The sequence below is a fragment of the Shewanella abyssi genome (genome assembly GCF_023284025.1).
Classification (GTDB): domain Bacteria; phylum Pseudomonadota; class Gammaproteobacteria; order Enterobacterales; family Shewanellaceae; genus Shewanella; species Shewanella abyssi.
The window spans coordinates 1-43100 of the sequence record NZ_JAKIKR010000044.1 but is presented as its reverse complement, the minus strand read 5'-3'; the positions used below and the strand labels follow the sequence as shown (position 1 = coordinate 43100).

Annotated in this window: 32 protein-coding genes and 4 tRNA genes; 12 read left to right on the top strand and 24 right to left on the bottom strand. The window is 43.7% G+C overall.

Going from position 1 to position 43100, the window contains the following annotated elements:
• Positions 1 to 19: 19 nt before the first annotated feature.
• The 4 genes from L2755_RS16725 (at position 20) to L2755_RS16710 (ending at position 757) form a co-directional block, all read left to right on the top strand.
• Positions 20 to 95: transfer RNA gene (locus L2755_RS16725), tRNA-Phe, on the top strand.
• A 52-nt stretch (positions 96 to 147) separates the two neighbouring features.
• Positions 148 to 223 (top strand) — tRNA-Thr (locus L2755_RS16720).
• 330 nt (positions 224 to 553) lie between these two features.
• Positions 554 to 629, top strand: a tRNA-Phe gene (locus tag L2755_RS16715).
• Positions 630 to 681: 52 nt separating this feature from the next.
• A tRNA-Thr gene (locus L2755_RS16710) sits at positions 682 to 757 on the top strand.
• A gap of 412 nt (positions 758 to 1169) precedes the next feature.
• Here L2755_RS16710 and L2755_RS16705 read toward each other — a convergent pair.
• The 6 genes from L2755_RS16705 to L2755_RS16680 form a co-directional block, all read right to left on the bottom strand.
• Positions 1170 to 2483: a sugar MFS transporter gene (locus tag L2755_RS16705; protein ID WP_248981812.1), complete on the bottom strand. Its 1314-nt coding sequence runs from the start codon at positions 2481 to 2483 to the stop codon at positions 1170 to 1172.
• Positions 2484 to 3032: 549 nt separating this feature from the next.
• The gene (gene nagA / locus L2755_RS16700; RefSeq protein ID WP_248981811.1) at positions 3033 to 4169 is read right to left on the bottom strand and encodes an N-acetylglucosamine-6-phosphate deacetylase; all 1137 of its coding nucleotides are present in this window, start codon (positions 4167 to 4169) and stop codon (positions 3033 to 3035) included.
• A 50-nt stretch (positions 4170 to 4219) separates the two neighbouring features.
• Positions 4220 to 5125 (bottom strand): N-acetylglucosamine kinase, encoded by a 906-nt coding sequence (gene nagK, locus L2755_RS16695; RefSeq protein WP_248981810.1) that lies wholly within the window; start codon positions 5123 to 5125, stop codon positions 4220 to 4222.
• 220 nt (positions 5126 to 5345) lie between these two features.
• Entirely contained in the window at positions 5346 to 8009 is a 2664-nt protein-coding gene (locus L2755_RS16690) for a family 20 glycosylhydrolase (protein WP_248981809.1), read from the bottom strand.
• A gap of 26 nt (positions 8010 to 8035) precedes the next feature.
• Entirely contained in the window at positions 8036 to 9523 is a 1488-nt protein-coding gene (locus L2755_RS16685) for a methyl-accepting chemotaxis protein (protein ID WP_346348098.1), read from the bottom strand.
• A 14-nt stretch (positions 9524 to 9537) separates the two neighbouring features.
• Entirely contained in the window at positions 9538 to 10368 is an 831-nt protein-coding gene (locus tag L2755_RS16680) for a type 2 periplasmic-binding domain-containing protein (protein ID WP_248981815.1), read from the bottom strand.
• Positions 10369 to 10983: 615 nt separating this feature from the next.
• Here L2755_RS16680 and L2755_RS16675 point away from each other — a divergent pair.
• Both L2755_RS16675 and L2755_RS16670 read left to right on the top strand, forming a co-directional pair.
• A complete protein-coding gene (locus L2755_RS16675; protein ID WP_248981807.1) occupies positions 10984 to 11670 on the top strand; it encodes a SapC family protein in 687 nt (228 codons plus the stop codon).
• 55 nt (positions 11671 to 11725) lie between these two features.
• Positions 11726 to 13231 (top strand): tryptophan halogenase family protein, encoded by a 1506-nt coding sequence (locus tag L2755_RS16670; protein WP_248981806.1) that lies wholly within the window; start codon positions 11726 to 11728, stop codon positions 13229 to 13231.
• A 73-nt stretch (positions 13232 to 13304) separates the two neighbouring features.
• Here the strand turns inward: L2755_RS16670 and L2755_RS16665 are convergent, their stop codons facing one another.
• Positions 13305 to 14813, bottom strand: a complete 1509-nt coding sequence (locus L2755_RS16665) for a tryptophan halogenase family protein (RefSeq protein ID WP_248981805.1) — start codon at positions 14811 to 14813, stop codon at positions 13305 to 13307.
• A gap of 157 nt (positions 14814 to 14970) precedes the next feature.
• Positions 14971 to 17745 carry a TonB-dependent receptor gene (locus L2755_RS16660; RefSeq protein ID WP_248981804.1) on the bottom strand — a complete coding sequence of 925 codons (2775 nt, stop codon included), beginning with the start codon at positions 17743 to 17745 and terminating at the stop codon, positions 14971 to 14973.
• A 381-nt stretch (positions 17746 to 18126) separates the two neighbouring features.
• On the opposite strand from L2755_RS16660, the gene L2755_RS16655 reads away from it, so the two are divergent.
• The gene (locus tag L2755_RS16655; protein WP_248981803.1) at positions 18127 to 19143 is read left to right on the top strand and encodes a LacI family DNA-binding transcriptional regulator; all 1017 of its coding nucleotides are present in this window, start codon (positions 18127 to 18129) and stop codon (positions 19141 to 19143) included.
• A 56-nt stretch (positions 19144 to 19199) separates the two neighbouring features.
• Here L2755_RS16655 and L2755_RS16650 read toward each other — a convergent pair whose 3' ends face one another.
• Positions 19200 to 19538, bottom strand: a complete 339-nt coding sequence (locus L2755_RS16650; RefSeq protein ID WP_248981802.1) for a P-II family nitrogen regulator — start codon at positions 19536 to 19538, stop codon at positions 19200 to 19202.
• A gap of 236 nt (positions 19539 to 19774) precedes the next feature.
• Here L2755_RS16650 and L2755_RS16645 point away from each other — a divergent pair, with 236 nt between their 5' ends.
• Positions 19775 to 20293 carry a GspH/FimT family pseudopilin gene (locus tag L2755_RS16645; protein ID WP_248981801.1) on the top strand — a complete coding sequence of 173 codons (519 nt, stop codon included), beginning with the start codon at positions 19775 to 19777 and terminating at the stop codon, positions 20291 to 20293.
• Between the two features lie 130 nt (positions 20294 to 20423).
• Positions 20424 to 20960: a GspH/FimT family pseudopilin gene (locus L2755_RS16640; RefSeq protein WP_248981800.1), complete on the top strand. Its 537-nt coding sequence runs from the start codon at positions 20424 to 20426 to the stop codon at positions 20958 to 20960.
• 27 nt (positions 20961 to 20987) lie between these two features.
• Here the strand turns inward: L2755_RS16640 and L2755_RS16635 are convergent, their stop codons facing one another.
• From L2755_RS16635 to murJ, 12 genes are all read right to left on the bottom strand, one after another.
• Positions 20988 to 21287, bottom strand: coding sequence for a TapY2 family type IVa secretion system protein (locus L2755_RS16635; protein WP_248981814.1), 300 nt, complete (start codon positions 21285 to 21287; stop codon positions 20988 to 20990).
• Positions 21287 to 21679 carry a type IV pilin protein gene (locus L2755_RS16630; RefSeq protein WP_248981799.1) on the bottom strand — a complete coding sequence of 131 codons (393 nt, stop codon included), beginning with the start codon at positions 21677 to 21679 and terminating at the stop codon, positions 21287 to 21289. Before L2755_RS16630 ends, L2755_RS16635 begins: the two co-directional genes overlap by 1 nt.
• A gap of 8 nt (positions 21680 to 21687) precedes the next feature.
• On the bottom strand, positions 21688 to 25215 hold the full coding sequence (locus L2755_RS16625; protein ID WP_248981798.1) for a pilus assembly protein: 3528 nt from the start codon (positions 25213 to 25215) through the stop codon (positions 21688 to 21690).
• 17 nt (positions 25216 to 25232) lie between these two features.
• Entirely contained in the window at positions 25233 to 25649 is a 417-nt protein-coding gene (locus L2755_RS16620; RefSeq protein ID WP_248981813.1) for a pilus assembly PilX family protein, read from the bottom strand.
• A gap of 13 nt (positions 25650 to 25662) precedes the next feature.
• Complete coding sequence (locus tag L2755_RS16615) at positions 25663 to 26640, bottom strand: PilW family protein (RefSeq protein WP_248981797.1); 978 nt, start codon at positions 26638 to 26640, stop codon at positions 25663 to 25665.
• A gap of 15 nt (positions 26641 to 26655) precedes the next feature.
• Entirely contained in the window at positions 26656 to 27177 is a 522-nt protein-coding gene (gene pilV / locus L2755_RS16610) for a type IV pilus modification protein PilV (protein WP_248981796.1), read from the bottom strand.
• A 228-nt stretch (positions 27178 to 27405) separates the two neighbouring features.
• A complete protein-coding gene (gene ispH / locus L2755_RS16605) occupies positions 27406 to 28335 on the bottom strand; it encodes a 4-hydroxy-3-methylbut-2-enyl diphosphate reductase (protein WP_248981795.1) in 930 nt (309 codons plus the stop codon).
• Between the two features lie 2 nt (positions 28336 to 28337).
• On the bottom strand, positions 28338 to 28760 hold the full coding sequence (gene fkpB, locus L2755_RS16600; RefSeq protein ID WP_248981794.1) for an FKBP-type peptidyl-prolyl cis-trans isomerase: 423 nt from the start codon (positions 28758 to 28760) through the stop codon (positions 28338 to 28340).
• A gap of 5 nt (positions 28761 to 28765) precedes the next feature.
• The gene (gene lspA / locus L2755_RS16595) at positions 28766 to 29278 is read right to left on the bottom strand and encodes a signal peptidase II (RefSeq protein ID WP_248981793.1); all 513 of its coding nucleotides are present in this window, start codon (positions 29276 to 29278) and stop codon (positions 28766 to 28768) included.
• A gap of 10 nt (positions 29279 to 29288) precedes the next feature.
• Positions 29289 to 32111 (bottom strand): isoleucine--tRNA ligase, encoded by a 2823-nt coding sequence (ileS, locus tag L2755_RS16590; RefSeq protein ID WP_248981792.1) that lies wholly within the window; start codon positions 32109 to 32111, stop codon positions 29289 to 29291.
• Between the two features lie 30 nt (positions 32112 to 32141).
• On the bottom strand, positions 32142 to 33077 hold the full coding sequence (ribF, locus tag L2755_RS16585) for a bifunctional riboflavin kinase/FAD synthetase (protein ID WP_248981791.1): 936 nt from the start codon (positions 33075 to 33077) through the stop codon (positions 32142 to 32144).
• A gap of 65 nt (positions 33078 to 33142) precedes the next feature.
• Positions 33143 to 34702, bottom strand: coding sequence for a murein biosynthesis integral membrane protein MurJ (gene murJ, locus L2755_RS16580; RefSeq protein WP_248981790.1), 1560 nt, complete (start codon positions 34700 to 34702; stop codon positions 33143 to 33145).
• Between the two features lie 245 nt (positions 34703 to 34947).
• On the opposite strand from murJ, the gene rpsT reads away from it, so the two are divergent.
• Complete coding sequence (gene rpsT, locus L2755_RS16575) at positions 34948 to 35214, top strand: 30S ribosomal protein S20 (protein ID WP_248981789.1); 267 nt, start codon at positions 34948 to 34950, stop codon at positions 35212 to 35214.
• A 204-nt stretch (positions 35215 to 35418) separates the two neighbouring features.
• Here the strand turns inward: rpsT and L2755_RS16570 are convergent, their stop codons facing one another.
• Complete coding sequence (locus L2755_RS16570; RefSeq protein WP_202288629.1) at positions 35419 to 35733, bottom strand: ArsR/SmtB family transcription factor; 315 nt, start codon at positions 35731 to 35733, stop codon at positions 35419 to 35421.
• Between the two features lie 135 nt (positions 35734 to 35868).
• Here L2755_RS16570 and L2755_RS16565 point away from each other — a divergent pair, with 135 nt between their 5' ends.
• The gene (locus L2755_RS16565) at positions 35869 to 37269 is read left to right on the top strand and encodes a M20/M25/M40 family metallo-hydrolase (protein WP_248981788.1); all 1401 of its coding nucleotides are present in this window, start codon (positions 35869 to 35871) and stop codon (positions 37267 to 37269) included.
• A 65-nt stretch (positions 37270 to 37334) separates the two neighbouring features.
• Here L2755_RS16565 and yaaA read toward each other — a convergent pair whose 3' ends face one another.
• Positions 37335 to 38108, bottom strand: a complete 774-nt coding sequence (yaaA, locus tag L2755_RS16560; protein WP_248981787.1) for a peroxide stress protein YaaA — start codon at positions 38106 to 38108, stop codon at positions 37335 to 37337.
• 133 nt (positions 38109 to 38241) lie between these two features.
• Entirely contained in the window at positions 38242 to 39684 is a 1443-nt protein-coding gene (locus tag L2755_RS16555) for an alanine/glycine:cation symporter family protein (RefSeq protein WP_248981786.1), read from the bottom strand.
• 424 nt (positions 39685 to 40108) lie between these two features.
• Here L2755_RS16555 and L2755_RS16550 point away from each other — a divergent pair, with 424 nt between their 5' ends.
• Positions 40109 to 42475, top strand: a complete 2367-nt coding sequence (locus L2755_RS16550; RefSeq protein WP_248981785.1) for a phosphoketolase family protein — start codon at positions 40109 to 40111, stop codon at positions 42473 to 42475.
• The last annotated feature ends 625 nt before the right edge of the window (positions 42476 to 43100 follow it).

Sequence of the window (43100 nt, the reverse complement as noted above, 5' to 3'; positions counted from 1 at the left end):
ATATTTATATAGCTTAGTTGCCCGAATAGCTCAGTCGGTAGAGCAGAGGATTGAAAATCCTCGTGTCCCTGGTTCGATTCCGGGTTCGGGCACCAACATTTTATAATGAGTTTTTCTGTGTAAAGAGATAACTTGTTAGCAAGATAAGCCGGCATAGCTCAGTTGGTAGAGCAACTGACTTGTAATCAGTAGGTCCCGAGTTCGACTCTTGGTGCCGGCACCATACAAACAAAAAAGCCACTCAATAGAGTGGCTTTTTTGTATCTGAAATTTTTTAACTTTCGCTCTATCCAAATCCCCCAAATCAGCATACTTACTACCAGATATCTCACCACCAGCCTCAACATGGGTTTTTTCTATACATATAAAACAGCTAAATTATGCTTTATCGTGATTAATTCGTTTATACGGCTATTTGTTAGCCTGTTATCGAAAAAAGCACTTGCGTGATGTAGAGCCTCGCTATAATATACGCGCACTCCAAACGACACTGGCTTTCACAGCTTAGTTTGAAGTAGCAAATCTAACGCTTATATTTATATATAGCTTAGTTGCCCGAATAGCTCAGTCGGTAGAGCAGAGGATTGAAAATCCTCGTGTCCCTGGTTCGATTCCGGGTTCGGGCACCAACATTTTATAATGAGTTTTTCTGTGTAAAGAGATAACTTATTAGCAAGATCAGCCGGCATAGCTCAGTTGGTAGAGCAACTGACTTGTAATCAGTAGGTCCCGAGTTCGACTCTTGGTGCCGGCACCATAAAAACAAAAAAGCCACTCATTAGAGTGGCTTTTTTGTATCTGAAGAATAGCTAATCAACTGATAACGGCGCTAGTGGTTATTAACTGCCTTAACCCTTAATTCTGCCTAATATCCTCATTACAGCTTGAGCAGAGGTGCGCAAGCTTCTCCCTGCTATGCCTTCCCTTGAATTGATTAAGTTGGAATTGATCCAGCTGGAGTTCATTAATTTGGAATTCTGAAGTAATACCAATTACATTAAGTAGTTGTTCATTCAGCGGGAAGGAGTTCAAAAAATAATGCTGTGCGGCTTTTCCTTTAACTGTAGAAAACATACTGCAATAGCTTGAGTGTGAAATTGCTACTCCGACTTTACAGGTGATAAAAAAGGGAGCCTATGGCTCCCTTCGTTAGAACAATGCAAATTTACTTACCAGCTGCGCATCTTATGACCTTTAAGCGCATAGAACAGGATAAAGAGATAACAAGGCAAACATACCCAATAAGCTAGTTGAGTATTCTCAGCAAAGTGAGCGACCTTACCAAATATCAATGGCAGGATGGCACCGCCTGAGATCCCCATGATCAACAATGCAGAACCTTGCGCGGTATACTTACCTAAACCTTCAAGTGCTAACGGCCAGATAGATGGCCACACTAAAGCGTGAGCAAGTCCCATCATAGCCACAAAAGTAATAGTATTAGGAATAACCGGGATCCCACTCCAGCCCCATAACACATCTGCAATAAGTGTGCTTTCTGCAGAGCTAGTTGTAGCGCCAATGACACACAATATTCCGGCAATAGCCGAACCCAATAGCGCTTTCTCCTGACTAATGAATCGCGGTATACACGTCACACCAATAATGTAACCCAGCACCATAAAGACCATGGTGTAAGAGGTTAACGAGGCAAAGTTATTCACCCCCAAACTTGCACCAAACAAACCTATAGTATCACCAGCGATCACCTCTACACCCACATAAGCAAAAAGAGCTAAAGCACCTAATATGACTTGCGGAAAATGAGTAATACTGCCTTTGCTTTGATGATCAGCAGCTTCTTCAAATACTAATTCAGGTAGTGATGAAAACTTAACTAAACCAATTAGAAAGGTCAGCGCCACAGCCATATAAATATAGGGAGTAACCAGTCTTGATGACAGTTCTTTGATTTGAGCCGTTCGCTCAACTTCAGTTAATGCCGCTAAATGTTCTGCGGTAAAGTTCTCAAAACCAGATAACACCAATGCAGTGAACAAAATCGGCACTATGACGCCAGCGCCTTTGTTAATCAATCCCATGATACTAATGCGCATCGCTGCACTTTCTTTAGGACCAATATGCACAACATAAGGGTTAGAAGCGGTTTGTAAGATAGTTAATCCGGTACCTAATACAAACAGCGCGCCTAAAAATAGCATAAAGTTGGCACTCTGCGCAGCAGGAATAAACAGCAGTGAACCGACCACCATAATGGCTAAACCAATAGCCATACCATTTTTATAACCGGTTTTTTTCAGTATCGATGACATAGGTAATGCCATCACGGTGTAGGCGATGTAGAACGCAAACGTGACAAACAACGCCTGAAATTCATTAAGCTCACAGATGATTTTTAGGAAGGGGATCAAAGAGCCGTTAAGCCATGTCACAAATCCGAAGATAAAAAAGAGCACACCTATAATGGTCATAGGCAGAAAACTGCTCTTAGGGCTGACCTGCGCCTGAGTCATTGCTGTCATGTATTTAAACCTGCTTCTTATAGTAATTAATTTTATGATAACAGACTGACCTGCTACCCCATCCTTCATTATATTGACTTGCTAACAACAGATTTAAATCTGTTTTTATCATCTATACCCAAGCCTTTTGTTTCATTGATGTTAAAACATTGCGACCAAAAAGACAACGCTGTCATTTGTATCGTTAAGCTATTTATATTTGTAGAGCGACATTGCACTATCAGTGAGGCAATTCACATACGTTGTGCATCGTAATGACACTGCCTTAAACTTTAATGAAAATAGCGCGTTTGTACATCCAATAGAGCACTTGCCATTGCACCAGCAAAACGCTATCACAGCGATAAAGCTTTGAGCTGAAACAGGAAACCATTTGATAACCCAGCTAAATAGGCTATCTGCTGTGTACTGCCAGTTGACAATGCGAGTCGCTAAATAGATCACAATGGCGTTACAGCCACGTAGTACATCAAGCGAATTAATCCTAGATAACAAAAAGCCTCAGTAGCATGTGCTACAGAGGCTTAACAGTTAGGCAACCAATCACTTTTACTGGTTAGAGTAAATCAACTGCCCCGCCATGAAGGTTTGCTGCACTTTAAGCTGGTCGTTCATCACCACCATGTCTGCACATTTCCCGACTGCCAATGTACCAAACTGGTTACTTATACCAAGGAACTCAGCTGGATATATTGAAGCCATTCTTAACGCTTCATCAATAGAGAGGCCTAACATTGAAACTGTATTTGCCACAGCGCCAGCCATATCGAGCACACAGCCAGCAAGTTCGCCAGTAACCGCATTTAACCTATCACCGACACGCACCACTTGGGTACCAAACAACTCAAAGCTCACCTCTTCATCAAGCCCTACTGGTGGCATAGCATCGGTAACCAGCATGACTTTTCCTTGGGGCTTAGCATTTATTGCCACTTTGGCTGCTGCAGGGTGTACATGATGGCCATCAACAATAAGCCCGCACCATGCATCAGCACTCTCTAGTGCTGCGCCAACCATACCAGGATTACGCGAACCAAAAGCTGACATCGCATTAAACAAGTGGGTAAAGCCTGTGGCACCTGCATCTAACGCCGCTTTGACCGTATCATAGTCGGCATTAGAGTGGCCTAAACACACCTTTACATCAGCGTTAACCAATGCAGTAATGACATCTGCAGAGACAGTTTCAGGCGCTAGCGTAACCACTTTAATCCCTAAATCTTGGCGGCTAAAAACCTCAAGCTCGGCATCGGAAATGCGCCTAATATGCGGTTGAGGGTGCACCCCCTTTTTAGGTATCGATAGATGCGGACCTTCAAAATGTACCCCGAGAACGCCGGCACTACGATGGTTAATCGCATCCGCCACCGCATCTGCAGCTTGCTGCATCACACTGATGTTATCGGTAATTAATGTTGGCAGATATGCAGTGGTACCAAATTTGGCATGGGCAACACCAATAGCCTCTACCCCTGCCCTTGTCGGTGATGAATTAAACAATACTCCACCACCGCCATTAACTTGTACATCAATAAAGCCAGCAGTAATGGTACCGCCAAGACGGGACTCTTTTGCTCCTTTTGCAGTATCAAAAGCAACAATATGCCCGTCTTCAAAGGTAACGGGTAGGTCATGATGAAACTGCTGACCATCAAAAATACGGTCTGCTATTATTGTTTGCTTCATTTGCAACTCACTCTAAATATTGACGGTACACTCAACGTAATGAAACTAGCTTATTTTGCCTTTTTTCTAGCATACTGTTGCTGTGCATAAAATGCTGCGCCCCATTCAGGAGGTTTTAATGTCGGGGATATTCTTGCAGTAACATCATCACCCAACCATGGCGCTAACGGTTCAGCCAGCCCGCCAATCATTGAAAAACGTGGCGGCTCTATCGCAAAAAGCTTTCTTGCTAGCTCGCTTATATATCCTGCACCTTCGCGTACTATATCTTGTGCGACACCATCTTTAAGCTCGGCCGACTCAAACACCATACGCGCTAATTTTGCATAAGTGCTTGAAGATTGCCCCGCCAAGTTCTCGACAATCCCCATCGCATGATTAACATTGAAATGGGTAAATAAACATGCAGTCAGTATTGTTTTTTCGCCGAAACCATCCAAGTCTAATAGTGCTTGTTCACTGGCTTTTTGCCCAAGCCAAGCGCCACTGCCTTTATCACCTAAACCAAAACCATGGCCGCCTAAGGAAAGCTCTTTACCTGCAACATGAGCGTAGCCACAAGACCCAGTTCCAGTGATGATCACCGCACCATCACCACCTTCGTGTGCGCCGATACACGCTGTATGCAGATCTGTGGTTAGATACATGCAAGCAAATGGGTGCTGCCAGTTCATCACATCTTGGAACAATCTCGATACGTTAACGCCAGCTAAGCCCATTCCCGCAACCAAACGCTTACTGTCTGTACTTTTCAGCCCTGCATCCGCTAATGCAAGTTGAGTTGACTCTTCAATAGATTGGAATGTTTGTGCTAAACCATGCAAGGGGTTTGCACGTCCCGCGACACCAGTGCCCACAATGCTGAAATCGCCTGTATATATTGTTGCTCGACATTTACTGCCGCCACCATCAATGCCTATATACAAGGATGCTTCTTTCGCCTGGCCTATGCCCATGACAAACCTCTTTATCGTTCAATATTTAGTGTTGAGCTTCACACAGCTCTTTACTAACAAAGCCACTAGGTTAACTGCATGTTACAACAACAATGACAGCGTTGTCATTTACTTTTTTAGATCACGATTAAAAATATGAAAAATGCGGGCACACCTTGTAGCAACCGCATTTCAGCAGAGTAAATACTTACACAGGCAAAAAAAACCGCTAACAATTGTGTTACTTAACCTTTAGAGTTCGGCCTTTTCGTACACCATCAGCTGCAATTGCTCGTACCTCAACCTCACCTTCTACGGTGATCCCCGCTTGATAGGCTTGCCACTTACCACCATTATCCCGATACTCTATCAATAGCCCTGGGTAGATTAGATTTGCGTATAACTTCCCCTCCACTATTACTGCGCCAACAGTGGGCACACGATAAGCAATATTCGCCTTATCCAGTTTTATCAGTTCTTTATGCCCTAAGGTATTCGCAATTGCCTGCCACTCTAGCGACTGTTGCAGGCGCATTTCTCGTGTAAAAAATCCGCTCTGTTGATTGTAAATAGCACCTTGGTATTGATATGGCACTTCCCAGCTAGGCTGGTGCCAAGCTCTCTCCGCCAGCATGATCACCCGTGGGAACATTAAATACTCCGCGACTGCGTCACTGCGAACTGTTTCGCTCCATAACTGCCCTTGAATACCACTAAACTTGGCAGCCTTAGATAATGGTTCGCTTAAGATCTTGCCACTCTCATCACGCTTTATAGTATCGTCCGCTTCGAACGGTAACCCCTCGATATCGAGCCACTGCTCGGCATTGGCAGGTAAATTTCCGGTCATGAAACTGTGAACCCGCTGAGTATTATTTTGTCTGCTCCCCCAGTAGTAACCTGGCTCTTTTGGATCGGCTTCGTAGGGGAAATCAAAGTAAAGCACTTCGGGCTGACTGAGTACGACTTGCCAATCAAGATTCGCTTGCTGATGTACTCGCTTATGACCGCCATGGGCGACGATATCCCAAACATTAGACTGGACGTTCTTCGGCATGTTTTCAGGGCGAGTATGACTCATGCCGTCACTCCATCCTGCAGCCTTAATCCCTTTATCTGCTAACATTCTTGAGGTGCGCTCTACAAAGTACGCTCCAAGCTCACTGACATTTGTAACGCCTTTATCATTGTTGGCAATAAACGCCGTACACATTGGCGACTCAAGCCACGCACCCGCTGTCTCATCAGCACCTATGTGATACAGCGACAGTGGCACACCTGCAGTTTTGTGCAAATTGGCAATCTCATCAATCACTTTATTTATAAAATCAAAGGTCGACTCCATACAAACATTGAGGGTGTTATCGTCATAATACTGTACCGATGAATAAACCGTTTTATCGTCGCTGTCTGACAATAGGTATTGCTGTGCTTCTGCCGTTAATCCCGCTTTAACCAGTTTTCGATAGCGAGCTTCCATTGATTTTATCGCCGCGCGTGAGTGACCAGGCATATCCATAGATGGAATAACTTGAATTTGGCGAGCCGCGGCGTATTGCAAGAGCTCAATATAATCGGCTTTAGAGTAATAGCCGTTAACCTTTACATCACTAAAGGGTCCACTGCCCAGTTGAGGCAGTAAGCAGTTATCCTCATTTAGATCGTGGCAGCGCTTACTGCCAATATCCGTCAATTCAGGCAGGCCTTCAATCTCTAAACGCCAACCCTCATCGTCAGCCATATGTAGGTGCAACTTGTTTAACTTATAGGCCGCCATTTGATCTAGCAGATCGAGGATCAACTTTTTACTGTGGAAGTTTCGAGATACATCAACATGCATGCCACGAAAAGCATAACGGGGTGAGTCTTCCACCAGCATAGCGTTAACAGTTAATGTGTCGACATCGACCAATGATATTAATGAAGCTAACCCGTAAGAAAATCCAGCATCATCACCTGCATATATAGTGATCTGCTGTTGCTTGATATCCAATTGATAACTGCCAGCGCTGCCTTTAATTGGCATTGGTAGAAGCTTAATCGAAACTCCATCTGCAGTATCAAGCACACCGAGACGTGCTAAGCGAGCAACTGCAGCCTCCACTGATTTGGGTGCAACATCATTGTAAGTCAGTTTTATCCCCTGCTTTAAAGAGACTGGCTTATCGGCGCTACGAACTTCTACATTACTTGGCGTGGGTAGAATACGGTTTTCAGCAAGCTTGGGATTCGATTGAGTCGCTTTGTTGTTACGATACAGAACACTCGTAGTGGCCCAATCAAGGGTATCGGTCTCCGAACGTGTAAATTGTTTCTTGGCGTCAGTAAAGTCGCTGACATAGGGGCGGGTTTCCATGCCAGTTTCCGCATCGATTTGCACCTTGGTACTGTCAATTAAAACAGGCGCTAGCTCATTAGCAACGATATAGTAGTTCGGCATAGCGTCAGTTTCGGCTAACTGCCAATTATCGCCTCTAAACTGAATCGTTTTAGTGTCACCTTTAGCCACACCTTTAAAGCCAATTGAAGGCACTATTTTATGTAGATCGCCTTTAACCCGCAAAATAGTAAATTCATCGCCGACGATGGATTGAATCGGTCGCATCTGCGAAAAGTAAATAGCCCAGTCTTTGCTTTGGATACCTATAGGGAAAGTAAGGTCAATCTCGGCAACAAAACAGCTGCCACCAGCGGCATCTTTGTCACATTGTTCATCTGCAACATTGGTTAGCACATGATAATTAACCGCCAGTGATTTACCGATAGTATCGAGTTGCTGTTGGGTCAATGCCTCGGGAGAAGTACTGCTAAGGTCACTAGCAACTATTGTTTCAACATCCTGTTGAGTACATGCGCTCACCGCCAGTACTAGGCTTACAGCCACTACAATCAATCTTTTTCTCATTACTTTCCTTATTTCCATAGTCTATTTTATAGGTGGAACGATTTTACCAAGTCTCGCAATTTCTCCCCCTGGTGAAATAACCGATCACTTGATATAGCAAGGTTTTCACTGTCTAACGATGCTGAACCAGACACTGCAACTAACTCATCCAAGCTGTTAGATATTGCTGCTGTGACCTCTGTCTGCTCCTTAGCTGCACTGGCGACATCTAGGTTCATATTACTGATATTAGATACAATTTCAGTCACGTTACCTAGTAGAATTTTTATCTCTTTAGAGTGAGATACAGCATCATTAGACAAGCTTTGACTAGAGCGCATCGTCGACACGGTTTCTGTCACGCGCTGCTGCACCAATTGGATCATCTTTTGGATCTCGCCGGTGGCTTGCTGAGTACGACTGGCCAAAGTTCTGACTTCATCGGCAACTACGGCAAAACCACGCCCCTGCTCTCCCGCTCTAGCGGCTTCAATAGCAGCGTTTAATGCCAATAAATTTGTTTGCTCTGCAATGGAATTAATCACCACCACAACTTCATCAATCTGTTGCGTCTCTTTTTGTAACTGCTCTACTGAAGTTGCTGATAACGCAAGTTCACTCGCTAGCCGATCTGTAAGTACGAATCCTGCATCAAACTGTGATTGGCTATGCTCAACTTCTTTATCCGCTTTCGACGCCTCATCTGCTGTAGCTTTAGCGCTACTTGCCACTTCATTAGCACTACCGCTAAGCTGAGTGATCGCAGTGACTGCCGCTTCAGCATCAACCAATTGCGATTGCAGCCGCTGATTATTAGTATTTGAAAGCGTATCAAGTGCGGTAGCATCAGCTAAAATTTGTTCAGATGTTTCACTGACCTTGGTAATAGTACCGTGGATCTGGGCTATAAATTGGTTAAAAGCCAAACCTAATCGGCCGATCTCATCTTTACTCTCTGCCGGTAATTTCCGGCTTAAATCACCATCGCCAGTGGCTATTTCATTCATTGCATTGACAACATGCCCCAGCGGCACAATAACGAGCACTCTAAGGATGAAAAAGATAACCACTAAGCTTAACCCCAATATAAGCAACGCCATGAAGATGTAAGTCTTCACTAACTCATTCATCGCCGAATTTATTGGCAACGCTGAGAAGCTAATTTGTAGTTGACCAGTGTCATTGCCATTATTTTTAAACTGCAATGCATGGGCAGATAACTCAGGGCGATCAACAAAAAAGGTCTGAGTTGTTTCAGCCAAGGTTTGGCCTCTATGATCTTGCACAGAGATGGAGTAAATTTGATTCGATTTAAGTAGCGTAGATAACACGGCATTGATCTGCTCAAAATCATAGTTAAACACGGGTTGTGTCAAAGTCACTTCTAGATTTGCTAAGGTATTTGTCTGATAATCATAGAACTGCTGCTGCAACTTAGATTTTTCCAACAAGTAGGCGCTGCTAAATAGCACGCCAATAACAATAAAAAGTGCTGAAGCTAAGCCCATTTGAACCTTAACGGATAGAGATTTCATGCTTGAATTTAGCATCAGTTTGCTCCTTCTATATTAAACAGATCCAACCAAAGCTCAGGCCGGGCAATTGGCGTTAAGGGACTTAAACCTGGTGTATTTAAACGAATGATGACCCGCTGGTCGAAGTTTGCTTTTGCGTATAGAGCTTCGATCGCTAAATGTTGATTGAATAACTGACTAAAACTGCCGTCTGCAATCATAAGCTCCAGCCCTTTTAACAGGTCGGCAGCCAAATCAGGGTGCTGTGGTGAAACAAAGAAGTAGGCTGGTGAGCGGTATTGCAATAGCACTCGATTGTCGACTTTTAAGTTCGGGTTTGGATGCTTAGCTAACTCCCCCCAGATCTCTTGCGCCCCAAGTGCTAGATAGTCGAATCGTTCGCCCTCAAGCATCGGGTACAAGTTTTTATATTTATAAGTGGTTACTATTGGCAATGAGGCGGCTTTAATAATGTCAGCATCTGGCCAGTAGTGATTTTGGCCTGCTGTAAAGCTGCTGAAATCAGACTTGTTGCTTACCGAGTTGAATTGAGGCTGAGACTGCTTGCGAATGATCAGTAAACGATTACCCAGTAGACCTTTAAATATTGGGATACGAATAGGAAGTAGCGCTGATTCAAGTTCTGCTGAAGTCATGCTCCAAAAGATGTCGATATTGCCAGCAAGAGACTCTTCAACTTTACGTTTTTGATTCATCTCAGTGGTCACAATCTTTGTTCGGTACTCCTTGTCCGTGCGTTTAAGCGCGTGCTCCATCAGCGTAAGCTGCCAGCTTTTAGGGATCGTAGTTACCACTTCGCGCGCAACAGCATTGCCAGTCATCATAAAAACTGACGTAGCAACCATTAGCGCGATTAACACTGTCTTTTTCATATTATTCACTCCATTGAAGACCTAACGGAGGAGCTGTTATCAGCTTCGCATACGTTAGGTAGAGCTATTATTTTTATGATTTAACCCACTTTCGAGATCCAGCCTCTTAAGAAAAAATGGCCAAGTACTGGTTAAGTACTCGGCCTACATTAGTTTCTGGGGAGAGACTATAAAAAAACAAACATCTTCGTTTGTTAAAAAACACGAATTAGGAGACCTCATCCCATCCATGCAGACCTTACAAACGACGTGTCACACAAGCAGATGACAACGCTGTCATTCACAAACATACACAAGAGAGAACAAGATATCTACATTTTTATGACAATTATTTTCGTCCTTATAGATGATACAAAATGCCAAAAATCGATAGCGCCTTTTGCTTGGCAGCTTTCACGACAATACTGGCAGTTTAAACTAATGACAACGCTGTCCAAAATGAGTAACATCTTGGACACATCTAAGTGGCATTTCAGATGTTCACGAATTTGCGAAGTGTTTTTGACCAGCCGCTTTTTAATAGGGATCTGTCAGTAAAGTAAAAACAAAAACAAAAACAAAAATATTACTAAAATTAAGGAATTTAAAATGGAAGCTAAATACGTCGCTTTAAATAATAACGAACATAAAGATGTTCGTATAAAAGACGTTCAAAATTTTGAAGAGTTTAGCAAGGAGCATATGGCGCCTTTGATGGTGCAAGAGTTCATGCCGGCTGCCGCTTCTTTTCCCATCATTTTCACCAAGGATCCCAATTCAAACGTTTTTAAAGCGGTCGCTTTATTTGCATTGAAACCTGAGACAAACCAATTTGTAAAACAAGGCAAGTGGACTGCTCGTTATGTCCCTATGGTGTTAAGAGGGCAACCTTTTATTGCTAGAGAGAATGAACAGCAAAGCGTAATGATCGGTTTTAACAGCAATTCAGCCCTTGTTAATACCACTGAAGGCCACCGTCTGTTCGATGATAATGGCGAACAGACGGATTATCTAAAACAACAAGTCTCTTTCATGGGAAAGCTTGCTGAATGTCATCATATCACTGCACATTTTATCAAACAGTTAACAGACAACGAACTGTTACAGCAAAAAGTACTCACCATTAAGGGCACTGACGGCAAAGATCATAAAATTCAAGGTATCTATACCGTTGATGAAGAACGTCTTAAAAACCTTGCGGATGACAAGTTATTAATGTTTGCTAAGCAAGGTGTTTTCGGTCCTATCTACGCTCACCTATCCTCTCTAGGCCAGGTTGATTTACTCATGAAGTAACCAGGTACGCTAGCTGTTCTAGGGTGTTTTTAGACTGTGTTTTATGGGAGTGTTTGTGAAAAAGAAACCAAGAAGCATCGTCATTGTCGGTGGCGGTACCGCTGGCTGGATGGCAGCAAACAGTTTACTGACTTCATGGGGAGATAAGGTCAACATCACTCTCGTTGAATCCGAAGATATTGGCATAATTGGTGTTGGTGAAGGCTCTACACCCTATTTAAAACAATACTTTACTAGCCTAGGCATTGCTGAATCAGAATGGATGCCTGCTTGCGATGCAACCTATAAAGCAGGCATCAGCTTTCCCGACTGGTCAACTCAAGCAGGATACGAAAGCTATTTCCACCCCTTTTTTTCAGAATTAGATCTAAAGCCAGCAGAGCTGTTCTTTCATAATAGTGGCTTACGGCGAAGAGGAAAAGAGGTTGACGCCCTACCTGATCATTACTTTGTATCATCACAGCTGATTGCTTTAAATCGGTCTCCAGTGCCTAAAATTACCCTGCCATTTGATGTCGATTACGGCTACCACTTTGACTCCGCGAAGTTAGGCCGGTTTTTAAAGGCCCGTGCCCTTAAGCTTGGGCTTACCCATGTCATTGGTCACGTTGAAAGTGTAGAAACATCAATTAGCGGCCATATAACATCTGTAAATATTGGATCTCAACCGTCCCGTAGTGCTGACTTTTTCATCGACTGCAGCGGTTTTGCTGGGCTACTTGTCAATAAAACCTTAGGGCTCACATTCAACAGTTACAAAGAGTCCCTCTTTAATGATGCAGCAGTCGCTATGCCAACACCGTTAGACTTGGGCGGCGAGATCCCTGCCCAAACGGTTTCAAGGGCACTGACTAATGGCTGGTCGTGGAAAATCCCATTAACCTCTAGATGGGGCAATGGCTATGTATTTAGTTCTGACTTTATTAGTCCCGATAACGCCGAAACTGAATTGCGTGCTCAACTGGGATTATTAGACGCTGATATCGAAGCTAGGCACTTAAAAATGCGTATTGGACGCCTAAACGAACATTGGCACAAAAACTGTTTAGCCGTCGGGCTGTCACAGGGGTTTATCGAACCACTAGAAGCCACCGCATTAATGCTAATCCAATTTACAATTGAGCGTTTTATTAGCAGTTTTGATGATGAGTCAAAGTCTATTGAATCGACTCAAATAGCTTACAACAAAGACTTAAACAGAACCTTCGATGGCGTCAGAGACTATGTGGTTGCTCACTATAAGTTAAATACCCGCACTGACAGTCGTTATTGGCAAGCTTGTCGAGAAGATGCAATAACACCTGACTCATTAGCAAACTTGATTGCAACCTGGGATAGCGGCGGTGACTTCGAAAAGGCACTTAAGCAACAACAAGACAATCTGGTATACCTGCGACCCTCTTGGTACTGCATTTTTTCAGGAATGGGACGCTTCCCCTCCAATACAATCAAAGATCCTCAATCAGTGCCTGCATTGAAAGCAAAGGAGTATTGCTACAAGATCGCCAATGAATACTTTTTGAACCATAAGGCGCAACTAGATAAGGTTTATCTGAGGTGAATCTACAATAAACAAGCACAATGGTAGCCAATAAATGCGCTTGCTTTATAAGCTCAGTGTAATAAGCGCAGAGTTAGCGGTTATAGATAACCTTCAGTTGCTCTTTGTGCTCAACAAATCCTTCAGCCTTCGCAAGAGATGCTTCTTTAGCCCTGTGGTGATTACGCTTAGCCGCTCTAACAGCAGGTTTACTTGCTTCTTCAAAATGATCCATACCCGCTAATATGCAATACCAAGATGTTTTAAAGTAAACTTGATTATGTATGTTATCTCGTAATACTTGGTCAAAATTAGTGTTACTAATCCAGCCGTCCAAGATAGCCTTGAGTTCCTTAGATTGATTTATGTTACTTCTACAATCTTTCCAATACTGCGAATCTTCACGGCTATTCAATTTATAGTGCGCTTGTAAATAATCCCGTGTTCCATCAATGAGTGAATTAATATCCTGATTAAATTCCTGTTGATACTCCCGTGTAAAGCCTGATTTTTCATACAGTTCAACAAAGTTCTCAATGCTTCTCTGAATAATGTTCAACATAGGTGCTTCAAGTGGTTCTAGGAAGCCCTGAGATAGTCCAATCGCGATGCAGTTATTCTTCCAATGATGAGTGATTCGCCCAGGTGTCCAATTTAGGTGCAGCGCCTTAACTCCGTCAGCTTTGGCACCTAAATGTTGCCTTAACTCCTGCTCTGCCTCTTCGGGCGAAAGATAATCTGCACTATATACATAGCCATTACCAAATCGGTTTGCTAAAGGTATATGCCACACCCAACCATTGCTAAGTGCTTTTGAAACCGTTTCTGAGGGAAGCGCCTCTGAACAATCGATTGCCGTTGGGATCGCCACCGCACTATTATTAAATAGCTGCGATTGGTAGCTGACCATCTCCTCACCTAAGGCTTGTTGGATTAGTAATCCTTTAAACCCTGAGCAATCGACAAAGAGGTCTGCGGTCAATTCTCCCGCATTAACCGCAATGACACTGCTAATGTCTCCATTGGCATCTAAGCGGACGTCTGAGACTTTATCATCTATATGCCTCACTCCCCTTTGTATCCCCTTCTGCTTTAGAAACTCCCCTAATAGTCCTGCATCAAAGTGGTATCCATAATCTAAGCGTTGCAGGCTATCTGATTTGGCAATAGGAGAGCGGCACTGATCAGCCAGTTTAGCAGTAACAAAGAAATCATCGGGGTGTGCATCAACCTCCATCCCCTCTCGGCGAAAGTTGGCATTGGCAAAGAATAGTGGCACTTGAGGGCTATCGATATGCGAGTAGAAAGGATGGAAGTAGCTGGTTTTATTAGCGTTTGAAACCCAATCAGGAAAGCGAATACCACACTTATACGTTGCATTAGCCGCTTGCATCCACTCTGACTCTTGAATGCCTAACCGGTCAAAAAAGCCTTGAAAAAAAGGCGTGGTGCCTTCGCCAACCCCCACTGTACCTATGGCCTGCGACTCGATTAACGTTATAGTGCAATTTAACTTCGCCCATTGATGAGACATTAAATTTGCTGCCATCCAACCCGCTGTTCCACCGCCGACAATGACGATATGATTTGGGGGAGTATTCATATTTTTCGCTCCATAAAATTACGCTATAACATCTAGATTAATACCACTGTTTTTGTATTCTAATCACTAATTACTAACCTATAAAAAGAAAAGAAAAAGCCAGTCAACTGACTGGCTTCTATTACGTTTTATCTAACAATCATCACTCAAGCTTGGCTTACAGGCGGAAGCTTGCACCAAGGTAGTAACGACGGCCGTTTGAGCTTTGCGTGCCCCCTAGACGAGCACCATCAGAATCTCGCTCGTAGTAGTTTTCCCAAATTTCATTGGTAATGTTTAGCGCTTCAAACGTTAGGGTAATGTTCTCTGTCGCATTCCAACTTAGCTGCGCATCCACTTGCTGCTGCTCATCACGGTATTGATTACCGATCTCAGTTTTAGCCATGAAATATTCACTACGGTAGTTATAGTTAACGCGAGCGCTAAACAGATCGTCCTCGTAGTAAGCACCTAAGTTATATGAATTCTTAGAACTATTTGGTAATTCAACAAAACTATCTTGTGTTGCAGCTACCACGCTTCCATCAGGATTGGTAATCAATACAGCTTCAGTCACTTTTGCATCGGCTACATCTGTGTAGGTGTAGTTTACATAACCACCAAAACCATTATCAAATGCGTGTTGCATCTGGAATTCCAGGCCGTCAATTGACGTATTCCCGCCATTAACAGGTGTTCTTAGTTGGTTAATCTGTTCGCCTTCAATTTCAGCAGAAACAGTCGTGGTATAGATGAAATTGCTAATATCTTTCTTAAATGCTGTTAGACCAAGTATAGACTCAGGAGTAAAGTACCACTCCGCACCCAACTCATATTGAGCTGCTGTTAACGGCTCTAAGAATGGGTTACCGGCAGAACCAGAACTCGTCTCAGGTGTTAAGTTAACCGCTGGCGCTAACTGGAATGGAGCAGGACGCGTTAACGCTCGGCTTGCTGCGGCGCGTAAAATAACATCTGATGACAAGTCATAAGCGATGTTAATACTTGGCAACCATTCAGAATAATCACTTTCATATTTAACAGGGTCGCCAGCTGCGGTGCCTTCTGAAGTCGTATCAGTTTCTACATAACGCAGGCCAACATTACCGCGTACACCTTCTACATCAAATTTAGCCATGGCGTATAACGCACTGATTTTTTCTGATACATCGAAAGACGAGCTACCTTGGAATACATTGGTATTACGACACAAATCGGTACTGCTAGCAGTACACTCATCAACCGCATAAAGCGCATCGAACATAGTGTCGCGATCAGGCATGAAATAACTTTGTGATGGCATGCTGGTATCAGCGTGATCGACATTGACCATATCGCCTGACCAGAAATCACTTGCAGGACCTAAGCTACCATCACCTGTTGGCGCTAGACCTTGAAGGTCTGTCTTCCAACGATTCTGCTCCATAGAACGGTCACGGTACTTAGCACCCACTTTAATCTCTTGTACGCCGCCAAAGTCGACATACCAAGAATAATCTAGCTGCGCATAAGTCTCTTTATCTGTGGTTTCATTTAACTGGTCGAAAATACCACCTAGCCACATTTCGTCACCAGGATTAGTTAACCATGGGCTCGCGCCGGTAAAGTCGATAGCTGGAGCTGTTCCGCCTGGGTTGGTGAAGTCAAATGCCGCACGTGGATCCGTAGCATCAACCCAAAACTCAGTGAAGAAATCACGGTTAGTTCCCTTACCTTCCGTCATACCCACTTGCCAATGTAGCTTGCCGGTATCGAGTGAGTAGTTACCATCAAAATCGATAACTTGAGTCGACATTTCAGAACCATCACGGAAGATATTATCGTACGCCATGTGGCGTGCCCAACCGGGACGATTAGGTAAACCGGTGACATCCAGTGAATCAACGATACCGTTAGTCACTGTACCTTCGTTGGTATCTTCGCCTAAGAAGGCTACACCACGAAAAGGAATACCGATAAGATTCGAGTTGACGTTATCTGCTTTCATTGTCGAACTAAGATAATGCAGTGTCATATCAAGCTCATCAGTTGGCGCCCATTGAGCAGTAACATCATATCCAACTCGCTCACGCTCTTGTTCAAACAAAGCCGAACCAATGCCCCAAGGGGTGGCACCTTTCTCGTCAGCACCTTTTGGCGGCTCCATGAGTGGGTCAATACGTTCGATTGAAGGACCAAACCAACCAAAATCTTCGGTCGTTTCGCGGCGGACTGAACGTTTTTGATATGATGCAGAAACTAACATGCCAAATGTTTCTTCTTCATTTTTCCAGCTATACAGACCTGATAGACCAGGATCCCACTCTTCAGAGAGATCGCCATATTGGCTTTCGACTGAGGCATTAAAAGTATTAGATTCTAAATCAAGGGGTTTACGAGTATGTAAAATAACGGTACCGCCTAAGGCACCTTCATCGATATCCGCTTGAGATGTTTTATACACTTCAAGTCCAGCGATCATTTCAGATGCTAGCAGCTCAAAGTTAAAGTTACGTGTCGCGTCAGAAAGAACAAACCATTGGCTTGTACCAACAGCTTGACCATTGAGTAGTGTCAAGTTTTGATCTGGCTGTACACCACGAATAGTCACACCCTGACCTTCACCAAAAGTTCTATCAATTGTTACGCCAGGGATACGAGCTAGAGTCTCAGCTACGTTTTTATCTGGAAATTTACCGATATCTTCAGCAGTAATAGCATCAACCGTACCATCAGCAAAACGCTTTTGGTTCAAGTTGGCAGCTTGTGAAGCACGAATACCGCGCACTTCAATTTTCTCTATATTTTCATCTGCAGCGGCGGTTGCATCAGCATCAGCATCAGCTGCCATGGCTGACATCGATACAGCACTTCCGAGGAGTAGTGCAATGTTTGTAGCAAGTAGAGTCTTCTTAAAAGTAGATGGTCGCATCTCGTTTCCCTTCCATAACTTATTATCTTTTTTTATATCCATAACCATTCCCCAACCGGAATGACAACGCTGTCATGTCTAGGGCAAACATTACACAATATTTAACAGCTTCGCCACAACAAAATAACTACTGCGTTAATTTTATTCATTAAAAACAACAATAGAGCAAGGCGTGGAACATTATTATTCATAAATTACAAATAGTTAAACAAGCATCAAACTTCAATCACTGCAGTGACATTTTTTTCAAAATTAGAAATAAATACAAAAAATCAGCATCAGATGATTGCTAATTAGCGTAAAAGTTCGCACTATACGGCTAAAATCGATAACAATTATTGTCGTCAAACCTCAAGATGCTAACGGTATGTTATTTGCAATAATTTGATTGCCACGCTCTCTTATTAACGAGAAATCAGTTTTATGAAAGTCACTATTAATGATGTCGCTAAACACGCAGGCGTATCGATAAAAACCGTCTCTCGCGTCACCAATAACGAGCCTTCGGTAAAACAAGCTACAATCGATAAAGTGAACGAAGCGATTAAAGCGTTAAATTACCAACCCAATCTGGCAGCAAGAAACCTTGCAGGAACAAGTTCTTACGTTATTGGCTTTATCTATGACAATCCTAATGCTTATTATATTATTGATATGCAAAACGGTATTTTGTCTGCCTGTAAAGATCTCGGCTATGAATTATTGATCCACCCGTGTGATTCTAAATCTGCGGATATTTGCGATGAGCTGGTAAAATTGGTCAAGCACAATAGATTGTCAGGCTTAGTTCTTACCCCTCCTTTATCTGAAGATCCGGTGATACTGGCCGCACTTGATAAAATTGAGGCGAGTTATGTGCGCATTATTGCAGGTGAAAAACTTGAAGATAATAATGGCCTAGCCGTTCTTGTCGATGATAAATCTGGCGCGATATCGATCACCCAGCATTTAATCGATCTCGGTCATAAACACATTGCATTTTTAAGTGGTGATGAACAACATGAATCGACTAAAGAGCGCTTAGCGGGTTTTAAACAAGCCCTTAAAGACAATAATATTGCCATCGATAATCACTTTATCATCGATGGACAGTATTCGTTTGAGTCGGGAGTGGAAGGGGCTAAAAAGCTGTTAGCCCAAACTAAAAAACCAACAGCCATTGTTGCTTGTAACGATGAAATTGCCGCTGGAGCACTGTTTGCGGCAAGACTTGAGGGAGTGGATATTCCAGCGGATATTTCGATTGTCGGCTTTGAGGATAGCCCTTTTTCACGCCAAACTTGGCCTAAGCTGACCACAGTGCACCAGCCAAACGAAAAGATTGCTCATATCGCTACAGAGCTATTAATTGCCAAGCGTCGTGCCCAAGCCCCAGATCAATCGAGAGTCTTTGTTCCAGAACCCGTCATTCGCGACTCTTCGACCTCGCCTAAAAAGTAATAGCGGTCTTTTTACATGATTTGCAAGCCAAACCATGTGAAAAGACTTCCGTTAGCTTAAACAGCTTCTTCGTTTTCTTCGCCAGTACGAATACGGATAACACGTTCAATATCAGTCACAAAGATCTTACCATCGCCAATTTTACCCGTACGTGCAGTATCAACAATCACATCTATCGCTTGATCAAGCAGTTCATCTTGAATAACCAATTCAATTTTTACTTTAGGTAAAAAGTCGACCATATATTCTGCGCCGCGATAGAGTTCTGTATGACCTTTTTGACGGCCAAAGCCTTTAACCTCAGACACCGTCATTCCGGTAATTCCAATATCAGCAAGTGACTCGCGCACATCATCTAACTTAAATGGTTTAATAATGGCTTCGACCTTTTTCATTGTAGAACTCCTAAAAACTTGCTGAATTGACTAAATTTATCGCCTTCCAGCTTAGCACGCAGCTCCAAAACTCTGAAGCCTAAAGTGATTTGGTACCGGCCTTAAAAGTAAATGCTGTCTTCTTATAACGGAACAATCTATTGAGTCAACCTAGGTTGAGCTGCTGTTATCACTATACTGGCTGAAGTTACTTATAGTCGCAGGATGCGATATAGCTTGTTCAGGGAAGATACAAAATGAATAATCACCAAACTGGCTTCACCTTGATAGAACTTATCGTCACATTAGCCATAAGTACTATATTAATGGTTATCGCGGTGCCATCATTTACGTCGTTATATGCCTACATAAGAGCAGATGTCAACATTCGAAAAATCCAACAATCTATTCAATTTGCAAGGAATCATGCTATTGCCTACGGCATGAGGGTAACCGTTTGCCCTATTGAATCTCAGCGCTGTTCAACTGATTGGCGGCAAAATATTTCAGTCTTTAGTGACTCAGGTCAAAACAACCTTATTGATGGAAATGACCAGCTACTATTCACCATTGGTCCCTTTAATTCAAATGATCATGTTCAATATAATCGAGGTGCTATTAGGTTTCAAAGTGATGGCTTAGCCTCTGGTACAAATGGTACTTTAAGTTATTGTCCAGATAGCTATGATAGTCAGCTATCTACCGCCGTTATCGTTAGTCAGTCAGGCCGTACAAGGTTTTCAACCAAGAAAGAAATCAGCTGTATTAACGAATAAGTGTATAATATCTAACTGTCAGAATTTAGTTTTATTGTCAGTAATTTGACGAGGATAAAACCAGTTTATTTGCTGTAAGTCTCTATAAACTCACATATACTGTAGCTGTTATAGCAATAGAGTATGTCGAATGAATTTTAATAAATATTATCTCAACGCTTTCACCTTAATCGAGCTAATGGTCAGTATTGCCATTGCAGCAATATTAATTGCTATCGCCGTGCCCTCTTTTACTGATTTTTACGATAACTCTCGCAGTGAAGCGGCAAGCAGTAATATTCAACAATCATTTATCACAGCAAGAAGCCATGCCATCAGCTATGGGGCCACTGTATCTTTATGCCCAGTGTCTAGCTCTTCATGTGGTACCGATTGGATCAATGGCTACGATATTTTTATCGACGTAAACTCTGACGGCACATTTGATAGCTCTGATGATCAAATAATACGCTCTATCGATGCTTTTAACAGTAATGACTTTATCAAAACAAGCCTAAGCACTATAAGCTTCTCAGCCGAAGGTATGGTGACAGGAAGCGCTGCCAGTGCCAGCTCACGCCAGTTTATCTATTGCCCTTCAAGTAAAACAAATTCAAATGCTAAAGGCATAGACGTTTCAACATCAGGAAAAATTAGTCTGTCTACAGGCTCGGTGAACTGCAGCTAGCCCCAACATACAATCACACCAACCCAGTTACCGAACTGTTTTGTAATCTAAACGTTGAGCTTTTTCAGTTGAAAAGTCTTTATCAAGAACGACACATTCAGCCACAGACTTAATATATGCTTTGTTTCCCTGCGCATTTTTCGCCGTTTGAGTCGCTGGTAATGCAGCCATCAATCGCGCTACTTTATTGATGTCCCATCGATAAAAGACTACCTGCTTGTCTATTGTAGTTTCCACATAGCATTTAAAATCTTGTTTGGTCACCTCGCCAGCTAGAGCCGAACAGGAAAAGCCGACGACAACACTAACAACCATTATCCATTTCATCACCAACACTCCGTAGGAGTCTTAGCCCCTGTTTCAGTAATTTCCAAAACTTTACAACTCGTATCCCGAGATGCCTGTGCCCCTTGGGCAGTCGCTTTTAATATAAAGCTTCCAGTGCCGACGATTGTCGCGCTGACACTGTAATAGTCACTCTCTGATATGAAAGGGTTAACAGCAAAGCCTAAATCGATCATGCTTGCGGTATAAGTGCGGTTATCTAAATAGAACTGCTCCTGCAGGTTAGCAGCATCAGTTAATACAGTGAGCCCTTCAGCCCTTACGCCTTTAGCGACGTACTCGATATAGGATGGGTATGCAATTGACGCTAAAATACCGATAATAGCGACTGTAACCATCAACTCAATCAAGGTGAAACCATTTTTCCAGCTCATCATTACCCTTAATTATCAACGTGGTAGTAAATTCTATTGACTCCAGGCCCGTCGCCGACACACTTGTTATCACCAGACTCACACGGCGGTGGTGGAGGGCAATTCAAGCTTCCAGCAGGACAATCCTTATATTCCATCTTATCACCAGCTGCTCCTATACCAATCAAGTACATATAGCTATCGCCTTCACCATTTGGCGGTATAACAAGTTGCGGCGTATCAGGCACTCTTTCACCCATCTCATAATATTCTTCAGTATAGGAGCGAATACCTCGATGCAGGTCAAAGCCGTATAACCTGCCGACCCCAGAGACTAAACATTGATTATCAACCGAGTTATCACCTGGCACATAGGATGTAAAAAATACCCGCCCTTGAATAATGGTTGCCGCAGAAAGGCTTTTCTCTCCAGCTCCTGAGAACTGATAATACCAACCACGCTTAGTGCCAAAGGTGACATTTTCAGCATCTGTTGCTGGGGCGTTAGTGGTAACATTGTACAAATTGCTTAACGTCAGCGCAGCAGGAACAGTGTTGCCATCGAGTCCATTAAAAGATTTTGACACTACATTTCGGTCTTGCAATGTAAAAAAGTTATCACTTCGCAATAGATCTAATGGATGGGGGCGGTTGCCCGACCCAATAACCACCGCATCGTATGGAACATTTTGATATGTTTGAGTTGTCGTCGTTTCTTCCCCTACCGTGACACTGACCTCTGACACATTAGTAAACATGGTTTGAGCCACCGCGGCTTCAGCAAAAAAGCGTCTATCGGTTGCCGATGTCCCGCCGCCAAGGTCTGCAAACTTAAATGCAGTCCAAGGTTTTTTAGCATCACTCGGATTACCGCTGGGTAAGTCAATACGCCAAACATTAGCCCCGGTATCAGTGGCGTAAATTCTATCGGTTAATTTATCACCATTACTGTCCAATACGGCAACGGAATTGGGAACACTGTCGGTGATACCTGGCAGTTGCGTTACGTTAGACCCTGCTGTTGGGCCAAACGAATGTACCAACACTCCAGTCTCAGCATCGACAATAAATACACCTCGTCCTTGTGTATCGGGCCGGCCCACAGCTGCTCCGTCTTTGGTAGCTGGAGAGTAACCCGCACCAAATATCAGTACTGGTTTAGCCTTTGAAAATTCAGTATTACCTGCGGGCCAACCCGGTATATAGGTGACGACAGGCTCAGCCCAACTCTGGCCAAGCTCACTCATTCCTGGACTATCGGAATTGATCTTCCACATAAAGGTGGGAGCATCAGGATCGCTGATATCAAGTGCATAGTAAGACTTGCCACCTCGCCTCATTCCGACAAATAGCCAAGCTGTTTCAACTGCGCCGCTAGCGGCCGTTTTAACATAAGAGATGGGCGGACTATCAATACCGTATACCGAGTGCACCCCCGTCGGTACATTCGCTTTCAGTTCTGGAATATTAGGTAATAACTCATAAGGCATAAACGCCCATGTTTCTGACACACTGCTCCCTTCATCTTTGAACATGTGTAGAAAACCATGGTTGGTGCCAACGACAACTCGAATATCCGGCGCGTCAACAGAACCAAAATTCAACGCTAACGGCTTTGAGTGTAGTGGATCGCCAAATATGTCTTCTCTAGCGTCTGTTGTTGAAGAGTCACCATCATCATCGTCAGTGTCTTTGCCTTTAGCCCAGTCAAAGTAGGTCGATAAACTCGACTTAGTAACTCCCATATAACTCGCTAATGCACTATTGCCGCCTGCCTTTGATGAAGCATTACTCTTGGTAAAGTTGACCAATGCACCGTTAGTGCCAAAATCCCCATAGAGGGTGCGGCTTGACGTTGTTCTTAACTCATGGGCAATACCACCCACTCGAACATCGTTTCCATCACCACCACCGCTACTCGCGTTGCAGACAGAGTTTGGCGTCCAATAGGAGCATGCAGTATTTTTAAGGTTTCCATCAGCGCCAATGGCATTGGCACCATTCTTATCGACAATATCCCCACTCCCCGTCACTTTGAACTTCTTAATATTGCCCATCCACCGCGGGCCTTTATTAGGAAGAAACATCGCGTAATACACGGAATCAAAGGTTTGAGTTCTGTCAAAATTATTGCTGGCGATCGAAGGTGAGGTGAAACTAGCATTAACTTCCAATATTTGTGAAAACACCTGCTGCAGTGCCGACTGCAGTTGGGTAGCATCTTTTGCTGCAAAATATTTCGCACCGCTAAGCTCTGCGGTTTTTTTCAAAATAGGTTCGGCATCCGCTGCGCCGTCACTAAAGCCAATAGTGAAGGTTGACACAAACTGATCGCCCTCAAGGTTAGGGTTGACATCTTTGCGGTGCATAATACTGGCTAAGGCAGGCAAATAACTACCATCGACTCTTTCAGACGATTTATAACCAGCCATATTTTTTACTTTGTAGTCTGCTTTTGTATCTTGTGTCGGCGCGCCATCGGTGATGTACACCACATAGGAACGGTTTGAACATTGAGTGCTCTTAAAAGGTGAAATGTATTTGCTTCCGCTCTCAATAGTGCGGTCTCGAACTGGCGTCATACTGCCCGCTTCTTTGGCAAAGTACACTGCACCACCAGAGAAATATCGATATGCCTCATATAAGGTTTCACAAAGAGGGGTATTGGTTTGCGAATTAAGATCATTAATCTGTTCTACGAGATCAACCTTGTCAGAGGATGACATACGTTTTATACCGGAAATAATTCGACCACCATCGGAACTGCTACTGGTATTGTAATTAAATATAGCGAGTCCAAAATCAACGCTGGGAGTTGTTACCACCGTATCCTCCATCACGCGTTTAGCGATATTCATCCGCGTTTCCCAATCTCTTGATTTGCTTGAATGATACCAATTCACGTAACGTTCGGTGTAAATAGTGACGGATTTACCAGTACCAAACTTGGTTAAAAAAGCGCTGTCTACTGCCGCTGATATCTCCGCTGATGATGAACTACTGGTGACATTCGTATAGCTCACGGGGCTGGATTTAGAGCCTAAACTATCGACAGGAAAACCGTTCGGAACAGCCGTCGCGTTTTCAAATTGTAAACTGGAATCGGTTTCGAAATCTTCGAAGCAATCGACTTGATTAACAGTGCTACCTAATGTGTCAGGTAGTTCAGACCAGGTGCCATTTTCTCCAGTGAAACTATACTCTCGAACAAAACCAGTAAAAAAACCGTAATCAGTTAGGTATGTTTTAGATGTTTTACAGCCATTAATTGAACTATAGAAGTAGTTACTACTCGTCACTTCCGGGACTAGACCACCACCTTTTGCATAATAAAGTTTAGTGCCATCAGTCACTGTCTCGCCACGAGAATAGAACTCTTCGGTGCTCTCCCATGTCCCCATACTTCCGGAGTTATCGAAAATAATAAGCACTTGTGGACGCGAGCCTGAACGCGCTGAAGATTCAAATACGTAAAGCTCAGTATCATCACTATGACTCACACCAGACACCATGATAAGAGCACTGGCGATGGCGATGATAAATCGGTTAATATTCATCACTGATTTCCTGTTAATCATTTAAGTTCTTGCTCAATTCCCGAAACAACCGTTAGTTGTCCCATGCCATTCCTGCCGAATGTTACTCGGCTAGACACTTCGATGGGGATACAATAAATCATGCCTACTTGATCGGGTTGACTGCTACGCACACATCCAACCTCACCATCTGACAATGGAGTTAATGTGCTAATAACACTAAACTCACTATCGCGCACTGTAGAAGGAGTTACGGGTAAGTTGGTAAAATTAGTGCTACTAATTAATCGGTCTTGAGCGCCATGAGCGTGAGACATGGCTTCTATTCGCTCGGAACCCGCTCCTGCCATTCTAATCGATTGGGTTGAATTAACGGCTAGTGCAACACCAATAACCGTCATAATCAGCAAGATGATGATAGAGAAAAACAGCACCACCCCTCTTTGCTTCCTCATCTGTATTCGCATTTTAGTTCCCTACCAAAATAGGATTTTCTAGAACAATTGTTGATGACAGTACCCGTCGTCGAAATCCGTCGTTAGTGGCTGCAATGGTTTTATCGCCGAGCTGATAGTCATTGTCATTGCTATAGGAGTTGTCCTCTTCATTAGTACGGACGAGGATATAGATCCTCATCGCCACTAATCTTTGGTTTGGAGAGCCATCCCACATGGTTGAGGTCACATTCTCCGCCGGCATAAAGCTATCGGCGCTATCGTCACCATTAATATCAAAGCCGTACATGACCCGAAAGTTCTCAACCCCCTCTACCAACTGCTCATAGCTAGCCCCTGTTTTCATGCCGCCAACACCCAAGACTCGACGCATTAAAACAGGCACTCCATTATCAATTTTAATAAAATAAATATGGTGCTGGAACTCCCAGAAGCGACCATTATTAATTGAAGGCGCTCCCTGACTGCCCGCAAAGATAATAGCTTCACTCGGGTTCGTCGCCATGTAGTAAGAGTTGCTATTAAACGTGGTCACATTCGGGCCAATGAGACGTTTCAACTGTAATACATCGGTGCCCGATAGTACCGAAGATAAGCAAGCAAAAGACTCGGTACTATTGCCGCTTTCGTAGCCCCAAATCTTTCTAAAATTGGCAGGACTGTTGGGTGCAGGAAAACTGGCGTTATTGATGCCTCCACCGATACAATCGCTTGCGGCTGGTATAGAGGGTGCAGAAATAGTGGTGTTTTTCCCAACCGTTAAGTCTGTCCCCGTTAGCTCTGCCATAAAGCCGGATTGACTCACATCACGCTCAATGAGTGCTAGCGCAACCCTACCATTTTCTTGTAATTGATTAAATTGACTCGTGGTGGTGACATTAGCCGAGGACATGGCAAACATTGAAAACAAGCCCGCTGATAAAAAAAGGCTTATGACCATAGCAACCATAAGCTCTACGAGTGAGAAGCCGATTTGAGTACGGTTTGACATAAATTTATTCATAAGTTAAATGATGACCGTTTTTAGCGAATAAATTCTGCGGCGCTTATTAGCGGTGCCACAGCCTTTCGCCAGCGTAGACTTATTAGTTGCTGCACCACCGTCCATGACCTCTCTAATTCCCCGCCAGCTCATTACAACCTCAACGCTTCCACTACTCAAAGCTGACACACAAGCAGTTGCACCATCAAGCTCCTCAAGATGTGACTGCCACTGATACAGATCCCAAGCCAAAGTCTCTGCAGTTGAGCAAGTAGCATTAACACCTACCGCAACATCACACGATTTTGCGGGTTTTGATAGCGTACCACTGTAGGTGCCTGTATATGAGGATAATAAAGAACGGTTTAATTTCATACGATTAACAATGTCATTAACTAAATAGGCAGCTTGGGTTTGCTGAAAGGATTCGAAGCTACCGCGTTTGGCAACAATATGCAGATTAAAAATACCAATGAGACCAACAACTAAAATAACCAAAGAGACCATTAGTTCAATTAAAGAAAGCCCCCGCTGTTGATTTTTCATTGCTGTCAATTCCTTTGCTTTAGTCATATTTTTGACAATGCTTTTGTGTTTTTAGTGTTTAAAATCGGTAACTTAGCGTAACTTAACTAGCATACAGGTTAATATGTATTTAGTCGAATATTAGCCCAAAGGAAGAGAGAAGTTTAGGATTCACACCACTGATGTGTCTGAATTTTAAGCATAAAAAAAGAGGCCTTAGCCTCTTTTACGTTTCATAAAAGTACGCTTTTAGCGTAATTCGGCTGGGACCGCAAATACAGTATCTTCCAATCGCCCTTCGACTTCTGTAATCACACTGGGCGCCATATCGGCTATCGCGTCAACAACCTGCTTTACCAGCACTTCTGGTGCCGATGCTCCGGCCGTTACCGCAACGCGTTTAACTCCATCAAACCATGCAGAGTTAACATCATCTGCATTATCAACTAAATAGGCATTGGTGCCTTGCTTTTGTGCCAATTCACGCAACCGATTTGAGTTAGAGCTGTTTTTAGAACCAACAACAATAAACAGTTCAACCTCTTGAGCCACATTACGCACCGCATCTTGGCGGTTTTGCGTTGCATAACAGATATCATCTTTGCGGGGGCCTTCAATAGCCGGGAACTTCTTTTGCAACGATGCAATAACGTCTGCGGTATCATCCATTGATAATGTTGTTTGAGTCACAAAACATAAGTTATCAGGATCTTTAACTTCAAGCTTCGCCACGTCAGCTGGAGACTCAACTAAATGCACGCCAGCCTCAGGATTATCATACTGGCCCATGGTGCCTTCAACTTCAGGGTGACCAGCGTGACCAATAAGAATACATTCAACACCTTTGCGGCTGGCACGCGTCACCTGTAAATGAACCTTGGTGACTAGCGGGCATGTAGCATCAAACACTTTTAGGCCACGTGCCTTAGCTTCTGCACGAACCGCTTGCGATACCCCATGAGCACTAAAGATGACAATGCTGTTATCAGGTACTTGGTCTAACTCTTCAACAAACACTGCACCACGGTCTTTAAGGTTCTGCACCACATAACGGTTGTGAACCACTTCGTGTCGCACATAGATAGGCGGCGAAAAAAGCTCGAGTGCGCGTTCAACAATGCTAATGGCACGGTCAACGCCGGCACAAAAACCGCGAGGGTTTGCTAAAAGAATTTTCATAATTACAGTACCTTTACCACTTCAAGTTCAAATGTTAGCACTTGACCCGCTAAAGGATGATTCAAGTCGACAGTGACAGAGTCACCCACCACATCGCGTACCATACCAGGGATTTCACTGCCACCAGGACCATCAAAAGCCACAATCACACCCGCTTCAAGCTTCATATCAGCAGGAAAACGACTCCTGTCCATATGGTGTACAGCATCAGGGTTAGACTCACCGAAGGTATCTGCAGCTTGTAAGGTAAAGCTATGGCTATCGCCTACCGCTAAACCGCTAATTTCTGCTTCAAACGCTGAACTTAGGCTTTCATCACCAATATTAAAACGAGCAGGTTTGCCTGCCGCTTTAGTACTTTCAGCGGTTGAGCCATCTTCTAGAACGATGTTCATGTGGCATAAAATTGAATGTATCTCTGACACTTGAATTACCCCTTTATATCATCTGATTTCTTGGCATCTTTTCCAGAGACAAAAGAATCTAAAATGATGAGTCCAGCACCAACACAGATTGCTGAATCGGCAATATTAAATGCCGCAAAATGACTAGTGTTCCAATAGAAATCTAAGAAATCGACCACAAAACCGTGCTGCAAGCGATCAACCAAGTTACCTAGCGCCCCGCCTATTACTAAGGTATATGCCAAGTTCAAACGCCACATCTTGCTTGGCTGTTGACGTAGCCATACTGATAACAGAATGCTGAAACCAACAGCAACGAAGGTAAATAACCAACGTTGCCAGCCACCGGCATCGCTTAAAAAGCTAAACGCTGCGCCATAATTACGCACATAGGTAAAGTTAAATATCGGCAATAAATTTACCGATTCATACAGCTCAAAGCTGGACAACACCCACTGTTTAGACAGTTGGTCGGCAAGAAACACCAACACAACTATCCAATACCAACGTAGGCCACTGTCTTTCCAAGAAGTGGGCATTACAGATCCTTTATGCAAACTGACGAGTTTCGCCTTCACCTTCAATGTTGGTGACACAACGAGTACATAGCGTTGGATGTTCAGCCACTTGGCCAACATCTTCTCTATGGTGCCAGCAACGCTCACACTTCTCTGCTGTAGACTTTTTAAGTTCAAGCTTCAGTGTCGCAAGCTCGGTCTCAATAGCATCTGTTGGTGCTTGGGAAAGTGCAACCACAGTAGTTTGAGAGGTCAGTAACACGAAACGTAACTCATCATCTAAGGTGTTCAGTACTGAAGCCAGTCCATCATCAGCAAATAAGGTAATTTCAGCTTCCAGCGAACCGCCAATCTGCTTTTCACGACGGGCGCTTTCAATCACCTTATTCACTTCAGCGCGAACGCTAAGCAACTGTTCCCAGTATTCATCGCTAACATCTGACTCAAGCGTTACAGATGTTAGGCCTTCGTACCAAGTTTCTGTAAATACGAATTCACCACGTTCACCAGGCAGCAGCTTCCAGATCTCATCAGCGGTGAAGCTTAAGATGGGTGCCATCCAACGAACCATAGCCTCAGAGATAAGGTACAGTGCCGATTGGCAGCTGCGACGGGCAACGCTGTCGTCTTTGGCGGTGTACTGCCTGTCTTTAATGATATCAAGGTAGAAACTACCAAGTTCAACAGAGCAGAACTGCATCAGTTTTTGTGTTACAGAGTGGAAGTTGTATTCGTCGTAAGCTTCAACAATTTCTTGCTGCAGAGCCGTTGCACGGCGAACAGCCCAACGATCTAGCGCAACCATGTCTTCAACCGCTACCATATCGGTTTCAGGATTAAAGCCATTAAGGTTAGCCAGTAAGAAACGAGCGGTGTTACGAATACGGCGATAGGCATCGGCGCTACGCTTGAGGATTTCATCAGAAACCGTCATTTCGCCACTGTAATCTGTTGCTGCGATCCAAAAACGAAGAATGTCTGCGCCCAGCTTATTGGTGACATGCTGGGGAGCAATCACGTTACCGACAGATTTAGACATCTTGCGGCCTTTACCATCGACGGCAAACCCGTGAGTCAACACTTGCTTATAGGGCGCTTTGCCATTCATCGCAGTAGAGATCATCAATGATGACATAAACCAACCACGATGCTGATCGCTACCTTCTAAATAAAGGTCGACTTCATGGCCTTTAAACTCTGGACGCGCGGCTACAACGGTTGAGAATGTTGAACCTGAGTCATACCAGACGTCTAATGTATCAGTCACTTTACGGTATTGATCAGCTTCATCGCCTAACAGTTCAGCAGTATCTAGATCCCACCAAGCTTGTATACCTTCTTGCTCGATACGATTAGCAACACGCTCCATTAAGGACACGCTATCGGGATGCAGCTCATCGGTTTCACGATGTACAAATAAGGCAATTGGTACGCCCCAAGTACGTTGACGCGAAATACACCAGTCTGGACGGTTTTCAACCATTTTTTCGATACGGCTTTGGCCCCAATCAGGGATCCACTTTGTTTTCGCTATCTCGCCAAGAGCTTGAGTACGCAGCCCCTTTTGATCCATTGAGATAAACCACTGCGGCGTCGCACGGAAAATAATCGGCGTTTTATGGCGCCAGCAATGCGGGTAGCTATGGTTAATCGCAATATGATTAAGCAGCGCGCCCTTCTCTTCCAATAGCGCAACTACGCTCTTGTTAGCTTTGAAGACGTGTTGTCCGGCAAATATCTCAGTGTCGGCTTTATAAACACCGTTATCACCGACAGGATTAGCAACTTCTAGACCATACTTTTGACCAACAACGAAATCGTCTTGACCATGACCTGGAGCGGTATGAACAATACCCGTACCAGAATCAACAGTAACGTGATCCGCTATAATAACCGGTACATCAAAACCGTAGAATGGGTGGTTAAAACGTAATAACTCAAGCTCTGAGCCCAATACGTTAGCCAGTACTTTATGCGACTGCGCTCCAAATCGCTCAACACAGGATTCAACTAGCTCTTCAGCTAATACCAGAGCTTGAGTTTGGCCATCTTTGACCATCTCTACTAAGGTATATTCTAGGTTAGCCGCGACAGCCAATGCTCGGTTTGCAGGCAATGTCCAAGGCGTTGTCGTCCAGATAACCATAGAGATATTATGTGGGTATTCAGTCAGACCAAACTTAGCGAGCAACGCGCTCTTATCCACAACAGAAAAAGCGACATCGATAGCTGGAGACATCTTGTCTTCATATTCAACTTCAGCTTCAGCCAAAGCAGAACCACAGTCGGTACACCAATGCACAGGCTTAACACCCTTATGCAAATGTCCGCTATCAACAACTTTTGATAGTGAGCGGACAATGTTTGCTTCAGTGTTGAAATCCATGGTTAGATAAGGATTTTGCCAATCAGCAAACACACCTAAACGGATAAAGTCTTCACGCTGACCATCAACTTGCTTAGCCGCATACTCACGACATTTTTGACGAAACTCTGCCGCGGTAACCTTGTGACCTGGCTTACCGATTTTTTGCTCAACTTTGAGTTCAATAGGTAGACCATGACAATCCCAACCAGGGATATATGGCGCATCGAAGCCAGACATGGTCTTTGACTTGATAATAATATCTTTAAGAATTTTATTAACTGAGTGACCAATATGAATATCACCGTTTGCATATGGAGGACCATCATGCAATATAAACGGCTTGCTATCTTTACGGCTCTCACGGATCTGTTGGTACAGTCCTTTCTCGTTCCAGGACTTCAACATCTCTGGCTCACGATTAGCCAAATTACCACGCATCGGAAACTCTGTTTCCGGCAAATTCAAAGTAGATTTATAGTCGCTCATTGATCCTTTACCGTTTTGTTCGCTAAGCTATTAGCCTGCATCGTTGCCGAGTAGAGCTATCGCTCTGTCTGCATCATTTTTAATTTGTGTTTTCAGCGCATCTAGTGATCCAAATGGCTGCTCGTCTCTAATCTTTGCCACCAACTCAACTTCAACGGCTTTACCATAAAGGTCGCCGTCAAAATCAAATAGATGGACTTCTAACTGACATATCTGACCATTCACTGTTGGTCTAAAACCGACGTTTGCTACGCCTTCATATATATCACTATTATCCCAATAAAGCTTGACAGCAAAAACGCCTCTAACAGGCGTAACCTTGCGCTTTAATGCAATATTAGCGGTGGGAAAACCTATCGTCCGCCCAATTTTTTGACCATGGGCAACCTTGCCACTAAGGATAAAAGGGTGTCCAAGCAAACGCCTTGCTTGTTCCATCTTACCATCCGCGAGCAGCTGCCTTACTTGCGTAGAACTCACGCGTTTATCGCCTAAAATAAAGCTTTGTGTACTCACCACCGCAAATCCGTATTTTTCACCGGCTTTACGCAGCATATCAAAGTTACCCTGGCGCTGTTTACCAAAACAAAAGTCATCGCCAACCACTAGGTACTTAATGCCGAGCGCTTTAACCAACAACTGTTCGACAAAATCTTCAGCGCTAAAATCGGCAAACTTCTTATTAAAGTTCACACAGAGCACCCGATCAATCGCTAGCTCATCAAGCAACATGAGTTTATCGCGTAATAAGCTCAATCTAGCCGGTGCATTCTCACCCTGAAAAAACTCTTGTGGTTGCGGTTCAAATGTCATGACAACAGCAGGTATGCCCAAATACTGTGCTTTAGCCACAAGTCGATTAATCACTTCCGCATGGCCACGATGAACACCATCGAAATTGCCTATTGTTAATACGCAACCATGATGCTTTGGCAATATATTATAAATACCGCGGATTAATTCCATTATCCTACACGACACATGAGAGTAAATGGGCGGATTATATACCAGCTAGTCTTTATAATCAGCACTCAAACTGCAGCTTTCATCTTCCAAGGGCGAATTCCGAAGCAAACGAGGCAAATAAAGTAACAGACTGCTGCAATTATAATCAATTTAGCAAGTTCAAATCCACGCTCCAACAACGAAAAATCTAACCAAGCAGTGATTGATGGCTGTAAATAGTAAACAACTGTTAACATAATCAGTGCCGCAACCAGCGTTTTAACTGCAAACATCATTGTCGCTGCACTAAATCGATAAACATTCGCTTTGTGTAAACCTCGGTATAGCAGACAAGCATTAAGTGCCGCTGACATTGAGGTTGCAATAGCCAGCCCGACATAGCCAAATGGTATAGCAAAAATGAGATTGAACACCATATTGCTCACCATGGCAATGATGCCGTAACGGACTGGCGTTTTAGTATCTTGGCGTGAGTAATAACCCGGCGCCAAGATTTTAATTAACATAAAGCTAAGGAGTCCACTACCATATGCCATCAAACTATATGATGCCATTTCAACATCGTTATAGGTAAATGCACCACGCATAAACAGCACCATAAGCATGGGTTTGGCCAGCATAATCAAGCCGAACATAGCCGGTAACCCCAATAGAATAATGGCTTTAACGCCCCAATCCATGGTCTGTGAAAAGCCTTCGCTTTCAGCATTAATATGACGTTTTGATAGTGCGGGTAATATCACCGTCGCAATCGCGATGCCAAACAATCCCAAAGGAAATTCAAGTAATCTATCAGAGTAATACAACCAACTGATTGAGCCCGTCATTAAAAAGCTCGCAATAAACGTATCGAATAGTAGGTTAATTTGTGACACCGACACCCCAAACAGCGCAGGGAGCATTAACGTTCTAATCTTAGTCACACCTGGGTGACTCCAGCCCCAGCTCGGCTTTACAATCGCTTTTTCTCTAAGAAGAAACGGGATTTGAAACAAAAATTGAATCAAGCCACCAAAAAACACCCCCCAGGCCAAACCAATTTCAGGCTGGCTTAAATTAGGTGCTAAAAACAGCGCAGCAGAAATAATGGCGATATTGAGGAATACAGGCGTAAAAGCTGAAACGGCAAAACGCCCGCGAGTATTTAAAATAGAACCCGCCAATGCGGTAAAAGTGATAAACCATAAATAGGGAAAGGTTATCTTCAACATTAACGCTGCTAGCTCAAACTTCTCACCACCAGGAGCGTCATTCAACCAAGCGTAAAACCAGCCCCCACCGAACAATGCCGCCAACACAGGTGAGGCGATTACGCCAATTAAGGTTACAACGCTGACGAGAATACCGAGTGTTCCGGCAACTTTCCCCAACAATTCTCTAATCTCTTGGTCACTATTTTTTTCTTGGTATTCGGTTAAAACGGGGACAAATGCCTGTGCAAAAGCACCTTCTGCAAATAGCCGTCTTAAAAAGTTAGGAATTTTATTAGCAAAGAAAAAAACATCTGCACTACTGCCTGCACCCATAAGATTGGCAATAACAACGTCTCTCACTAAACCTAAAACACGTGAGATTAATGTCATAGCACTGACAATCATGCCTGACCTAAATAGCTTTCTGCTCAAAACGCCCCCTGAGAGCTAAAAAATTGGACGGTATCACGCATAAAGTCGCGCCCGCCCCTATTGTCTCATAGCAATACCTGCTAGAATTGTGCATTATATTACACGAGTTAGGTTGGAGAAAGCCAAGCTGGTTGGATTATTTTGAGTAAATCAAACTGATTCAGTCGTTGTCATTGACAAAGTGACATAAATAGGGCATATTCCTCGACCTCAAAAATACCAAACCCAGTTTTAGGAGTTGCACCTTGGCTAATAGCAAGTCTGCAAAGAAGCGCGCGCTTCAGTCTGAGAAGCGTCGCCAGCATAACGCTAGCCGTAGCTCAATGTTACGTACTTACGTTAAAAAAATAATTGCTGCAATTAATGCAGGCGACCACGAAGCGGCTAAAGCTGCTTTCGTAACAGCACAACCAATTATCGACCGTTTAGCGACAAAAGGTCTTATTCACAAGAATAAGGCTGCTCGTTATAAGTCACGCTTAAACACTAAAATTAAAGCACTTGCTGCTTAAGTCTTAGTTTAGAGCAATTAAAAACCGGCCTCGGCCGGTTTTTTTATGTCGGAAATTTGAGTTTAATGCCTAAGTCATGCTCTGAATCATTAGATTTACAAATTTTGGACAAAAAAATAGAGAGGCATGCCTCTCCATTTGTAACCACGATTGAAACTGTAACGGTAAAGTGAGATATGAACTCACTTGTAGTCTTTAGTGCTATTACGCTACCGTTTGTAAGCTATCACTATAAATATTATTAAGTAGCTTAATGATCTCGGCCACTTCTTCACTCTTTAACGAGTAATATACCGTTTGAGCTTCTTTACGTGTTTCAACCAAATTGTCTTTGCGTAACCACGCAAGGTGCTGCGAAAGAGCAGATTGGCTTAATCCCAATTTCTTGTTCATTTCGCCAACGCACATTTCCCCTTCGTTAAGAAGATAGCACAAGATAAATAGGCGACGCTCATTCGCCATCGCCTTCAATAATACAACGGCATGGTCTGCTCGTTGCTGTATTAGTTCTATATTCATTACGAGCCATTTCTCCTAAAAAAAACCGACGGCCTAATATAGCGTTGCCTTACCGATATAGTCGGGACATGAAGCACACTTTTTGCTAGATTGTTTTCAAAAATGGGACATAAGTAATAAAAACAAAGGAAACTCATGAAAAGCGTCTATCTCAAACTTGCTGCCAGCATATTTTTAGCCAGTTTAATTGGTTGTCAAAGTAACAAAACAAACACCCCTAACGACCAAGTAATAATGCAACTTCAGCAGCAAGCGCTCAGCTCCAGCCTGGCTTACGACATCGTTGAATCACTCACTGTAGAAGTTGGACCGCGGTTGGCCGGTAGCGAAAAAGATCTTATAGCTGTGCAATGGGCGATATCAAAACTCAAGTCACTTGGCTTTGATAAAGTCTATAAAGAGCCGGTACAAGTTCCTGTATGGGTCCGTGGTGAAGCCAAAGCTTCGATTGTAGCCCCTTTCCCTCAATCATTAGTTATCACAGCACTAGGCGGCAGTGTTGCCACAGCTGAAAATGGTATCGAAGCCAATATTATTCGCTTTGATAGCTTAGCGGCACTGCAGGCAGCTTCTGCTGATGATGTAACAGGCAAGATTGTTTTTATCGATCACATCACTGAACGCCATATTACGGGTAAAGGATATGGTAAAAGTGTTGGCGGACGCTCAAGAGGCGCTATTGCAGCGGCAAAGAAAGGAGCCGTCGCCGTAATGATCCGCTCTATTGGAACGGATCACGACCGTATGGCACACACAGGTATGATGAGATATGAAGACGGCGTGACTAGGATCCCGGCCGCTGCAATGTCTAGCCCCGATGCTGATCTCATTAATGCGATGCTTAAACGCGATGCAAATATCACCATCAACCTGCTGTTGACCGCCAAAAATCAAGGCTTTGCCACCTCTTACAATGTCATTGCAGAGGTCACAGGTTCTAGCAAGCCCGACGAGATAGTCCTTATTGGCGCTCACTTGGATTCTTGGGGAGGTGGCACTGGCGCGATTGATGATGGTGCAGGTGTGGCCATAGTCACTGCAGCGGGGAAGCTCATTCAAGACCTGCCAGTCAAACCCGCCCGAACCGTTCGCGTCGTATTATATGCTGCTGAAGAGCTTGGCTTAGTCGGCGCTAAAGCCTACGCCAAAGCACACCAAGCTGAGTTAGATTTGCACTACATTGCCGCAGAATCAGACTTTGGCGCTGGGAGGATCTATCAAATTGACTTCAGAGCCAGTGAAGCTGCTTATACCGAGTTATTAGCTCTTACAGCACCCATGACCAATAATGGTGTTGCTTTGGGCAATAACAAAGCCTCAGGCGGCCCTGATGTCTCTATGTTACCGTCACAAGGTGTACCCGTCGCCTCATTAAGACAAGATGGTACTGATTACTTCGACTATCATCACACGCCAAACGACACCTTGGACAAAATTGATCCCACAGCTCTACAGCAAAATGTCGCCGCCTATGCACAATTTGCTTACTTTATGGCGCAATCAACAATCGCGTTACGGCCAATTGTTATCAAATAACCGCCGTTAACTCACACAAAAAAGCAGCCTCTCAGCTGCTTTTTTATTTATTAAACCTAAATAAATTACTGCTCTTCTCGCAAGAATACCGGTGCATTCACTGTTGAATCAGCTTCACTGTAATAGTAACCAGCACGATCAAATTTTGTCAGCGCATCTAGCGAGTCGACATTGTTATCTAATAAATACCGCACCATCATGCCTCTGGCTTTTTTAGCAAAAAAGCTAATAACCTTGTATTGACCGTTCTTTTTATCTTTAAAGACCGGGGTGATAAGGTTGGCAGTTAACTGCTTATGCTTGACTGCTTTAAAGTACTCATTTGACGCTAGGTTAATAATGAACTCGTCGCCTTGTGCCGCTGTCGTCTGGTTAATCTCATCGGTGATGATATCCCCCCAGAATTGATATAAATTGGTTCCTCTGTCGTTACTCAAACGCGTTCCCATCTCCAATCGATAGGCTTGCATCAAATCCAGCGGTTTTAGCAAACCATAAAGACCTGAGAGAATACGTAGCCGTTGCTGCGCTTTTTGAAGACTAGCCTCTGACAAGGTATCGGCGTCCAGGCCAGTATAAACATCACCTCTAAACGCGAATATGGCTTGTTTTGCATTTTCAGGGGTGAAATCTGGCTGCCAGCAGCCAAATCGAGCAACGTTTAAGCCAGCGATCTTATCGCTCACTTTCATTAACGATGCTATATCACTCGGCGATAATGTACGGCAGACATCAATCAGCTGTTCACTTTGACTCAATAACGTCGGTATAGAGTAACTGTCAGTGCCCGCTGGGTTTTCGAAATCTAACGTTTTTGCAGGTGAAACCAAGATTAGCATTATGATGTCCTATACAGAGATATTGTTAAACTGAGACAATCATACTGATCAAAAACAAAAAAACCACGCTTATAAAGCGTGGTTTTTTAGATTGTGTTAATTCAAATTACCGCATCAAGCGGTTTACCCTATATTAGGATTTATTCGCCACAGGCTCATCATCCGCCCATTCACCAGATTCAATCCCCTTTATTTCCGGGAATTCACGAGCATCAAACGTTGGCGAAACACCGGCCTTTATTTGACGTTCATAATCCTTCACGACCGCAAAAGCCACTTTAGACAGCATGACTATCGCAGCGATGTTAACTAACGCCATCAGCCCCATTGAGACATCGGCGAAGTTCCACACCAACTGCAAAGAGGCCACAGAACCAGTCATCACCATCGCCAGTACTAGGACACGGAAAACATATAGCACCTTCTTACTTTTCGTTAGGAACATAATGTTGTTTTCGGCATAGCTATAGTTAGCAATAATCGACGAGAAACAAAATAGTATAATCGCGAATGCAATGAAATAAGCAGACCAACCCCCAAGCTCGTTGCTTAGCGCCAGCTGTAATAGGCCAATACCTTGTTGCTCACCAGGGTTATCTAACACGCCCGATAATAAGATAATTGCCGCAGAAGCAGTACAGATCACGATAGTATCAACAAATACCCCTATCATCTGTACAAAACCTTGTGAGGCTGGGTGATTTGGGTTTGGCGTCGCTGACGCTGCAATGTTTGCCGCGCTGCCCATGCCCGCTTCGTTAGAGAATAGACCACGTGCAACACCGGCCAACATAGCGCCCATGGCACCACCAGCCGCTTCTTCCCAGCCAAATGCACTTTTAACAATTAGCGTTAATGCGGCAGGGACCTGCTCAATATTCAATACCAACACGACCATTGCTATGCCCAGATAGGCGACAGCCATTACCGGCACAATCAACTCAGACGCACGAGCGACTTTTTTCAAGCCACCGCAAATAATATAAGCCGATGCGAGTACTATGACTAAACCAACAATCGTCTTATCAAAACCAAATGCATTGTTTAGCGCATCGGTCATGGTATTGGCTTGTGCTGCGTTGAAGGCAAAACCGAAAGCGATAATGAGTAGAATAGAGAACAAGGTTCCCATCCATCTCTTACCTAGGCCTTTTTCCATATAATACGCGGGGCCACCACGATACTGGCCTTCACTATCTTTAACTTTATAGACTTGTGCTAGCGTTGACTCAATAAAGGCTGTAGCCATACCGAGCAGCGCAATCAGCCACATCCAAAAAATCGCCCCCGCACCACCAACAGTTATCGCGACCGCAACACCTGCCATGTTACCGGTACCGACTCGCGCTGCCATCGAGGTACAAAAAACCTGAAATGAGGAGATGCCATTAACTTTTTCACGGCCTTGAATCACCAATTTGACACCATGGCCAAATAACCTGAATTGAATAAAACCTAGACGAAAAGTAAATAGCACGCCCGCTGCTACTAAGACATAAATGAGCAGGCTTCCCCACAACAAGCCATTGACGGCATTGACGGCAGATTCAACTGCATTAACTAACGGTTCAAACATAATTTTTCATATCCCCATGACAAACATAATCGAGCGCTCTCACACTGAATTAGGTTTGGCTTGTGTTTTTCCTTCCTAAGTATTTAAATGACAACAGATTTTCTTTTTGAAGTATCCTATTCGTGATTAAATTACTACCACGCCTGTCGCATTCCGCGCTGCAAAATAGCATAGCATTGGTTCAACCCTGAGTGATACAGCTCACACATCATCATTTAGCTGACAACCAAATCACACAAGACATCAAGCCCACCCAACAAAATTAACCTAAATAACATCACCATTACATCTAGTTTTACTACATTTATTAGTGCAAAAAACTTTCTATAAATAAGATATAGGGCACATTTTTGTAATAAAATTACAAATATAGTAAGTCACATAAAATTTGTTTAACTTTCTGATTACGTAAATGGGGTTATTTATGTCACATCAACAAGAGATCGTTTCCTTAAAGAAATTTGTTAGAGCGACTAACTTTCTGGCGACATCACAAATTTACCTGAAGCAAAACGTACTGCACAAACGCGCTTTAGCTCACACAGACATTAAACCAAGACTACTTGGTCACTGGGGTACATGTCCTGGTATTAACTTTGTCTATGCTAACGTTAATAGATTGATTGCTAAGCATAATCGTTCATTTGTTTACCTTGTTGGCCCTGGTCACGGTTTTCCTGCTGTGCAAGCTAACTTGTTTATGGAAGGTTCGCTAAGCCACTTCTATCCTGAAACTATTCCTTATAATGAAGAGGGTATCACTGATATCTGCCAGAAGTTCTCTGCGGCATATGGTTACCCTTCTCACGCAAACCCTGAAGCGCCAGGACAAATTCTAGAGGGTGGCGAGCTTGGTTACTCACTTTCAGTCGCTTGGGGCGCAGTGCTTGATAATCCAGATTTGATTGCTGCTTGCCTAATTGGTGATGGTGAATCAGAAACGGGTCCTCTTGCTGCATCTTGGTATGCGAACCGTCTGGTATCGCCAAAGAACAACGGTGCAGTTCTGCCAATCGTTCATATCAATGGCTACAAAATTTCTGGTCCAACTCGTATGGGCAGAATGAGCCACGAAGAGTTAGATCTTGAATTCAGAGGCTTGGGTTACCACCCAATCATGGTCGATGACCAGCTTGAAGAAGATGTTTACGAGCAGATGCTCGCGGCAATGGACTTGTCATATAAGATGATTAATGACATTCAAACGCGCGCTAGATCTGGCGAAGATGTTGTTAAGCCTCGCTGGCCTGTCATTCTAATGCGTACCGCTAAAGGCTGGACTGGTACTGCTGAATATGGCGGTAAAAAACTTGTAGGCAACTGTGAATCTCACCAAGTTATCGTCAACAAGTGTGCCACTGATAAGGGTCACCTTGACGCGCTTAACACATGGTTAGCCAGCTACAAATTTGATGAGCTATACAGTATCAACGATAAAGGCGAACTAATTTTTGATGAAGATATTCTGTCATTAATGCCGCCAAAAGAGTTAGCTTGTGGTCGTCAGCACTTAAGCTACGGCGGTGAAGTGGTTCGCGCTTTAACCAATCCAGATCTTGAAAAACTCGCCTATGGCGCTGAAACACCTCGTGGTCAACGTGGACTATCAATGTTCAAGATGGGTGAATGGATGCGTGATGCGTTCAAACTCAACCGTGATCAGCGTAACCTGCGTATTTTCTGCCCAGATGAGACCTATTCAAACCAACTGCAAGCAGTATTTGAAGAAACAGATCGTGCATGGCAGTGGCCTATCGAAAGCTGGGACGAAGATATGTCTCGCGACGGTCGTGTCATTGAGTTGCTATCAGAAAACTTACTCTTCGGTATGCTGCACGGTTACACAGTAACCGGTCGTCACGCGATGTTCCCGACTTATGAAGCCTTCTCGCAAGTTATTTCATCAATGGCTGACCAATATTGTAAATACGTTTATGCAAGCCAAGGTGTACATTTCCGTAAACCAGTACCAGCTTGTAACGTAGTATTGTCTTCGCTGTTAGAGCGTCAAGATCATAATGGCTACTCTCACCAGAACCCGTCATTCTTGGGCGCTATGTTAGAGAAGCATCCAAAGATCATCTCAGCTTATCTACCTGCTGACGGTAACAGTACTTTGGTTTACACCGAACGTGCTTATGCCGACCGAGACAAGCTCAATATCTTAGTCGCTGGTAAGAAAGAACTACCCCAGTGGCTAACACTCGATGAAGCCCGCCGTCAGGCTAAAGACGGTGTGATGGTGTGGGACTTTGCTTCAGACGAGAACCCAGATGTGGTACTTGTAGGCTGTGGTGATTACGTTACCCAGGAAGCAATGGCATCACTGGTACTTATCAGAGAGTTATTACCCCGTGTACGTATTCGTTTCGTTAGTGTCACAGAGCTAACCAGCAGCGGCTTAGGTAGCTTAAAGTTCCAAAGCAAGCCATGGTTAATGGACGAAGTATTTACTGCTGATAAAGGCGTTGTCTTTAACTACCACGGATACCCAAATACCATTAAGAAATTGGTATTCGATTATAAGGGTAGTGATCGCTTTAGAATTAAAGGCTATGAAGAGGAAGGTTCAACGACAACTCCATTTGATATGGGTGTTCGTAACGGTACATCACGCTACCACCTTGTTATCGACATGGCATACAAACTGTTCCAGCAAGGCGTCATTGACGAAAGCCAACATATCGCTATTACTACCGATATGCTGCAACGTTTAGTTGACCACAGAAACTATATCAAGGCTAACGGTGTAGACCCAGTTAGCATTGAAAATTGGGTGTGGACACGATAACGCCTACATCAGGTTAGTGTATTAAAACTAAATAAAAGGGTGCTTTCCTAGGAAAGCACCCTTTTTCTATTAAGTTAATCATAAAGTGGAAAATGTTACATTTACGACTGATGCTAGTGGTAGCTGACGCTGCAGACGGCATGAGCCCCTGGTACGTTGGCGGGGGTTGGTATTAACAACTACAAAGCTAATTGCAATCAAAAAACCATGAAAACCTGTGGCTATGATGATTTGGATCCGTGCCCCAATACACCATCACCCCATAAGGTTGATGCTAATGACTGTACTCTCTACCAAGAAGCTGATGATTAATTCGAGATTGCAGCTAATCGCTGTATTGACGCCCAAGTTACCGGCAGCGAAAAAGTTCCGCTATTGAAATAAGCCAGTAGCTTTATTCTATAGCAAGTCATGCTCGTTATTGAGCAAGTTATCGGACCTAGCTCACAGCCATTTTAAGGTTGTGAGCTTTTTTTGTATCACATTGATTGGCAGTCGCTATAGTCAACGACGATTGTTTAATGCTATTAGTTAATATTTATGTCTATTACGCGTGCCTAAAGCTAACCTGTAATACAACAGCAAGATTTACACGCTACCTTTAGTTGCTATATTACGAAAAAAA

What these genes read in the sequence shown, in the direction of transcription:
- L2755_RS16705 (WP_248981812.1), bottom strand. Translation starts at nt 2,483, where the DNA reads ATGACAGCAATGACTCAGGCGCAGGTCAGCCCTAAGAGCAGTTTTCTG.
- nagA (WP_248981811.1), bottom strand. Translation starts at nt 4,169, where the DNA reads ATGAAGCAAACAATAATAGCAGACCGTATTTTTGATGGTCAGCAGTTT.
- nagK (WP_248981810.1), bottom strand. Translation starts at nt 5,125, where the DNA reads ATGGGCATAGGCCAGGCGAAAGAAGCATCCTTGTATATAGGCATTGAT.
- L2755_RS16690 (WP_248981809.1), bottom strand. Translation starts at nt 8,009, where the DNA reads ATGAGAAAAAGATTGATTGTAGTGGCTGTAAGCCTAGTACTGGCGGTG.
- L2755_RS16685 (WP_346348098.1), bottom strand. Translation starts at nt 9,523, where the DNA reads ATGAAATCTCTATCCGTTAAGGTTCAAATGGGCTTAGCTTCAGCACTT.
- L2755_RS16680 (WP_248981815.1), bottom strand. Translation starts at nt 10,368, where the DNA reads ATGGTTGCTACGTCAGTTTTTATGATGACTGGCAATGCTGTTGCGCGC.
- L2755_RS16675 (WP_248981807.1), top strand. Translation starts at nt 10,984, where the DNA reads ATGGAAGCTAAATACGTCGCTTTAAATAATAACGAACATAAAGATGTT.
- L2755_RS16665 (WP_248981805.1), bottom strand. Translation starts at nt 14,813, where the DNA reads ATGAATACTCCCCCAAATCATATCGTCATTGTCGGCGGTGGAACAGCG.
- L2755_RS16660 (WP_248981804.1), bottom strand. Translation starts at nt 17,745, where the DNA reads ATGGATATAAAAAAAGATAATAAGTTATGGAAGGGAAACGAGATGCGA.
- L2755_RS16655 (WP_248981803.1), top strand. Translation starts at nt 18,127, where the DNA reads ATGAAAGTCACTATTAATGATGTCGCTAAACACGCAGGCGTATCGATA.
- L2755_RS16650 (WP_248981802.1), bottom strand. Translation starts at nt 19,538, where the DNA reads ATGAAAAAGGTCGAAGCCATTATTAAACCATTTAAGTTAGATGATGTG.
- L2755_RS16645 (WP_248981801.1), top strand. Translation starts at nt 19,775, where the DNA reads ATGAATAATCACCAAACTGGCTTCACCTTGATAGAACTTATCGTCACA.
- L2755_RS16640 (WP_248981800.1), top strand. Translation starts at nt 20,424, where the DNA reads ATGAATTTTAATAAATATTATCTCAACGCTTTCACCTTAATCGAGCTA.
- L2755_RS16635 (WP_248981814.1), bottom strand. Translation starts at nt 21,287, where the DNA reads ATGAAATGGATAATGGTTGTTAGTGTTGTCGTCGGCTTTTCCTGTTCG.
- L2755_RS16630 (WP_248981799.1), bottom strand. Translation starts at nt 21,679, where the DNA reads ATGAGCTGGAAAAATGGTTTCACCTTGATTGAGTTGATGGTTACAGTC.
- L2755_RS16625 (WP_248981798.1), bottom strand. Translation starts at nt 25,215, where the DNA reads ATGAATATTAACCGATTTATCATCGCCATCGCCAGTGCTCTTATCATG.
- L2755_RS16620 (WP_248981813.1), bottom strand. Translation starts at nt 25,649, where the DNA reads ATGAGGAAGCAAAGAGGGGTGGTGCTGTTTTTCTCTATCATCATCTTG.
- L2755_RS16615 (WP_248981797.1), bottom strand. Translation starts at nt 26,640, where the DNA reads ATGTCAAACCGTACTCAAATCGGCTTCTCACTCGTAGAGCTTATGGTT.
- pilV (WP_248981796.1), bottom strand. Translation starts at nt 27,177, where the DNA reads ATGAAAAATCAACAGCGGGGGCTTTCTTTAATTGAACTAATGGTCTCT.
- ispH (WP_248981795.1), bottom strand. Translation starts at nt 28,335, where the DNA reads ATGAAAATTCTTTTAGCAAACCCTCGCGGTTTTTGTGCCGGCGTTGAC.
- lspA (WP_248981793.1), bottom strand. Translation starts at nt 29,278, where the DNA reads ATGCCCACTTCTTGGAAAGACAGTGGCCTACGTTGGTATTGGATAGTT.
- ileS (WP_248981792.1), bottom strand. Translation starts at nt 32,111, where the DNA reads ATGAGCGACTATAAATCTACTTTGAATTTGCCGGAAACAGAGTTTCCG.
- ribF (WP_248981791.1), bottom strand. Translation starts at nt 33,077, where the DNA reads ATGGAATTAATCCGCGGTATTTATAATATATTGCCAAAGCATCATGGT.
- L2755_RS16570 (WP_202288629.1), bottom strand. Translation starts at nt 35,733, where the DNA reads ATGAATATAGAACTAATACAGCAACGAGCAGACCATGCCGTTGTATTA.
- L2755_RS16565 (WP_248981788.1), top strand. Translation starts at nt 35,869, where the DNA reads ATGAAAAGCGTCTATCTCAAACTTGCTGCCAGCATATTTTTAGCCAGT.
- yaaA (WP_248981787.1), bottom strand. Translation starts at nt 38,108, where the DNA reads ATGCTAATCTTGGTTTCACCTGCAAAAACGTTAGATTTCGAAAACCCA.
- L2755_RS16555 (WP_248981786.1), bottom strand. Translation starts at nt 39,684, where the DNA reads ATGTTTGAACCGTTAGTTAATGCAGTTGAATCTGCCGTCAATGCCGTC.
- L2755_RS16550 (WP_248981785.1), top strand. Translation starts at nt 40,109, where the DNA reads ATGTCACATCAACAAGAGATCGTTTCCTTAAAGAAATTTGTTAGAGCG.